Here is a 57,671-nt window from a genome sequence, read left to right as displayed (position 1 = left end):
GGTGATGGAAACGAGCACAGACGCGTCTGGGCCGTCTCCTTCGATCTTGACGGGGTAAACGGGGACCGGGCGGGTGGCCGGGAGGCCCGAGGGCTTTCCGGTGCGCAGGTCGAACGTGGAGCCGTGCAGCCAGCACTCGATGGCGCAGTCCTCCACCTCGCCCTCGGAGAGCGAGACGTTGGCGTGCGAGCAGATGTCGTGGATGGCGAAGACCTCGCCCTCGGTGCGGACGATCGACACGGGGGTGCCGTCGATCTCCACCCGCTTGGGGGTGTCCTCCTCCAGCTCGCCGAGTGCGGCCACGCGTACGTAGGTCATGCGACGGACGCTTCCAGCTCGGCCTCGATCTTCGCGATGAGGCGTTCCTCCAGCTCGGGGATGCCGATCTGCTGGACGAGCTCGGTGAAGAAGCCGCGGACGACCAGCCGGCGGGCCTCGTCGGCGGGGATGCCGCGGGCCATCAGGTAGAAGAGCTGCTCGTCGTCGAAGCGGCCGGTCGCGGAGGCGTGGCCGGCGCCGACGATCTCGCCGGTCTCGATCTCCAGGTTGGGGACCGAGTCGACGCGGGCCCCGTCGGTGAGGACGAGGTTGCGGTTGAGCTCGTAGGTGTCGGTGCCCTCCGCCGCGGCGCGGATGAGGACGTCGCCGATCCAGACGGCGTGCGCGTCCTTGCCCTGGAGCGCGCCCTTGAAGACCACGTTGCTGCGGCAGTGCGGCATGTCGTGGTCGACGAAGAGGCGGTGCTCCTGGTGCTGGCCGTTGTCGGTGAAGTACAGGCCGTAGAGCTCGGCCTCGCCGCCCGGGGCGCCGTAGACGACGCGCGGGTGGAGGCGGACCAGGTCGCCGCCGAAGGTGACGATCACGGACTTGAAGGTCGCGTCGCGGCCGACGAGGGCGGTGTGCTGCGCGGTGTGCACCGCGGTGTCGTCCCAGTCCTGGACGGAGACGACGGTGAGCTTGGCGCCGTCGCCGAGCAGGTACTCGACGTTGGCGGCGAGGGTCGCGTCACCGGTGTGGTCGATGACGACGACGGCCTCGGAGAAGGCGCCGATCTCGATCACCTGGTGGCCGAAGGCCACACCGCCCTGGCCCTGCACGGCGATGCGCACGGGCTCGGTGAGCACGGTGTCCTTGGGGATCGAGACGACCGAGGCCTTCTCGAAGGAGCTGTACGCCTGGGCGGCCACCCGGTCGACGGGCTTGCCGGCCTTGCCGATCCGGGAGTCGTCCCGGCCGACGGTCTCCACGGTGACGCCCTCGGGGGCGGTCACCTCGACCTTGACGCCGGCGCCGTCGGCGGCCTTCTCCAGGGCCGTGCCGTCGTGCAGGCCGCGGAGGCGCTCCAGCGGCGTGAACCGCCACTCCTCCTCGCGGCCGTGCGGCACGGGGAAGTCGGCGACGTCGTACGAGGCCGGGGCGCTGACCCGTGCGTCGATGGGCTGCTTGGCCCCGCCCACCTGGATGGCGCCGTCGGTCGTGCTGCCGGCGGGAGTGTTGTCAGCCATGGCTGTCGTGGTGCTCTCTTCCTGTCAAAAAGGGTCGCTGCGGTCGAAGGCGGCGGGGCCGGTCAGCCGACCGCGCCTTCCATCTGCAGCTCGATCAGCCGGTTGAGCTCCAGCGCGTACTCCATCGGCAGTTCGCGGGCGATCGGCTCGACGAAGCCGCGCACGATCATCGCCATGGCCTCGTCCTCCGACAGCCCGCGGCTCATCAGGTAGAAGAGCTGGTCGTCGCTGACCTTGGACACGGTGGCCTCGTGGCCCATGGACACGTCGTCCTCGCGGACGTCCACGTAGGGGTAGGTGTCCGAGCGGGAGATGGTGTCCACCAGCAGCGCGTCGCACAGCACGTTGGACTTGGAGCCGTGGGCGCCCTCGCCGATCTCGATCAGACCGCGGTACGAGGTGCGGCCGCCGCCCCGCGCCACGGACTTGGAGACGATGTTGGAGGAGGTGTTGGGCGCCATGTGGACCATCTTGGCGCCGGCGTCCTGGTGCTGGCCCTCGCCGGAGAAGGCGATGGACAGGGTCTCGCCCTTGGCGTGCTCGCCCATCAGGTAGACGGCGGGGTACTTCATCGTCACCTTGGAGCCGATGTTGCCGTCGACCCACTCCATGGTCGCGCCCTCGTACGCCACGGCGCGCTTGGTGACCAGGTTGTAGACGTTGTTCGACCAGTTCTGGATGGTCGTGTAGCGGCAGCGGCCGCCCTTCTTCACGATGATCTCCACGACGGCGCTGTGCAGCGAGTCGGAGGAGTAGATCGGGGCGGTGCAGCCCTCTACGTAGTGCACATAGGCGTTCTCGTCGACGATGATCAGGGTCCGCTCGAACTGGCCCATGTTCTCCGTGTTGATCCGGAAGTAGGCCTGGAGCGGAATGTCGACGTGGACGCCCGGCGGGACGTAGATGAAGGAGCCGCCGGACCACACGGCCGAGTTCAGCGAGGCGAACTTGTTGTCGCCGACCGGGATCACCGTGCCGAAGTACTCCTGGAAGAGCTCGGGGTGCTCCTTCAGGGCGGTGTCGGTGTCCAGGAAGATGACGCCCTGCTCCTCCAGGTCCTCACGGATCTGGTGGTAGACGACCTCGGACTCGTACTGCGCGGCGACACCGGCGACCAGACGCTGCTTCTCCGCCTCGGGGATGCCCAGCTTGTCGTAGGTGTTCTTGATGTCCTCGGGCAGGTCCTCCCAGGAAGCGGCCTGCTTCTCGGTGGAGCGCACGAAGTACTTGATGTTGTCGAAATCGATGCCGGAGAGGTCCGAGCCCCAGGTCGGCATGGGCTTCTTGTCGAAGAGCTTCAGGCCCTTGAGACGCAGCTTGAGCATCCACTCCGGCTCGGACTTCTTGGCCGAGATGTCGCGGACGACCTCCTCGGAGAGGCCGCGCTTGGCCGCGGCACCGGCCGCGTCGGAGTCGGCCCAGCCGTATTCGTACGTGCCCAGGCCCTCGAGCTCAGGGTGGGCAGTCTCCGTGGGGAGAGTCATGCGGGGTTCCTCCCGGCCGTGCTGGTGGATGCTGTGGTGGTCTTGTTGGGGATGAACGTCGTGCACACCCCGTCGCCGTGGGCGATGGTGGCAAGACGTTGCACATGCGTTCCGAGCAGGCGGGAGAAGACCTCGGTCTCCGCCTCGCACAGCTGCGGGAACTGCTCGGCGACGTGGGCGACCGGGCAGTGGTGCTGGCAGAGCTGTTCGCCGACCGGCGCTGTGCGCGCCGTAGCAGCGTACCCGTCCTCGGTCAATGCCCGGGCCAGCACTCGGGCCCGCTCCTCGGGGGGAGCGGCCTCCAGTGCCTCGCGGTAGCCCTCGGCCTGGGCTGCCATCCGGGCACGGGCGAAGGCGGCGACCGCGGCCTCGCCCATCTCCCCGCCGCCGGCGGCCTGGGCGATCCAGCGCAGGGCGTCGGCCGCCAGCTTGTCGTAGGCCTGGTCGAAGGCGTCCCGGCCGCAGTCCGTCAGGGCGAAGACCTTGGCGGGGCGGCCGCGCGTACGGGCTCCGTAGACCCGCTTCTCGCGGGGCTCGACCATGCCCTCGGCGCCCAGCGTGTCCAGGTGGCGGCGGACCGCCGCCTGGGTGAGCTCCAGGCGCAGGGCCAGCTCGGCCGCGGTGGACGGACCGTGATCGAGGATGGAGCGGACGACGCGGGCGCGGGTGCCGCGCTGTTCGTCGTGGGCGCGCTGCTCGTCCCGGGCCGCGGGTACCGCGGGCGCGGTGGGTACGCCGGGGTCCGACCCGGCGGCCGCCTCGGCCGCGGGCCCCTCCGGAGCCTCGCCCGCGTATTTCACAACACCATTGTTGCGTAATTGGCCGAGCCGGGACAAGCCTCGGCGGGCCACCCGGCGGTGGTCTCGATCACTAAGGGTCACCTAACCGGCACGGCGACCTCCACCCCCGGCGGCATCCGGGGCGCCGTGGAGTTCGTAGACTTCCCGCCATGCGCAGCGCCTTCCCGGGGGACCCCCGGACCCCCGGCCGGGAGCCGGCTGTCGAGGTCCGCGGCCTCGTCAAGCGGTACGGACGGAAGACCGCGGTGGACGGGCTCGACCTCTCCGTCGCGGCCGGCACCCTCACCGCCGTCCTCGGCCCCAACGGGGCCGGCAAGACCACCACCGTCGAGACCTGCGAGGGCTACCGCCGCCCCGACGCCGGCACGGTCCGGGTGCTCGGGCTCGATCCGGTGGCCGACGCCGCGGCCCTGCGCCCGAAGGTCGGCGTGATGCTCCAGAGCGGCGGGATCTACTCCGGCGCCCGCGCCGACGAGATGCTGCGGCACGTCGCGGCCCTGCACGCCCACCCGCTGGACGTCGGCATGCTGATCGACCGCCTCGGCCTCGGCACCTGCGGGCGCACCACCTACCGGCGGCTCTCCGGCGGCCAGCAGCAGCGGCTCTCCCTGGCCATGGCCGTGGTCGGCCGCCCCGAGCTGGTCTTCCTCGACGAGCCGACGGCCGGCCTCGACCCCCAGGCGCGCCGCGCGACCTGGGACCTGGTCCGCGAGCTGCGCGAGGACGGCGTCACCGTTGTGCTCACCACCCACCACATGGAGGAGGCCGAGGAGCTGGCCGACGACGTCGCGATCATCGACGCCGGCCGGGTCATCGCCCAGGGCAGCCCCGAGGAGCTGTGCAAGGGCGGCGCCGAGAACACCCTGCGCTTCACCGGCCGGGCCGGCCTGGACGTCGCCTCCCTCCTGAAGGCCCTGCCCGCCGACTCGGCGGCCGTCGAGCTGACGCCCGGCTCGTACCGGGTCAGCGGCGCCATCGACCCCCAGCTGCTCGCCACGGTGACCACCTGGTGCGCGCAGCACGGCGTGATGCCGGACCGGATAGCCGTCGAGCGGCACACGCTGGAGGACGTCTTCCTGGAGCTCACGGGCAAGGAGCTGCGCGCATGACCACCACCGGTACCTTCACCCCCCGGCCCGGCGCCGCCCCGCTCTCCCGGATGATCCGGGCGCAGGCCGCGCTGGAGACCCGGATGCTACTGCGCAACGGCGAGCAGCTACTGCTGACGGTCATCATCCCGACCCTGCTGCTGGTCCTGTTCAGCACGGTGGACGTCGTCGACACGGGCGACGGCGAGGCCGTCGACTTCCTGGCCCCCGGCGTCCTCGCGCTGGCCGTGATGTCCACGGCCTTCACCGGGCAGGCCATCGCGACCGGCTTCGAGCGCCGGTACGGGGTGCTCAAGCGGCTCGGGGCGTCCCCCCTGCCGCGCTGGGCGCTGATGACCGCGAAGACGGCCTCGGTGCTGGTCACCGAGGTGCTCCAGGTCGTCCTGCTGACGGTGATCGCCTTCGCGCTCGGCTGGTCGCCGCACGGCAACCCCTTCGCCGTGCTCCTGCTGCTCGTCCTCGGCACGGCGGCGTTCTCCGGGCTGGGGCTGCTGATGGCGGGCACGCTGAAGGCGGAGGCGACGCTGGCGGCGGCGAACCTGGTCTTCCTGCTGCTGCTGGTGGCCGGCGGGGTCATCGTGCCGCTCGACCGGTTCCCGGACGCCGCGCGGGCGGTGCTGGAGCTGCTGCCGATCTCGGCCCTGTCCGACGGGCTCCGGGACGTCCTGCGGGACGGTGCGGGCATGCCCTGGCGCGACCTCGGCATCCTGGCCGTGTGGGCGGTGCTGGGCCTGGGCGCGGCGGGCCGGTTCTTCCGCTGGGAGTAGCCCGCTCCGCCCCGGCGGGCCGCCCTCATCAGGGACTTCGACGGCGCGCCGACCCCTCGTGAATCCATGCACAAGCGGGCCTCTACGATGGCTCCCGTGCCGAATTCGCTGAATCCCCTCCAGCTCATCGCCGACCGCTGGCAGCCCTCCGCGCGGGTCGTCCGACGGGCCGCGTTCGCCTGCGTCGTCATGGCCGTGGTCATCGTGGTGACGGGTGGCGCGGTCCGGCTCACGCAGTCCGGTCTGGGCTGCCCGACATGGCCGACCTGCACCGAGGACAGCCTCACGCCCACCCCCGAGATGGGCATCAACGGCGTCATCGAGTTCACCAACCGCATGCTGACGTACGTGCTCTGTGCGGTCGTCGGCGTGGCGATCATCGCGGCCCGTGCGCGGACCCCGCGCCGCCGGGACCTGACCCGGCTGGGCTGGGCGCAGTTCTGGATCGTCGCGGGCAACGGCATCATCGGCGGCGTCACGGTGCTGACCGGCCTCAACCCGTACATCGTCGCCGCGCACTTCCTGGCGGCGACCTCGCTGCTGACGGTCGCCGTCCTCATGTGGCACCGGGCGGGCGAGGGCGACGACGAGCCGCGCGATCTGGTGGCCCGTCCGGTGCGCCAGCTCAGCTGGGTGCTGGTGGTCGCGAGCGTCCTGCTGATCGTGGCGGGCACCGTGGTCACCGGCTCCGGGCAGCACGCGGGCGACGCGAAGAAGGACGTCCACCGCATCCCGCTGAACTTCCGCGAGATCACCCAGCTCCACGTCGACCTGGTCTTCGTCGTGATCGGCCTGACGGTGGCGCTGTGGTTCGCGCTCCGGGCCGTGAAGGCGCCGGGCGGGCCGCGGCGCCGGGTGGTGGAGCTGTTCGTCGTACTGATGCTGCAGGGCGCCGTCGGCTACGTGCAGTACTTCAACGACTCGCCCGAGATCGTCGTCGGGGCGCACATGTTCGGATCCTGCCTGGTCTGGATCGCCGTACTGCGGGCCTTCCTCTCGCTGCGGGACCGCGGCGAGCTGCTGACGCTGCCGTCCCCCGCCGGGGAGCCCGAGCCCGCGTCCCTGACGGCCTCCGGGCGGTAGGCGGCGGGATCCCGGAAACGCCGGAGGGCCGACACACGTTCGTGTCGGCCCTCCGGCGTTTCCGCTCCCGGGACGTCAGCCGTTGGCCGGCCCGCCCACCTGGATCCCGGCCATCCGGGACCACTCGTACCGCCCCGTGCGCACCTTCGCGGCCATCTCCCCGTCGAAGTCCTCGTGCAGCGTCAGCCCGGCCAGCTCGGCCGCCTTCTCCGCCGTCGCGTAGGACCCGGCCACCAGGTTCCCCCACTCCCCGTTCGCGCCCACGAGCGCGATCCGGGTCGTGCCACGCCCTATGTGGGCGAGCTGCCCCTCCGCGCTCCCGCCGTGGGTCCGCGCGAAGTCGCTGATCTGCTTGGCCAGCCGGGCCGCCCGACGCTGCGCCTTCGCGTCGAGCGGAGCCTCCCCGGGCTGCGTTTCGGCCTGCTTGGTGTCTGCCATGAGCAGGATGCTACCGACGGGTAGCCCAGATGGCGACGGGCGGCGCGGGTGGCTTTGACCACCCGCGCCGCCCGTCCGGAAGAGCGTGCGACGACCGCGGGGCTACCGCAGGAAGGGATCGATCGCGACGGCGGTGAAGAGCAGCGAGACGTAGGTGATCGACCAGTGGAAGAGCCGCATCTCCTTCAGCTTCGCCCCGGTGACCTCGGCCTTGGCGCGGGCCTGCAGGGCGTGCGCCTCCTTGAGCCACAGCCCGCCGCAGGCCACCGCCACGACCGTGTAGAACCAGCCGGTGTAGCCCAGCGGCGTCAGCAGCAGCGAGACGGCCACCATCACCCAGCTGTAGAGGACGATCTGCCGTGCGACGACCTTGTTGCCGGCGACGACCGGCAGCATGGGCACGCCGGCCCGCTCGTAGTCCTCCTTCACCTTCATCGACAGCGGCCAGTAGTGCGGCGGCGTCCAGAAGAAGATGACGAGGAAGAGGATCACGGACGCCCAGGAGAGCTCGTTGCGCACCGCCGACCAGCCGATGAGGACCGGCAGACAGCCCGCGATGCCGCCCCAGACGATGTTCTGCGCGGTGCGGCGCTTGAGAATCATCGTGTAGACGACGGTGTAGAAGAGCGAGGCGCCGAGCGAGAGCATCGCCGACAGGGGATTGGCGAAGTACCAGAACCAGACGGTCGAGCCGACGGTCAGCACCACCGAGAAGACCAGGGCCTCGGGGGGCGAGACCATGCCGGTGACCAGCGGCCGCTGGGACGTCCGGTCCATCATGGCGTCGATGTCCCGGTCGTAGTACATATTGAACGCTGCCGCGCCGCCGGCCGAGAGGTAGCCTCCGAAGCAGGTGGCCAGCACGAGCCACATGTCCGGAACGCCCTCGGCGGCGAGGAACATCACCGGCACCGTCGTCATCAGCAGCAGCTCGATGACGCGCGGCTTCGTCAGCGCCACGAAAGCCTTGACACGGGCCCCGAACGGCCGGTGATTGGGACTCTCGACGAGTACCCCCGCAGGACGGGATTCGACGGCCGTCACGCACACCCCTGACAGAGATAAGGCCAGCAAGCACATCCGGCCCGAATCGGCCGGGGAAGACTTGCGCGTACCAAGCCACTCTAGACGCAGGGCATGGCACGGCCTCCGCCGGGGTGGGTCGTGTTGGCCCCCTGCGGAAAGGGCCCGAGCGTGCCCCCGCGGGCACCTTCCGAGAGGCGGGCTCCGGCTGCGCACCGCACGCTGGACATATGACGGACACCCGTCGGACGGGAATCTTTTCCGCCCCGGCCCGGTTGCCACCGCGTGCAGCGGGCAGCCGAGCAGCTGCCGGTCGTCCACCGACGATATGCAGAAAAGACGTGTGTCCCGCGAGGGTAGGCTCGACACCGCCGCGTCGTGGCGGAACATACCGCCCCCGGCCAGAAACACATGTGGAGAGGAGCCCTGACCTAGGGTGAGCACCAAGCCGACCACCACAGACCTCGAGTGGACCGAACTGGACCAGCGGGCCGTCGACACCGCCCGCGTCCTGGCCATGGATTCCGTGCAGAAGGTCGGCAACGGCCATCCCGGTACGGCCATGAGCCTGGCGCCCGCCGCCTACCTGCTCTTCCAGAAGCTGATGCGGCACGACCCCAGCGACGCCGACTGGACCGGCCGTGACCGCTTCGTCCTCTCGCCCGGCCACACCAGCCTGACGCTCTACGTCCAGCTCTTCATGGCCGGCTACGGCCTGGAGCTGTCGGACCTCAAGGCGTTCCGCACCTGGGGCAGCAAGACCCCGGGCCACCCGGAGCACGGCCACACCCGCGGTGTGGAGACCACCACCGGCCCGCTCGGCCAGGGCATCGCCAACGCCGTGGGCATGGCGATGGCCGCCCGCTACGAGCGCGGCCTGTTCGACCCGGAGGCCCCGGCGGGCGAGTCGCCCTTCGACCACACCATCTGGGCGATCGTCTCCGACGGCGACCTGGAGGAGGGCATCTCCGCGGAGGCCTCCTCGCTCGCCGGCCACCAGAAGCTCGGCAACATCGTCGCCCTCTACGACGACAACCACATCTCGATCGAGGGCGACACCGCGACGGCCCTCTCCGAGGACGTCCTCAAGCGGTACGAGGCCTACGGCTGGCACGTCCAGCGCATCGAGCAGTCCCCCAACGGCGACTTCGACATCCAGGCGCTGCACGCGGCGCTGAAGGCGGCGCAGGAGGAGACCTCGCGTCCCTCCCTGATCGCCGCCCGGACGATCATCGCGTGGCCCGCCCCGAACGCCCAGAACACCGAGGCCGCGCACGGCTCGGCGCTCGGCGACGCCGAGGTGGCCGCGACCAAGGAGGTGCTGGGCTTCGACCCCAAGCAGACCTTCCAGGTCGAGGACGACGTCTTCGCGCACGTCCGCAAGGTCGTCGACCGCGGCCGCGCCGCGCACGCCGCCTGGGACAAGCGTCTCCAGAAGTGGCGTCAGGCCAACCCCGAGCGGGCCGCCGAGTTCGACCGCATCGACGCGGGCGAGCTGCCCGACGGCTGGGAGAAGGCCCTCCCCTTCTTCCCGGCCGGCAAGTCCGTCGCGACCCGCAAGGCGTCCGGCGAGGTCCTCAAGGCCCTCGGCGCGGTCGTCCCCGAGCTGTGGGGCGGCTCCGCCGACCTCGCCGGCTCGAACAACACCACGATCGACGCGTCGTCGTCGTTCCTCCCGGAGGGCAACCCGCTCCCCGAGGCGAACCCCTACGGCCGCACGATCCACTTCGGCATCCGCGAGCACGCCATGGGCTCGACCATGAACGGCATCGCGCTGCACGGCAACACCCGTGTCTACGGCGGCACCTTCCTGGTGTTCTCCGACTACATGCGCCCCGCCGTCCGGCTCGCCGCGCTGATGAAGCTGCCGGTCACCTATGTGTGGACGCACGACTCCATCGGTCTCGGCGAGGACGGCCCGACGCACCAGCCGGTCGAGCACATGGCCGCGCTCCGCGCCATCCCGGGCCTCAACATGGTCCGCCCGGCCGACGCCAATGAGACGGCCATCGCCTGGCGCGAGATCATGAAGCGCCACGCGAGCAAGCCGGCTCCGCACGGTCTGGCCCTCACCCGCCAGAACGTCCCGACCTACGAGGCCAACGAGGGTGCGGCCAAGGGCGGCTACGTGCTGTTCGAGGCCGAGGGCGGCCGCCCGCAGGTGATCCTCATCGGCACCGGCTCCGAGGTCCAGATGGCCGTCGAGGCCCGCGAGCGGCTCCAGGCCGAGGGCATCCCGACCCGTGTGGTCTCGATGCCGTCCGTGGAGTGGTTCGAGGAGCAGGACCAGGCGTACCGCGACGGCGTCCTGCTGCCGGACGTCAAGGCCCGCGTGGCCGTCGAGGCGGGCATCGGCCTGACCTGGCACCGCTACGTCGGCGAGGCCGGCCGCATCGTCTCGCTGGAGCACTTCGGCGCCTCCGCCGACTACCAGGTGCTCTTCCAGGAGTTCGGCCTGACCTCGGAAGCCGTCGTCGAGGCCGCCCGCGAGTCCCTCGCCGACGCCGGCCGCCGCTGACGCGCAAGCAAACAACTCAGTAGGAGATGCAGAACCCATGACAGACGCACTCAAGCGCCTCTCCGAGGAAGGCGTCGCGATCTGGCTGGACGACCTGTCCCGCAAGCGCATCACGTCCGGCAATCTGTCGGAACTGATCGACGGCAGCCACGTGGTGGGCGTGACCACCAACCCGTCCATCTTCCAGAAGGCGATCTCCAGCGGTGACGGCTACGAGCAGCAGCTCGCCGACCTCGCCGCCCGCAAGGTCACCGTCGAAGAGGCCATCCGCATGATCACGACGGCGGACGTCCGCGACGCCGCCGACATCCTGCGCCCGGTCTTCGACGCGACGGACGGCCAGGACGGCCGGGTCTCCATCGAGGTGGACCCGCGTCTGGCGCACAACACCCGCGCCACCGTGGCCGAGGCCAAGCAGCTCGCGTGGCTGGTCGACCGCCCCAACACCCTGATCAAGATCCCGGCGACCAAGGCGGGCCTCCCGGCCATCGCCGAGACCATCGGCCTGGGGATCAGCGTCAACGTCACGCTGATCTTCTCGCTGGAGCGCTACCGCGCGGTCATGGACGCCTACGTGACCGGTCTGGAGAAGGCCAAGGCCGCCGGTCTGGACCTGTCGCTGATCCACTCGGTGGCGTCCTTCTTCGTGTCCCGCGTGGACACCGAGATCGACAAGCGCCTGGACGCGCTGGGCACCGAGGAGGCCAAGGCGCTCCGCGGCAAGGCCGCGCTGGCCAACGCCCGCCTCGCCTACCAGGCGTACGAGGAGGTCTTCTCGTCCGACCGCTGGCTGGCCCTGGAGAAGGCCGGCGCCAACAAGCAGCGTCCGCTGTGGGCGTCGACCGGCGTCAAGGACCCGGCGTACAAGGACACCCTGTACGTGGACGACCTGGTCGCCCCGAACACGGTGAACACCATGCCGGAGGCCACCCTGGAGGCCGCCGCCGACCACGGGCGGATCACCGGTGACACCGTGCGCGGCACGTACGAGCAGGCCAAGGCCGAGCTCGACGCGATCGCGAAGATCGGGATCTCGTACGACGACGTCGTGCAGCTCCTGGAGGACGAGGGCGTCGACAAGTTCGAGGCGTCCTGGAACGACCTGCTGAAGTCCACCGAGGCGGAGCTCAAGCGCCTCGCACCGGAGGCGTGAATTGAGCAGCAGCAATCCGCTGCGTGACGCACAGGACCGACGGCTTCCGCGTATCGCGGGGCCGTCGGGCCTGGTCATCTTTGGCGTCACGGGCGATTTGTCACGGAAAAAGCTGATGCCCGCCGTGTACGACCTCGCCAACCGGGGTCTGCTGCCGCCGGGCTTCTCCCTGATCGGCTTCGCCCGCCGCCAGTGGCAGGACGAGGACTTCGCGCAGGTCGTGCACGACGCCGTCAAGGAGCACGCGCGCACGCCCTTCCGCGAGGAGGTATGGCAGCAGCTGGTACAGGGCTGCCGGTTCGTCCAGGGCGACTTCGACGACGACGCCGCGTTCGAGACCCTCAAGGACACCATCGAGGAGCTCGACAAGGCCCAGGGCACGGGCGGCAACTTCGCCTTCTACCTCTCGGTGCCGCCGAAGTTCTTCCCCACCGTCGTCCAGCAGCTCAAGAAGCACGGCCTGGCCGAGCAGACGGAGAACTCCTGGCGCCGCGCGGTCATCGAGAAGCCGTTCGGCCACGACCTGAAGAGCGCCCAGGAGCTCAACAGCATCGTCCACGACGTCTTCCCGCCCAACGAGGTCTTCCGGATCGACCACTACCTGGGCAAGGAGACGGTCCAGAACATCCTGGCGCTGCGCTTCGCCAACACCCTCTTCGAGCCGATCTGGAACCGGTCCTATGTCGACCACGTACAGATCACCATGGCCGAGGACATCGGCATCGGCGGCCGGGCCGGCTACTACGACGGCATCGGCGCCGCGCGCGACGTCATCCAGAACCACCTGCTCCAGCTGCTGGCGCTGACCGCCATGGAGGAGCCCGCCTCCTTCGACGCGGACGCCCTGGTCGCCGAGAAGACCAAGGTGCTGGGCGCCGTCCGGCTCCCCACGGACCTGGGCAAGGAGACCGTGCGCGGCCAGTACGCGGCCGGCTGGCAGGGCGGCCAGAAGGTCGTCGGGTACTGCGAGGAAGAGGGCATCGACCCGCGGTCGAAGACCGACACCTACGCCGCGATCAAGCTGGAGATCGACAACCGCCGCTGGGCGGGCGTCCCCTTCTACCTGCGCACCGGCAAGCGGCTCGGCCGCCGCGTCACCGAGATCGCGGTCGTCTTCCAGCGCGCCCCGCACTCCCCCTTCGACGACACCGCCACCGAGGAACTGGGCCAGAACGCCCTGGTCATCCGGGTGCAGCCGGACGAGGGCGTCACCCTGCGGTTCGGCTCCAAGGTGCCGGGCACCTCGATGGAGGTCCGGGACGTCTCGATGGACTTCGCCTACGGCGAGTCGTTCACCGAGTCCAGCCCCGAGGCGTACGAGCGGCTCATCCTCGACGTGCTGCTCGGGGACGCCAACCTCTTCCCGCGCCTCAGGGAGGTCGAGCTCTCCTGGCAGATCCTCGACCCGATCGAGGAGTACTGGGACAAGCACGGCAAGCCCGCGCAGTACCCGGCCGGCACCTGGGGGCCGGTCGAGGCGGACGAGATGCTCGCACGAGATGGACGGAGCTGGCGTCGGCCATGAAAATCGATCTGACGGACACCACGGCCAGCAAGATCAACAATGCTCTGGTCCAGGGGCGCCGCGCCATCGGCACCCCCGCCATCGGCATGGTGCTCACGCTGGTCATCGTCACCGACGAGGAGCACGCCTACGACGCGCTCAAGGCCGCCAACGAGGCGTCCCGCGAGCACCCGTCGCGCAAGCTCGTCGTCATCAAGCGCGTCAGCCGCTCGCCGCGCGACCGCGCCCAGGCCCGGCTCGACGCCGAGGTCCGGGTCGGCACCAGCGCCGGCACCGGCGAGACGGTCGTCCTCCGGCTCTACGGCGAGGTCATAGACCACGCCCAGTCGGTCGTCCTGCCGCTGCTGCTGCCGGACGCGCCCGTCGTCGTCTGGTGGCCGGTCAACTCGCCGCTCCACCCGGCGAAGGACCCGCTGGGCGTCCTCGCCCAGCGCCGGGTCACCGACACCTACGCGGCCGAGGAACCGGTCTCGGAGCTCGCGGCCCGCGCCGCGAACTACGCGCCCGGCGACACCGACCTGGCCTGGACCCGGATCACGCCGTGGCGCTCGATGCTCGCGGCCGCCCTGGACCAGCAGGCCGTCGAGGTCACCGGCGCCGAGGTCGAGGGCGAGGGCTACAACCCCAGCGGCGAGCTGCTGGCCATGTGGCTCGCGGACCGCCTCGGGGTGCGCGCCCGGCGCACCGTCTCCGAGGGCCCCGGCCTCACGGCCGTCCGCCTGGAGACCAAGGACGGCGTCATCACGCTCGACCGCCCGGACGGCTCGCTCGCCAAGCTCACCATGAAGGGCCAGCCGGACCGCGCCGTGGCACTCAAGCGGCGGGAGACCGCGGAGCTCCTCGCGGAGGAGCTGCGCCGGCTCGACCCGGACGACATCTACGAGTCGGCGCTGAAGTACGGCGTGGACCGGCTCGGCGAGGCGGCCCCGGCTCCTGAGGAGAAGGCCGCTCCGGCTTCGGAGGAGAAGCCCGCTCCGAAGAAGAGCCCGTCCAAGAAGGCGGCGGCCAAGTGACCTCCGCCCCGCAGATCGTCGTCCACCGGGACAAGGATCTGATGGCCCGGGCCGCGGCGGCCCGGCTGATCACGAAGATCGTGGACGCCCAGGCCGCCCGCGGCTCCGCCTCCGTCGTCCTCACGGGCGGGCGCAACGGCAACGGGCTGCTCGCGGCCCTCGCCGCCTCGCCCGCCCGGGACGCGGTCGACTGGTCGCGGCTCGACCTGTGGTGGGGCGACGAGCGGTACCTGCCCGACGGCGACGCCGAACGCAACGTCACGCAGGCCCGCGAGGCCCTGCTCGACGCCGTGGGCCTGGACCCCTCCCGGGTCCACCCCATGCCCGCGGCCGACGGCACCCACGACGACGCCGACGCGGCCGCCGAGGCGTACGCGGCCGAACTCGCCGCCGCCGCCCGGCCGGAGGACCACGGCTCCGTGCCCTCCTTCGACGTCCTCCTCCTGGGCGTCGGCCCCGACACCCACGTCGCCTCGCTCTTCCCCGAGCTCCCCGGCGTCCGCGAAACCGACCGCACCGTCATCGGCGTCCACGGCGCCCCCAAGCCGCCGCCCACCCGCATCTCCCTCACCCTCCCCGCCATCCGCGCGGCCCGGGAGGTCTGGCTCCTCGCCGCGGGCGACGACAAGGCCCACGCGGTGGCGCTCGCGCTGAGCGGTGCGGGTGAGATCCAGGCTCCGGCGGCGGGGGCGTACGGGCGCAGCCGCACGCTGTGGCTGCTGGACCAGGCGGCGGCGGGGCAGCTGCCGCGGGGCTTGTATCCGCCGGCGTCGCCCTGACGGGCGTGGGGGTGCCCCGCACCCCCCTGAAACCGCGCTCCGCGCGGTTGTCCTCAAACTCCCCCAGAGGGGGCACCCCCAACGGGCTGACTTCAGCCCGTCCGGCGTTTGAGGACGCGCGCCGCAGGCGCGCTCAGGGGGTGCGGGGGCTTGCCCCCGCAAGAAACGGTGAAAGGGAGGGCCAGGGGCACCCCCCGCGCGTCAGCGCCCCCGAACCGCCCGGTACCGGGCGACGAGCGCCGAGGTGGACGCATCCAGCCCCTCCACCGAAACCCCCTCAGTGAGCGCAGGCTCCACCCGCTTCGCAAGCACCTTCCCCAACTCAACCCCCCACTGATCAAACGAATCCACGTTCCACACCGCCCCCTGCACAAACACCTTGTGCTCATACAACGCGATCAACTGCCCCAGCACCGACGGAGTCAACGCCTCCGCAAGGATCGTCGTCGTCGGCCGGTTCCCCCGGAACGTCTTGTGCGGCACAAGCTCCTCCGGAACGCCCTCCGCCGCGACCTCCTCCGCCGTCTTGCCGAAGGCGAGCGCCTGCCCCTGGGCGAACAGATTCGCCATCAGCAGATCGTGCTGCGCGACAAGCCCGGGCTCCAGATCGTCCACCGGACGGGCGAAGCCGATCAGATCGGCGGGGATCAGCTTGGTGCCCTGGTGGAGCAGCTGGTAGTAGGCGTGCTGGCCGTTCGTGCCGGGCGTGCCCCAGACGACCGGACCGGTCTGCCAGGTGACGGGCCGTCCGTCCCGGTCCACGGACTTGCCGTTGGACTCCATGTCCAGCTGCTGGAGGTAGGCGGAGAACTTCGACAGGTAGTGGCTGTAGGGCAGCACCGCGTGCGACTGCGCGTCGTGGAAGTTGCCGTACCAGATGCCCAGCAGCCCGAGCAGCAGCGGCACGTTCTCCTCGGCCGGCGCCGTGCGGAAGTGCTCGTCGACGAGGTGGAAGCCGGCCAGCATCTCCCGGAAGCGGTCCGGGCCGATGGCGATCATCAGCGAGAGGCCGATGGCCGAGTCGTACGAGTACCGGCCGCCGACCCAGTCCCAGAACTCGAACATGTTGGCGGTGTCGATACCGAAGCCGGAGACCTTCTCGGCATTGGTGGACAGCGCCACGAAGTGCTTGGCGACGGCGTCGTCGCCCGCCCGCAGACCGGTCAGCAGCCAGTTCCGGGCGGAGGTGGCGTTGGTGATGGTCTCGATGGTGGTGAAGGTCTTGGACGCGACGATGAACAGCGTCTCGGCCGGGTCGAGGTCCCGCACGGCCTCGTGCAGGTCCGCGCCGTCCACGTTGGAGACGAAACGGAACGTCAGGTCGCGGGCCGAGAAGGCGCGCAGCGCCTCGTAGGCCATCGCCGGACCGAGGTCGGATCCGCCGATACCGATGTTGACGACGTTGCGGATGCGCTTGCCGGTGTGGCCCTTCCACTCCCCGGAGCGCACGCGGTCGGCGAAGACCTGCATCTTCGTCAGCACCGCGTGGACGGCGGGGACGACGTTCTCCCCGTCCACCTCGACGTCGGCCGACTCCGGCGCCCGCAGGGCGGTGTGCAGCACCGCGCGGCCCTCGGTCGTATTGATCTTCTCGCCCCGGAACATCGCGTCCCGCAGCTCCGCCACGCCCGTCGCCGCCGCGAGCTCGCGCAGCAGCCGCAGGGTCTCGTCGGTGATCAGGTGCTTGGAGTAGTCGATGTAGAGGTCGCCGACGGTCAGGGCGTACTTCTCCGCGCGCCGGGGGTCGTCCGCGAACAGCTCGCGCAGGTGCACCTCCCCCAACTCGTCCCGGTGCTTGGACAGCGCGTTCCACTCGGGCGTGCGGTCGAGCCTGTTACGGGCTTCAGCGTTCATTCCGGACATCAGTCCACTTCTTCTCGTAGCTCCCTCGCCAACCTCCAACTTAATTGATGCCACGTCCATTCCGGATCGCTGCGCCACCGCCGTCCGGGGCTGCCCGCGAACACGACCGGCCCGGCCGGAAGGAGGGTCCTTCCGGCCGGGCCGGTCATACGGGTCCGATCGTCAGATCTCGCCGCGGAGCTTCGCGAGCGCCTCGGCGAGGATGGCCTCGCCGTCCGCGTCGCTGCGCCGCTCCCGGACGTACGCGAGGTGCGTCTTGTAGGGCTCGGTGCGCGGCGGGTCCGGGGGGTTGTCCCGGTCCTGGCCGGCCGGGAAGCCGCAGCGCGGGCAATCCCAGGTGTCCGGCACCTGTGCGTCGCTGGCGAAGCTCGGCTGCGTCTCATGCCCGTTCGAGCACCAGAAGGAGATGCGTAGCCGCGGCGCCGATTCGCCGCGCTCCGCCTCCCCCATGGGCCCCGCCCCGACCCGGCTTCCTCGGATCGCGTTGCCACTTGCCACGGTCGTAACTCCCTGCGTGATGGTGCCGCGGAGCGTGACAGTCCGCTCCGCTGCGGGCGCCCCAGTCTACGTAAGGCCCAACGCGCGTCCACCGGCAGGAGTTACAGACCGGCCGTAAGACGCGGTCACCATCATAGGCCGCGGGTGCGACGGAGCGTCAGCTGTCGAACTTCATCAGCAGGCCGAGCACCACGATGCAGGCGAACCACAGCAGGCCCACCACGACGGTGATCCGGTCGAGGTTGCGCTCGGCGACCGAGGACCCGCCGACGGAGGACTGCATGCCGCCGCCGAACATGTCGGACAGGCCGCCGCCCTTCCCCTTGTGCATGAGCACCAGCATCATCATCAGCAGGCTGAAGACGATGAGGGCGATCGAGAACCCGATGACCACGGCTGGACCAACTCTCTCGGACTGTCACGGACGGACACGGACGATAACGCTGCGGGGCCGGGCAGCGCGTTTGCGCCGGTCCCGGCCCCGACAGGGTACGACGGGCGGGGCCCGTCGTCATACTGCTACTGGTCGCGGAAGCGAACGATCTTGACGAACTCGTCCGCGTCGAGCGCGGCGCCGCCCACCAGGGCGCCGTCCACGTCCGGCTGCGCCATGATCGCGGCGACGTTGCCGGACTTCACCGAGCCGCCGTACTGGATCCGGACCTTGTCCGCCAGCTCCTGGCCGTACAGCTCGGCCAGACGCCCGCGGATCGCCCCGCAGACCTCCTGCGCGTCCTCGGGCGTGGCGACCTCGCCGGTGCCGATGGCCCAGACGGGCTCGTAGGCGATCACGATGGTCTCGGCCTGCTCGGCCGGGACGTCCTTCAGGCCGCCGTCGAGCTGCGCCAGGGTGTAGGCGACCTGGTTGCCCGCCTTGCGGACCTCCAGGCCCTCACCGACGCAGAGGATCGGGACGATGCCGTGCCGGAAGGCGGCCTTGACCTTGGCGTTGCAGAGCTCGTCCGACTCGCCGTGGTACTGGCGGCGCTCGGAGTGGCCGACGGCCACGTAGGAGCACTTCAGCTTGGCGAGCATCGGGCCGGAGATCTCCCCGGTGTACGCGCCGGAGTCGTGCGCGGAGATGTCCTGCGCGCCGTACTTGATCTTGAGCTTGTCGCCGTCGACCAGCGTCTGGACCGAGCGCAGGTCGGTGAAGGGCGGCAGGACGGCGACCTCGACGGCCTCGAAGTCCTTGTCCGCGAGGGCGAAGGCGAGCTTCTGGACATGGGCGATGGCCTCAAGGTGGTTGAGGTTCATCTTCCAGTTGCCCGCCATCAGCGGGGTACGTGCACTCACGGTGTTTCAGTCCTCCAGTGCGGCGAGGCCGGGGAGCGTCTTGCCCTCGAGGTATTCGAGGCTGGCGCCGCCGCCGGTCGAGATGTGGCCGAAAGCATTCTCGTCGAAGCCAAGGATGCGCACGGCCGCGGCCGAGTCGCCACCACCGACGACGGTGAAGCCCGGCGAGTCCAGCAGTGCCTGTGCGACGGCCTTGGTGCCGTTCGCGTAGTCGGGGTGCTCGAAGACGCCCATGGGGCCGTTCCAGAACACCGTGCCCGCGTCGGCGAGCTTCGAGGCGTAGAGCTCCCGGGTCTTCGGGCCGATGTCCAGGCCCTCCTTGTCCGCCGGGATGGCGTCCGAGGCGACGAGGTCCGGGTTGGCCGGGGTCTTGTCCTTGAGGTCCGGGAAGTCGGCGGAGACCAGGACGTCCACCGGGAGGACGAACTCCACGCCGCGCTTCTCGGCCCGGGCCAGGTACTCCAGGCAGGCCGGGATCTGGTCCTCCTGGAGCAGCGAGATGCCGACCTCGTGGCCCTTGGCCTTGAGGAAGGTGTACGCCATGCCGCCGCCGACCAGGATGCGGTCGGCCTTCTCCAGCAGGTGGTCGATGACGCCGAGCTTGTCGGAGACCTTGGCGCCGCCGAGGACGACGACGTACGGGCGCCCGACCTCGTCGGTGAGCTTCTTCAGGACGCCAACCTCGGTGGCGATCAGGTCGCCCGCGGCGTGCGGCAGGCGCGCCGGGAGGTCGAAGACCGAGGCGTGCTTGCGGTGCACGGCACCGAAGCCGTCACCCACGTAGAGGTCGGCCAGCGACGCGAGCGCGTCGGCGAAGGCGCCGCGCTCGGCGTCGTCCTTGCTGGTCTCGCCCGCGTTGAAACGGAGGTTCTCCAGCAGCGTGACCTCGCCGTTGCCGAGGGCGGCAACGGTGGCCTTCGCGCTGTCCCCGACCGTGTCGGTGGCGAACGAGACGTTCGTGCCCAGGATCTCACCGAGCCGCACGGCGGCGGGGGCCAGGGAGAACCGGGGGTCCGGGGCGCCCTTGGGACGGCCCAGGTGGGAGGCGACGATCACCTTGGCGCCCGCGGCGGCGAGCTTCTTGATCGTCGGCGCGACGGCCCGGATGCGGCCGTCGTCGGTGATGGTGGTGCCCTCCAGGGGGACGTTGAGGTCGGCGCGGACGAAGATCCGCTTTCCCTCGACGCCGCTCTGGATGAGTTCGTCGATCGTCTTCATGCGGTGACTCCGGGGACGTCCGTGGGATCGGTCATGGGACGGGGCCCGGACGACGCGCCGTCGCGTCGTTCGAGCCCCGTCCCCTGCATCTCGGTGCCTGTGCGCGTGCCGTCAGGCGGAGATCAGAGCTGGCCGCCGACGAAGACGGTCAGGTCGACCAGGCGGTTCGAGTAGCCCCACTCGTTGTCGTACCAGCCGACGACCTTGACCTGCTTGCCCTGGACCATCGTCAGCTGCGAGTCGAAGGTGCAGGAGGCCGGCCAGTTGACGATGTCCGAGGAGACGATCGGGTCCTCGGTGTACTCGAGGATGCCCTTGAGCTGGCCCTCGGCGGCCTTCTGGAAGGCGGCGTTGATCTCTTCCTTGGTGGTCTCGCGGTCGAGCTCCAGGACGAGGTCGGTGACCGAGCCGGTCGGGACCGGGACGCGCATGGCGATGCCGTCCAGCTTGCCCTTGAGCTGCGGGAGGACCAGGGCGGTGGCCTTGGCGGCACCCGTCGAGGTGGGGATGATGTTCTCCGCGGCGGCGCGGGCGCGGCGCAGGTCGGAGTGCGGGAAGTCCAGGATGCGCTGGTCGTTGGTGTACGCGTGGACCGTCGTCATCATGCCCTTGACGATGCCGAAGCTCTCGTCGAGGACCTTGGCCATCGGCGCCACACAGTTGGTGGTGCAGGAGGCGTTGGAGATGACGTGGTGGTTGGCCGCGTCGTACTTGTCCTGGTTGACGCCCATCACGATGGTGATGTCCTCGTTCTTGGCCGGAGCCGAGATGAGGACCTTCTTCGCGCCGGCGGCGAGGTGCTTGGCGGCGTCCTCGCGCTTGGTGAAGATGCCGGTCGACTCGATGACGATGTCGGCGCCCAGCTCGCCCCAGGGCAGGTTGGCCGGGTCGCGCTCGGCCATCGTCTTGAAGGTCTGGTTACCGACCGTGATCGAGTCGTCGGTGTGGCTGACCTCCTGCCCCAGGCGGCCCAGGATGCTGTCGTACTTGAGCAGGTGCACCAAGGTGGCGTTGTCGGTCAGGTCGTTGACGCCGACGATCTGGATGTCCGCACCCTGCTCCAGGAGCGCACGGAAGTAGTTTCGACCGATACGGCCAAAGCCGTTGATGCCTACGCGGATCGTCACGAACCGATCTCCTCGTTGGTGTGCCGGTCTGTCCCGGCGGCTGTATGGGATGTCCCCGACCACCACCGACCCTACCCCCAACACGGGAGGTACGTGACATTGACGGCCCTGGTGGGAGCGGGGGTCCGCGCCCCCCGAACGGGGGACACGGACCGTTACCACAAGGGGTTACCGCCCGTACGGCCGGCCCGTCATCCGCGGACGGCGCGCAGGGCGGCGCGCAGCAGGGCCGCGCGCTGTTTGCCGTCCTTGACGTGCTCAAGACCGAAGCCCAGCAGCACGGTGTCGGAGGTGGCGACGGCGGCCGAGGAGTGCGCGAGGGCCTTGGAGGGCGCCCAGTCGGCGGCGTTCCGCGGGCTCCCGGCCGGTGCGCCGGGGACGGTCCAGGGGCCGAGCGAGCCGCGCTCGAAGCCCTCGGCCGCCCGGTCGGCGCCGGTGACGACGGCGTCGTCGACGAGGACGCCCGAGCCGCCCGAACCTCCGTCGGTGACGTAGGAGACGGACACCTCGGCCTTCCTGCCCGCGAAGGCGCTCAGGTCGAAGGCGGCGGCGTGCCAGCCCTGGGAGGAGCCGCTGAAGCGGTGCCAGGCGCCCGAGGTGCCGCGGGCCGCGCAGTTCTCGCCGTCGGGCATGAGGTAGTGCCCGAGGAACGGGTGGGCCGACACCAGCGAGCGGCAGCCCTCGGGGACCTGGCTCGTCGTACCGCCGTTCGTGTCGGGCAGCGTGGTCCAGTCGTCCCGGCCGGCCGTGCGCGCCTCGACGACGACGTGGTCGAAGTCCGGTTCGGTGTCGTAGCTGAGGCGGAAGCCGAGCCCGGGCCTGTCGGCGGCTCGGACGCCGGTCAGGTCGACGGTGCGGGCGAGCCGCATCCAGGACCGGTCCTTGTGCCGGGCGGCGGCCATCCAGTCGCCCGCCCAGGGCTCGAACGCGGTGGGCAGGCCCGGGTAGTCGCCGGCCGCCGCGCTGCGGAACCGCGGGAAGTCACGGGACCGCAGGACGTCGGAGGTGACCACGTAGGAGCCGGCCGCGTCCAGCGGGTCGCCCGGCACGTCGGCGAGGTCGGCGCGGACGCCCGCCAGCGGTCCGGTGCCGGCGAAGGTCTTCGGGTGCTCCAGCGAGGTGCGGGCGTAGGCGCCGAGGTAGTACTGGCTGAAGTCGTCGGTGTCGGCACGGCCGACCCGGGAGGCGCCGCCGGCCCGCTTGCCCGCCACGACGAGCTTGCCGCCCTCGTTGACGAAGTCGCGGACGGCGAGCAGGGTGCCGCCGCTCGGCCGGTTGTCGCCGGAGTACCAGACGACCGTCCTGAAGTGCGAGAGCACCCCGAGGGCGTCGGGCGTGCCCTCCCTGGCCACGTCCCAGATGACGCCGTGGCGGCCCGCGGCGTTCAGCGCCTCGGTGTAGGCGACCGCGTGCCGGGCCGGGGCGGTGCCGCCCTCGTCGGCGAGGACCAGGGTGTCGGCCTGCGGGCGGTGCCAGACGGTGTAGGTGAAGGGCTTGCTGCGGGTGGCCTTGCCCTCGGCCGTGCGGCCGGTGAACCACACCTCCACCTTGGCACCCTCGCGGGCGCCCTCGACCGTGCCCCGGTACTGGTCGAAGCGGACGTTGTCCTGGCCGCCGTAGCGCTTGCCGCCCTTCCAGGGGTGGACGGCCGCGGTACGCGTCCGCCCGCCGTCGACACGGTAGTTGAGCCGCTTGTCGCGGACGCTCTTGCGGGCGGTGACCGCGACGGTCTGGTCGGCGCCGCGCGCGAAGGAGGCGGTGAAGCCGTGCGGCGTGAAGTCCGGGGCGCTCATGCCGACCGCGGAGGCCGGCCGGTCACCGCGCGCCGCGGTCTCGGCGACGGAGAGGGCGAAGGGGAGGTTCTTGGTGAACTCCGCCTGGATGAGCTTCCGGTCGTCGGGGAAGGCGAATTCGGACGGGCAGTCCGCCGGGTCCCAGCGGCCGGAGGTGTCCGCGCGCGAGGCGGTGCGGCACGTCGACATCTCCGGGGTGAACATCAACGTCCCGTTGACGTTGGCCGCGTGGCCATCCGCCTCGCCGTTGGTGGTGTACAGCTCGGAGGAGAGCTGCGGGCGGTAGCCGGGGATCGCGGGCTTCTCCGGGGTCCCCGCCAGGGACTTGAGGAGGACGTCGTCGGGCGTGGGCGTGGCGACCTGCCAGCCGACGCCGTAGAGCAGCATCTCCCCCGCCGAGTGGTAGTTGACGGCGTAGGAGAAGCGGAGGCGCTTCTGGAAGGCGTCCAGCGCCCTGGTCTCCGGCTCGGAGCCGGGGGCGGGGCCGCGGTACGTCTCGGAGGCCGGGTCGGGGGACGAGCCCTCGTTGTCGTAGCCCCATTTGAAGGAGAAGTTGCGGTTGAGGTCGACGCCGTCGCCGGGGGCGATCTTCCCGTCGCCGTTGTTGTCCCGCAGGTTCTTCCGCCAGAACCGGGTGTCGGGGCTCTTGAACGTGTGGTCGTAGCCGTCCGGGTTGGCCGAGAGCACGAACCACAGTTCGGTGCTGTCCACGAGGCGGGTGATCCGCCGGTCCTTGCCGTAGCGGTCGAGGTAGTGGTGCATCAGCCGCCGGGTCGTCTCCGGGGTGATCCACTCCCGGGCGTGCTGGTTGGACATGTAGAGCACGGCGGGCTTGGACCCGTCCTTGCTCCGGGCCGCGTTCTTGCTGACCTTGACGGCGAGGATGTCCTGTCCGCGCACGGTCTTGCCGATGCTGACGACCTTGGTCAGCTTCGGGTGGGCCCGGCCGGTGTCGACCATCTCCCGCTGGAGGCCGTTCGGACCGCTGTACGGGCGGAAGACGCCGTCGCCCGCGGCCTTGAGGCGTTCACGGGCGCGAGGCGACATCCGTTTCTCGGTCAGCTTCACACCCTGCCCGCGCAGCGTGCGGGCCTGTCCCGAGGTGAGGTAGAGCTCGACCGGAACGGCCTTGTCCCCGGCGGGCCGGCCCAGTTCGTGGCCGTCGACGCCCGCCTTGAGGAGCAGTGGCACCTGCGCCTGGGTGACCTCTCCGGTCCATACGGTCAGCGCGTCGGAGGCGTCCGCGGCGCCGGCGTCCGGCTGTGCGTGTGCGAAGGGTGTCGCGGTCAGGCCACCGAGCAGCAGCGATGCCGCCACGAGGATCGATCTCGTCCTGCGTCTCATGAACCCCCCTTGCCGTTGTCTGTCCCGTCCATGCCGGACGACAGGCTTCCGAGGGCACATGACCATGTCAATAGGGCCTCGGGGCGGCCGGGAGGCATCGTTCCCGGCGGGACGGGGCGCCCGCCGGGGGAACCGCCGTGAGGACGGCCGGAAGCGGCCCGCGGCGGCCTGAAGAGGACCGTCACGGCCGGTGTCAGCCGGCCATGCCCTTGACCATGCCGTCGACCACGTCCTCGGGCAGGTCGGCCAGATCGCTCAGATTGGACTCGGTCCCGGGGATGCCGAGGTCCTGGGCGCGCTTGTCGGCCATCGCGAGCAGCCGGCGGATCCGGCCGGCCACGGCGTCCTTGGTCAGCGGCGGGTCGGCGAGGGCGCCCAGCTCCTCCAGGGAGGCCTGCTTGTGCTCCATGCGCAGCCGGCCGGCGGCGGCGAGGTGCTCCGGGACCTCCTCGCCGAGGATCTCCAGGGCCCGCTGGACCCGGGCCCCGGCCGCGACGGCGGCCCGGGCGGAGCGGCGCAGGTTGGCGTCGTCGAAGTTGGCCAGCCGGTTGGCCGTGGCCCGTACCTCGCGGCGCATCCGGCGCTCCTCCCACGCCAGCACCGACTCATGGGCGCCGAGCCGGGTGAGCAGCGCGCCGATGGCGTCGCCGTCGCGGACGACCACGCGGTCCACGTTGCGGACCTCGCGGGCCTTGGCGGCGATCTGGAGCCGGCGGGCCGCGCCGACGAGGGCGAGCGCCGCCTCGGGGCCGGGGCAGGTGACCTCCAGGGAGGAGGAGCGGCCGGGCTCGGTCAGGGAGCCGTGGGCCAGGAAGGCGCCCCGCCAGGCGGCCTCCGCGTCACAGGTGGCGCCGGAGACGACCTGCGGGGGCAGGCCGCGGATCGGCCGGCCGCGGCCGTCGACCAGGCCGGTCTGGCGGGCCAGCTGGTCACCGCCCGCCACCACCCGCACCACGTACCGGCTGCCGCGGCGCAGCCCGCCGGGGGCCATCACCACCAGGTCGGAGGCGTGTCCGAAGATCTCCAGGATGTCCTTGCGCAGCCGCCGGGCCGCGATGCCGGTGTCCAGCTCCGCCTCGATCACAATGCGTCCGCTGACCAGGTGGAGTCCGCCGGCGAACCGCAGGATCGCCGAGACCTCCGCCTTCCGGCAGCAGGTCCGGGTGACGGGAAGCCGGGAGATCTCGTCCTTCACCGCTGCCGTCATCGCCATGGGCCGATCCTTCCATGCATCCGAAAAATACGGTCGTACGCGGCGGCCAACAGTTCCGGATCGTGCGTAGCGGAACTCCCCTGCGCGGCGACCGGCGCCAGCTCGACCGTGCCGCCGAGCCGCTTGGCGGCGTCGCGCAGGCTTTCCCGGTCGGGCACGGCGGCCTCGTCGGCCAGCACCACGTCCAGGGCGAGTTTAGGGGCGTGTCGGGCCAAAACCTCCAAATGACGCTGCGGTGAGAAGCCCTCGGTTTCGCCGGGCTGGGGTGCGAGGTTCAGTGAGAGCACCCGGCGGGCCTTCGTCTCCTGGAGCGCTTCGAGCAGTTCCGGCACCAGGAGGTGGGGGATGACGGAGGAGAACCAGGACCCGGGGCCGAGCACCACCCAGTCGGCGTCCAGGACGGCCTCGACGGCCTCGGGGACGGCGGGCGGGTCCTCCGGGACCACGTGCACCGAGTGCACCTCGCCGGGGGTGAGGGCGACGGTGGCCTGGCCGCGGACGGTGGTCACGGCGTCGGGCTCGGCCGGGTCGTGGCCGCGCACCAGCGCCTGGAGCTCCAGCGGGACGGCGGACATGGGCAGCACCCGGCCGTGCGCGCCGAGCAGCTTGCCGACCAGGTCGAGGGCCTGGACGTGGTCGCCGAGCTGTTCCCAGAGCGCGACGATCAGCAGGTTGCCGACGGCGTGCCCGTGCAGGTCGCCCTCGCTGGCGAAGCGGTGCTGGACGACCCGCGACCAGGTGCGCCCCCAGTCGTCGTCGCCGCACAGCGCGGCGAGGGCCTTGCGCAGGTCGCCCGGGGGCAGTACGCCGAGCTCGTCGCGGAGCCGGCCGCTGGAGCCGCCGTCGTCGGCGACGGTGACGACGGCCGTCAGGTCGCCGGTGATCCGGCGCAGCGCGGCGAGCGAGGCCGACAGCCCGCGGCCGCCGCCGAGGGCGACGACCTTGGGCTGGGTGCGGCGCTGGAGGCGCCGCTCGGCGCCGCGTGGTCCGCCGGGGACGATCCGGCGGACGCGGCGGATCCCGAAACCGCGGCCGGTCACTCGCGCCCCATGTCCCGGTGGACGACGACGGTCTCGACACCCTCCGAGACGAGGCGGTGCGCGAGCTTCTCGGACATGGCCACCGAGCGGTGCTTGCCGCCGGTGCAGCCGACCGCGATGGTCACATAGCGCTTGCCCTCGCGGCGGTAGCCGGCCGCGATGAGCTGGAGCAGCTCCGTGTAGCGGTCGAGGAACTCCTTGGCGCCGGGCTGGTTGAAGACGTAGCCCGAGACCTCCTCGTTGAGGCCGGTGAAGGGGCGCAGCTCGGGGACCCAGTGCGGATTGGGCAGGAAGCGGCAGTCCACCACGAGGTCGGCGTCGACGGGGAGGCCGTACTTGTAGCCGAAGGACATGACGGTGGCGCGGAGCTCCGGCTCCTCCTCGCCGGCGAACTGGGCGTCCATCTTGGCGCGCAGCTCGTGGACGTTGAGGCTGGAGGTGTCGATGACCAGGTCGGCGTCGCCGCGCAGCTCGCGCAGCAGGTCGCGCTCGGCGGCGATGCCGTCGACGATGCGCCCGGAGCCCTGGAGGGGGTGCGGGCGGCGCACCGACTCGAAGCGGCGGACCAGGGCGTCGTCGGAGGCCTCCAGGAAGATCACCCGCCGCTTGACCTTCTTGGCGGCGAGGTCCGCGAGGGATTCGCGGAGATTGTCGAAGAACCGCCGGCCGCGGACGTCGACGACCACGGCGATGCGGGCCACATTGCCCTGGGAGCGGGCGCCGAGGTCCACCATGGTGGGGATGAGGGCGGGCGGCAGGTTGTCGACGACGAACCAGCCGAGGTCCTCCAGGCATTTGGCGGCGGTGCTGCGGCCCGCCCCCGACATACCCGAGATGATCACCAGTTCGGGGATGCCCGCCGCCTCGCCGGTCGCGTCCGCCGTCGTGCCCGTACTCACCGTTGCTCCGTTCCGATCGCTGTCGTTCATGCCGTTCTGCATGAGGTGTCCCCCGTTCTGCCGGCGGGGCCGTGGTCGCGGCCCCGTACCGGCCTGCCGTGTGCTCTGTGTTCCCTGATCCTCGCAGGGCCCGGAGGCGGGGCCGGGGTCACGCGCCCGCCGGCCGCGCCCGCGCTCCGCGCGGTCGCCTCCATCATCCCTCCGTCTCCTCCAGGATCTCGCCCGTCGCCGTGTTGACGGCGGGGGCGGACGGAGCGCTTTCGGCCAGTGTCGCGGCGACGGCGAGGGCGGTCTTCCGGCCGATGCCGGGGACCTCGCAGATCTGCTCCACGGTGGCCGACCGCAGCCGTTTGACCGAGCCGAAGTGCTTGAGCAGCGCCTGCTTGCGGCTCTCGCCCAGGCCGGCGACGGCGTCGAGCGGGGACGCCTTCATCGACTTGGCCCGCTTGCCGCGCTGATAGGTGATGGCGAACCGGTGCGCCTCGTCGCGGACGCGCTGGAGCAGGTACAGGCCCTCGCTGGTGCGGGGCAGCACGACCGGGTCCTCGTCGTCCGGCAGCCAGACCTCCTCCAGGCGCTTGGCGAGCCCGCAGACGGCGACGTCGGCGATGCCGAGCTCGTCCAGGGCCCGGCGGGCGGCCTGGACCTGGGGCCGGCCGCCGTCGACCACGACCAGCTGCGGCGGGTAGGCGAAGCGCTTGGGGCGGCCGTTGTCGTCGCGGGGGCCCGCGGTGTCGTCCATGGCTTCCGCCGCGTCCGCCGCCTCCGCTGGCTCTTCTACGGCCCACTCCCCCGTCTTCTGGCTCTCCCGGATGTAGCGCCGGAAGCGGCGGGAGACGACCTCGTGCATCGAGCGGACGTCGTCCTGCCCCTCGAAGCTCTTGATCTGGAAGCGGCGATACTCGCTCTTGCGCGCCAGCCCGTCCTCGAAGACCACCATGGACGCCACCACGTCCTGCCCCTGGAGGTGGGAGATGTCGAAGCACTCGACGCGCAGCGGCGCCGAGTCCAGCCCCAGGGCCTCGGCGATCTCCTCCAGGGCCCGGGAGCGGGTGGTCAGGTCGGAGGCGCGCTTGGTCTTGTGCAGGGCCAGCGCCTGCTGGGCGTTGCGCTGGACCGTCGCCATCAGGTCCTTCTTGTCGCCGCGCTGCGGGATGCGCAGGTCGACCCGGGAGCCGCGACGGGCGGCGAGCCACTCGGACACCGGCTCGACGGGGTCCGGCAGGGCGGGGACGAGGACCTCCTTGGGGACCGCGTCGCCCTGTTCCTCGCCGTAGAGCTGCTGGAGGGCGTGCTCGACCAGGCCCGCGGTGTCCACCGCCTCGACCTTGTCGGTCACCCAGCCGCGCTGGCCGCGCACCCGGCCGCCGCGGACGTGGAAGATCTGCACGGCCGCCTCCAGCTCGTCCTCGGCGACCGCGATCAGATCGGCGTCGGTGGCGTCGGCGAGGACCACGGCGTTCTTCTCCATGGCACGCCGGAGCGCCTCTATGTCGTCACGGAGCCGGGCGGCCCGCTCGTACTCCATCTCCTCGGCCGCCTCCTGCATCCGCTTCTCCAGACGGCGGATGTAGGCACCGGTGCGGCCGGCCATGAAGTCGCAGAACTCCTCGGCCAGTTCGCGGTGCTCCTCGGGGGTGACGCGGCCGACGCAGGGCGCGGAGCACTTGCCGATGTAGCCGAGCAGACAGGGGCGGCCGATCTGGGCGGAGCGCTTGAACACCCCGGCGGAGCAGGTGCGGACGGGAAAGACACGGAGCATCAGGTCGACGGTCTCGCGGATCGCCCAGGCGTGCCCGTAGGGCCCGAAGTAGCGCACGCCCTTCTTCTTCGCGCCGCGCATGACCTGGACGCGCGGGAACTCCTCGTTCAGGGTGACCGCGAGGTAGGGATAGCTCTTGTCGTCGCGGTACTTCACGTTGAAGCGCGGGTCGTACTCCTTGATCCAGGTGTACTCCAGCTGCAGCGCCTCGACCTCGGTGCCGACCACGGTCCACTCCACGGAGGCGGCCGTGGTGACCATGGTGCGGGTGCGCGGGTGCAGGCCAGCGAGGTCCTGGAAGTACGAGGAGAGCCGCTGGCGCAGGCTCTTCGCCTTCCCGACGTAGATCACCCGCCCGTGCTCGTCACGGAACCGGTACACCCCGGGCGAGTCGGGGATCTGTCCCGGCTTGGGTCGGTAGCTGCTGGGGTCGGCCATGTCACACACCCTACTTGCGGGCACTGACAGGACCATTGTCGCAGCGTCGGGGGGCCACCGGCTCCGGCCCCGGCGCGTGGAGGGCGCCGGGGCCGGAGCGTGCGGGGCGGTGCCGGGTGGGGGGTGCCGGCGTCGGTCAGCGACGCCGGAGCCTGCGCACCGCCACGATGGTGAGGCCGAGGGCCACGGCGGCACCTCCGGCCGAGGCGGCCACCGTCGTGGCCGGGGAGGAGCCGGAGCCGTCCGGCTCCGAGGCCCGGGGAGCGGGGGCCGCGGCGTCGGTCACGTCCTGTGCCGCGGAGTAGCCGCCCGCCAGGCCCTTCTTCGCGTACGCGGAGCCCGGCAGCTTGTCGCCGTACGCCTTCCCGACCCGGTCGCGGTAGGCGTCCAGCGTGGTGCCGCGGGCGCCGACGGCCCGGACGGCCTCGGTGTTGAGGGGCAGGACCCAGTTGTCGCGCTGGACGAACCAGCCGTTGACCTGCGGTTCGCGGAACACGGTGCCGCCGCTGAGCTTCTTGGCGCCCTCGGCCGCGTAGCGGGTCTCGTCGTCGCCGGTGGCGATGTTGACGACCTTCCACGCGGTGCCGCCGCCGGCCATCCACACGGACGCCTTCTGGCCGTCGGCCGAGACGGCCTTGCTGGCCAGGTAGTCGAGGCCCGCGACGGGCGCGTTCCGTTTGCCGGCCACGAAGTCGGGCGAGAGGGAGTAGACGGGCACGGTCGCGCCCTCGATCCGCGGCTTCGCGTCCGCCTTGGCGATCGCGCCGTCGCGGGCGAAGAACCGGGACAGGGTGTCCAGCGTCCCGGGCGCCGCGGCCGCGTCATGGGCCGCCGCCAGTCCGGCCGCGGGAGGCGGCGCGGGAGCCGCGGCCCCGGAGGACGACGCGGCGTGGGCAAGCGGGGTGAGGGCGAGCAGGCCCGTGGCCAGGGCCGCGGCGGCGGCCGCGCGGGTGTACCTCCGGCCGGTACCGGTGCGGTGGGGAGTGCGCTCGGTCATGACGTCACCCGCCGATCCGGTAGAGCGAATGCGTCCAGGAGAACCGGTTGTTGTCGACGTACCAGCCGTGCTGCGCCCAGTTGTAGCGGTTGCTGGTCTGCCAGGGATCGCCCCAATAGACCATGTCGTTGGCGGTGTCGTAGCCGTAGATGACGTGCATGTGGCCGCCGCCCGACTTCCAGCCGATGCGGGTCTCGATCGGCCGTCCCGCGTTGATCTCGCTCTGCACGGTGGTGTAGCGCAGCCAGCCGTCCACGTAGGAGCCGCGGTTGATGCCGGCCCAGGAGAGGGCGTTCTGCACATTGCCCAGCGTGGCCTGGTTGTTGGGGCAGGTGGTGCCCTGCTGCCGGTTGAAGGCGGCGTTGCAGAACTGGTTCTGGCTGTACTTGCGGCCGAACCAGGTGGCGATGGTGTTGCCGGAGGCGGCCCAGCACCAGTTGGTCTTCTCCTGGGCCTGCATGGTGATGCCGAGCCGGTTGGCGCCGCGTACGTCCTGGCCGGTGGGGGCGGCGGTGGCCGTGGCGGCGGGGAAGGCGATCAGTGCGGTGGCCGCGAGGGCGGCGACGGAGAGCCGTCTCGCGCGGGGGCGGGGGGTGCGGGATATGGGGGGTCTGTGGTGCTGTGCCGAGGCACGGGACATGGGCGTTCCTCCCGTGATGGTGGTGGGGTGGTTCGGTGGAGGAGCGCGTCCGGACGCTGGTGAGGAGCATCGGATGTTGTCCGGTTCCGGTCAACCGGCTTGAATGCCGGGGGGAACACCGGAGTGAACGGATCGCGACGGGTGTGAACGCCTCCTGCCCCGCCAGGAGGAATTCGGCCCTTCTCACGGCCGTGGCCCCGGTCACCCCGAGTGAATATTCACAGGAGGCAGCGAGCGGCATGGTACGTACCAGCTCCGTGGCGGCCGAGGCCGCGCTGGCCCGGGCGCTGCGCACCGGGCCCTTCCACCTGGCGCTGCGCACCGCGCTGGCGGCGCGCGGCCTGGCGCTCCACCGGGTGCAGCGCAGGCTCGCCCAACGGGGCGTCACCGTGGGTGTGACGAGCCTCAGTTACTGGCAACAGGGTGCCCGGCGGCCGCGGCGGCCCGAGTCGCTGCGGGCGGTGCGACTGCTGGAGGAGATCCTCGACCTGCCCGCGCAGTCCCTGACCCGGCTGCTCGAACCGGCGGCAGGACCGGGAGCCGAACGGCCCGCCGCCCGCTCGTTACGCTCCCTCATGGACGAGGCCCGGGCCGTCGAACGGCTCCTCGCCGAGCTGGAGTCACCGGCCGACGGCGGCCTCCACACGGTCTGCCACCTGGAGCACGTCCGCATAGGAGCGGGGCGCGAGCTGCGCGGCCGCGACTCCCACCACGTCGTCCGGGCCCACCGGGACGGCGTGGACCGCTATGTCGCCATCCACTACGGGGACGCGGGCTGCGACCCGGCCCGGATCGCCGTGCGGGCCACCGAGAACTGCCGGGTGGGGCGCGTCCGGTGGCACTCCGGGGCGGGGGTCCTGGTCGCGGAGCTGCTGTTCGACACCCGGCTACGGGTGGGCGAAACGTATCTTCTGGGCTACGCGTTCGACGACGGGACGGGCGGCCCGAGCAGCGAGTACGTCCGCGGGTTCAGCTTCGCGGGCGGACAGTACGTCCTCCAGGTGCGCTTCGACGCCGCCGCGCTGCCCGTGCGCTGCCGCCGTTTCGCCCAGACCTCCGCGAGCGCGCCGCGCAGCGGTCAGGAGGAGCTGACCCTGACCGGGCGGCACCCGGGGGTGCATCTGGTGGAACAGGCGGTACGGCCGGGGATCGTGGGGATCGGGTGGGACTGGGCCTGACCTTCCTGTGGGGCTCAGCTCTTCGGGCCCGCCACCAGGCGGTCGCCGGTCACCCGCACCGGTACGTCGGGCAGCGGGACGGTGGCCGGTCCGTGGAGCACCTTGCCGGTGTTCGCGTCGAACCTGCTGCCGTGGCAATTGCAGATCGCCGTACCGTCCTCGATCTTGGAGACGACGCAGCCGGCGTGGGTGCACACGGCGCTGAACGCCTTGTACTCCCCCTTCTTCGGCTGGGCGACCATCAGCCGCTCCTCGCGGTAGAGCCGCGCCCCGCCGAGGGGGACCTCGCTCGCCGCGCCGAGCTCCACGGGGGCGGTGGGCGTCGGGGACGCCTCGCCGCCCGGCTCTCCGCCGCAGGCGGTGACACCCAGCCCCGCCGCGCCCGCCAGCGCGGCCCCGCGCAGCACGGTACGACGGGAAGTGCAGCAAGGTGCGGGCTGCTGGCTGGTCATGGAGGCTCCCACGGATACGACGGCGGCTGGGCCGCCCGAGCTGCTGCGACGGACGGTTCCCGACGATACCGGCCCCGGCCGCGTGTCCCTCCCGTGGCAGGGTGGGCCTCCGCAGCGGAAAGGAACTTCTCGTGATCGTCGTGGCCGGAGAAGCCCTGATCGACCTCGTGCCGGACCCCGCGGACGGGGCCGCGTCCCTGCCCGCGCTGCTGCCCCGCCGGGGCGGCGGCCCGTACAACACCGCGGTGGCGCTCGGGCGGCTGGGCGCCCCCACCGCCTTCTGCTCGCGGGTGTCGACGGACGGCTTCGGCGAGGCACTGCTGGCGGGGCTGCGCTCGGCGGGCGTGGACGTCTCGCTCGTCCGGCGGGGACCGGAGCCGACGACCCTGGCGGTCGCGGCCATCGGCAGCGACGGCTCGGCGGGCTACGGCTTCTACGCCCAGGGCACGGCCGACCGGCTGTTCACGGCCCCCGCCCGGCTGCCGGACACCACCGCGGCCCTGTGCCTGGGCACCTGCTCGCTGGTGCTGGAGCCGGGGGCGAGCGCGTACGAGGAACTGCTGCGGCGGGAGGCGGAGCGGGGCGTCCTCACCCTGCTCGACCCCAACGTCCGGGCCGGGATCATCCCCGACGCCGCCGCGTACCGGGCGCGCTTCCGGTCCTGGCTGCCGCGGGTGACGCTGCTGAAGCTGTCGCAGGAGGACGCGGACTGGCTGGGCGGTGGTCCCGAGGACTTCCTGGCGGAGGGGCCGTCCGCGGTCGTGCTGACGCGCGGTGCGGAAGGGATGTCGGTGTACACCCGTGACGGCGGGAGGCACACGGTGCCCGCGGTGCGGACGGAGGTCGTGGACACCATAGGCGCCGGCGACACGGTGAACGCGGCCCTGCTGCACGCCTTGTGGTCGGCCGGGGCGCTGTCGCGGGAGGCCCTGGCCGGGCTGGGCGCGCTGAAGTGGCGCGCCACGCTGGCCTTCGCGGCCCGCGCCGCGGCGGCGACCTGCTCCCGGGCGGGGGCGGAGCCGCCGTTCGCGGCGGAACTGGCGGACTGACGGGCGGGCCGACGGGCCGACGGGCCGACGGGCGAGGCTACCGGCCGGCCGGGGACGCGTCCGGTCCCGGACCTCTGCGGATCCGGGACCGGAGCACGTACCGGGGTGTCTCAGCCCCTGCGCGAGGCCGCCGTCTTCTTCGCGGCCGTCTTCTTGGCGACGGCCTTCTTCGCCGTGACCTTCTTCGCGGGGGCCGCCTTGACCGCGGCCTTCTTCGCGGGGGCCCGCTTGGCGCCTGTCCCGCGCTTCGGGGCGGGGTCCGCCGGGTCGTCGTCCGTGACCCGGCCGCCGAGCATCTCGCGGAGGAACCGACCGGTGTGGCTGTCCGGAACGGCCGCGATCTCCTCGGGGGTGCCCTCGGCGATGACCGTGCCGCCGTTCTTGCCGCCCTCGGGGCCCATGTCCACGACCCAGTCGGCCGTCTTGATCACATCAAGGTTGTGCTCGATGACGATCACACTGTTGCCCTTGTCGACCAGGCCCGACAGCACCGAGATCAGTTTGTTGATGTCCTCGAAGTGCAGACCGGTCGTGGGCTCGTCGAGCACGTACACCGTCCGCCCGGTCGAGCGCTTCTGGAGCTCGCTCGCGAGCTTCACGCGCTGCGCCTCGCCGCCGGACAGGGTCGGCGCGGGCTGCCCCAGGCGGACGTAACCGAGACCGACCTCGTGGAGGGTGCGCAGGTGGCGCGCGATCGTCGGGACGGCCTCGAAGAAGCCGAGCGCCTCCTCGATGGGCATGTCCAGCACCTCGGCGATGGACTTGCCCTTGTAGTGCACCTCCAGGGTCTCCCGGTTGTACCGCGCACCGTGGCAGACCTCGCACGGCACGTACACGTCCGGCAGGAAGTTCATCTCGATCTTGATGGTGCCGTCGCCGGAGCAGTTCTCGCAGCGGCCGCCCTTGACGTTGAAGGAGAAGCGGCCGGGCAGGTAGCCGCGGACCTTCGCCTCCATCGTCTCCGCGAAGAGCTTGCGGATGTTGTCGAAGACACCGGTGTACGTGGCCGGGTTGGAGCGCGGCGTCCGGCCGATCGGCGACTGGTCGACGTGCACGACCTTGTCGACCAGGTCGTCGCCGTCCACGCGGGTGTGCCGGCCAGGAACGGTGCGGGCGCCGTGCAGCTCGCGGGCCAGGTGCGTGTAGAGGATGTCGTTGACCAGCGTCGACTTGCCGGATCCCGAGACACCGGTGACCGCCGTGAGCACCCCGAGGGGGAACGCCACGTCGATGTCCCGCAGGTTGTTCTCCCGGGCGCCGCGCACGGTCAGCACGCGCTTCCGGTCGACCGGACGCCGGACGTCCGGCGTGGCGATGGCCCGGCGGCCGGAGAGGTACTGCCCCGTCATCGACGCCTCGGTGGCCAGGAGTTCGGCCAGGGGCCCGCTGTGCACGACCTTGCCGCCGTGCTCGCCGGCGCCCGGGCCGATGTCGACGACCCAGTCGGCGACCTTGATGGTGTCCTCGTCGTGCTCGACGACGATCAGGGTGTTGCCCATGTCCCGCAGGCGCACCAGCGTCTCGATGAGCCGGTGGTTGTCCCGCTGGTGCAGGCCGATGGACGGTTCGTCCAGCACGTACAGCACGCCGACCAGGCCGGAGCCGATCTGCGTGGCGAGCCGGATGCGCTGCGCCTCGCCGCCGGAGAGGGTGCCCGCGGCGCGGCTGAGCGAGAGGTAGTCCAGGCCGACGTCGACGAGGAAGCGCAGCCGCTCGTTGACCTCCTTGAGGACGCGCTCGGCGATCTTCTTCTCGCGCCCGGTGAGCGTCATGTCCCGCAGGAAGTCGGCGCACTCGCTGATCGACATCGAGGAGACGTCCGCGATCGAGCGGCCCTGCACGGTGACGGCCAGCACGATCGGCTTGAGGCGGGTGCCCTCGCAGGTGGGGCACGGCACCTCGCGCATATAGCCCTCGAAGCGCTCGCGGCTGGAGTCGCTCTCCGCCTCCGAGTGCCGCCGCTTCACGAACGGCACGACGCCCTCGAACGAGGTGGTGTACGCGCGCTCGCGGCCGTACCGGTTGCGGTAGCGGACCTCGACCTGGGTCCGGTGCCCGTGCAGCAGGGCCTTCCTGGCACGCTGCGGCAGGCCCGCCCAGGGGATGTCCGTGCGGAAGCCGAGTTCGTCGGCGAGGGCGGAGACCAGGCGCTGGAAGTAGTCCTTGCTCTGCCCGTGCGACCAGGGGCTGATCGCCCCCTCGTCCAGGCTCTTCTCCTCGTCCGGAACGATCAGTTCCGGGTCGACCTCCATACGGGTGCCGATGCCGGTGCAGTCCGGGCAGGCGCCGAAGGGCGAGTTGAACGAGAAGGAGCGCGGCTCCATCTCCTCGAAGGAGAGGTCGTCGTAGGGGCAGTAGAGGTGCTCGGAGTACATCCGCTCACGCTCGGGGTCGTCCTCGGGGAGGTCGACGAAGTCGAGGATGACCATGCCGCCGGAGAGGCCGAGCGCGGTCTCGACCGAGTCGGTCAGCCGGCGCTTGGCGCTGCCCTTGACGGTGAGGCGGTCCACGACCACCTCGATGGTGTGCTTCTCCTGCTTCTTCAGCTTGGGCGGTTCCGAGAGCTGGATCGTCGCGCCGTCCACCCGGGCTCGGCTGTAGCCCTTGGTCTGGAGGTCGGAGAAGAGGTCGACGAACTCGCCCTTGCGCTCCCGCACCAGCGGTGACAGCACCTGGAAGCGGCTGCCCTCCGGCAGCTCCAGCACCTTGTCGACGATGGCCTGGGGCGACTGCCGGGAGATCGGCCGCCGGCACTCGGGGCAGTGCGGCTTGCCGATCCGGGCGAACAGCAGGCGGAGGTAGTCATAGACCTCGGTGATCGTGCCGACCGTCGAGCGCGGGTTGCGCGAGGTCGACTTCTGGTCGATGGACACGGCCGGGGACAGGCCCTCGATGAAGTCCACGTCGGGCTTGTCCATCTGGCCCAGGAACTGCCGTGCGTAGGAGGAGAGCGACTCGACGTAGCGGCGCTGCCCCTCGGCGAAGATCGTGTCGAACGCGAGGGACGACTTGCCCGACCCGGAGAGCCCCGTGAAGACGATGAGCGAGTCACGGGGGAGGTCGAGCGAGACGTTCTTGAGGTTGTGCTCGCGCGCGCCACGGACGATGAGACGGTCAGCCACGCCGGTCAGCACCTTTCTTGAGAAGACGAAGGGGGGTGCGCCGGCCCCGCCGCCGCGCGACGCCGCCCGAGTGGCGGCCCGTCGCGGGAGCAGGGGTCAGTGCGGAGCGATGCTCCCGACCCGGCCAGGGTACGAGAGCGCTGCGGCCATCTCTCCAGGATGCCGCATCCCGAGCGTATAGCACGCACATTCGATTTACGGCCGGAGTCCGTCTCCTTCACCCGAACGAGTGGCGGCGCTATCGTCGGCCCATGGTTGATCACGAGCACGATCTCGCCCTGGTCGACGAGGCCACGGAACGGCTGCTGGGCGTGGTGGAGAAGCTGCCGGAATCCGCCCTCCCCGAGGCGTCCCGGCTCCCGGGCTGGACCCGCGGCCACGTCCTGGCCCACCTCGCGCGGAACGCCGACGCCCTGGTCAACGTGCTCACCGGGCGGCCCATGTACGCCGGCGCCGAGGTACGGGACGCCGACATCGAACGGGACGCCCCGCGCCCCCTCGCCGTCCATCTGGCGGACCTGCTCGACAGCTCCCGGCGCTTCCTGGACACGGCCGCCGCCCCCGCCGACCTCTCCCGGACGGTCACCCTGCGCAACGGCGTCACGGACCGTGCCTCCCGGGTGCCCTTCCGGCGGCTCATCGAGATCGAGCTGCACCACGTCGACCTCGGTGTCGGCTACGAGCTGGAGGACCTCCCGGCGGAGTTCACCGACCGGGAGATCGACTTCCTGGCCCGGCGGTTCTCCGGCCACCCCGAGGTACCGTCCCTGCTCGTCACCGCGGAGGACGGGCGCGAGTGGCGAACCGGGAGCACGGACGGACGGCCGGTCCGCGTCACCGGCCCGGCGCCCGCGCTGCTGGGCTGGCTCGCCGGCCGGCGCGACGGCTCGACCCTGGGGACCGGCGGGGCGCTCGTCCCGGCCATGCCCCCGCTGTGAGCGCCGGGGAGCGGCCGCCGGGCCCGTTGTCGTACCGAGGAACTAGGCTGATCCCATGGCATACACCGGAACGGTGAAGGTCGGCGGGGCAGCCGACGTACACGAGCTGACCGACCTGATGATCTCCAAGGTCGCGGTCGGGCCGATGGACAACAACGCCTATCTGCTGCGCTGCCGCGCGACCGACGAGCAGCTGCTGATCGACGCCGCCGCCGAGCCGCACACCCTGCTGGGTCTGATCGGTGACAGCGGGATCGCCACCGTGGTCACCACCCACCGGCACGCCGACCACTGGGGCGCGCTGCGCGAGGTGGTCGACGCCACCGGCGCCCGCACCTGCGCGGGCCGGTACGACGCCGAGGGCATCCCGGTGCCCACGGACGTGCCCGTCGAGGACGGCGACACCCTCCGCGTGGGCCGGGTGGCCCTCACCGCCGTCCATCTGGTGGGCCACACCCCGGGCAGCATCGCGCTCGTCTACGACGACCCGCACGGCCACCCGCACCTGTTCACGGGCGACTGCCTCTTCCCCGGCGGCGTCGGGAACACCCACAACGACCCGAAGGCGTTCGCCAGTCTGCTCGGCGACGTCGAGACCAAGCTCTTCGGGCGGCTCCCGGACGAGACCTGGGTCTACCCCGGGCACGGCGCGGACACCACCCTCGGCGCGGAGCGTCCCCACCTCGCGGAGTGGCGCGAGCGCGGCTGGTAAGCCGGGCCGGGCGGGCGCTCCTCCGGCTTTCCGCCGGGGGCGCACGCCCGTGACACGGGATGCGGAGGCAGACGTTCCTCCGCGCCCCCGGGAACGCCTCCGTGCGCCCCGTGTCCCGTGCGCGCACGGGAAGTTGGACGGTACATGCACCGTGACGGCTCCCCCACCGCTTCCCCGGCCCCTCCGGGCATGGTCCGCCTGGCGGCCGCCTCCCTCGCCGGGACGGCCATCGAGTTCTACGACTTCTTCGCCTACGGCACCGCGGCGGCGCTGGTCCTCGGGCCGCTCTTCTTCCCCACCGTCTCACCGCTCCTGGGCACCCTGGCGGCCTTCGGCACCTTCGGTGTGGGCTTCATCGCCCGTCCCCTGGGCTCCGTGCTCTTCGGGCACATCGGCGACCGGCACGGCAGGCGCCCGGTCCTCGTCGTCTCCCTGCTGCTGACGGGCCTCGCCACCGTGGCCGTCGGCCTGGTGCCCCCGTACTCCGCGATCGGCGTCACCGCGCCGCTGCTCCTGCTCGTCCTGCGCTTTCTCCAGGGGCTCGGGCTCGGCGGCGAGTGGGGCGGCGCCGTCCTGCTCACCGCCGAACACGCCCCCGCGCACCGCCGCGCGCTGTGGGCGAGCTTCCCCCAACTCGGCCCGCCGCTGGGCTTCGTGCTCGCCAACGGCATCACCCTCGGGCTCTCCGCCTGCCTCACCGACGCGCAGTTCCGCTCCTGGGGCTGGCGGGTGCCGTTCTGGGTGGCGGGCGTCCTGGCCGTCGTCGGCCTGCTGCTGCGCACGCAGATCAGCGAGAGCCCCGAGTTCCGCGGACTGGCCGGCGGGGAACGGGCCCGGCTGCCCTTCGCCGAGGTGGCGCGCGACCACTGGCGGCTCGTCCTGCTCACGGCGGGCGGCCTCGCCATCGGGTACGCGGTCTACTACGCGATCACCACCTGGGCGCTGGCCTACGGCACCGAACGGCTCGGCATCGACCGCACCGTGATGCTCGGCTGCATCATGATCGCGGTCGTCGCCTCCGCGGTCGCCACCCCGCCGCTCGCCCTGCTCGGCGACCGCGTCGGGCGGCGGCCCCTGTGCCTGGCCGGCTGCGTGGCCGTCGCCCTGTGGATGTTCCCGATGGTCGCCCTGCTGCGCACCGGGAACCCGCTGCTGATGACGGTGGGGTTCGTCGTCGCGATGCTGGCGTTCATCGTCACGTTCGCCGTGGTCGGCGCGTATCTGCCGGAACTGTACGAGCCCCGGGTCCGCTGCACGGGCGCCACCGTCGGCTACAACCTGGCGGGTGTCCTGGGCGGCGCCGTCACCCCGCTGGTCGCCACCGCGCTGACCCGCGGCGGGCGGCCGCCGTGGGGGGTCGCCGTCTTCCTCGTCGCCGTCGCGCTGCTCAGCCTCGCCTGCTTCGCGCTGCTGCCGGAGACCCGCCCGGTGCCCGCGGCCGCGCCGGCCGCGGACCCGTCGCCCGCGCCGGACGCCGGGCCTCCCGCCGGCCTCCCCGGCCCGCGGGAGGGTGCCGACGCCTCAGACGTCCGCGTCCTCCCGGCTCCGGTCCGCGGCGGCCCGCTCCAGCTTCCTGGAGGCCCGCAGGCTGGTGACCGTGGTGACGGCCAGCACCGCGCAGATGACGCCGAGTGAGACCGGGATGCTGATCTCGGGCACCGCCACCCCGCTCTCGTGCAGGGCGTGCAGCACCAGCTTGACGCCGATGAAGCCGAGGATCACCGAGAGGCCGTACGAGAGGTGGACCAGCTTCCGCAGCAGGCCGCCGATCAGGAAGTACAGCTGGCGCAGGCCCATGAGGGCGAAGGCGTTGGCCGTGAAGACGATGTACGCGTCCTGCGTGAGGCCGAAGATCGCCGGGATGGAGTCCAGCGCGAACAGCACGTCGGTCGTGCCGATCGCCAGCATGACGATCAGCATCGGCGTCATCAGGCGCCGGCCGCCCTCCACCACCACGAGCTTGGTGCCGTGGTACCGGTTCGTGGAGGGGAAGCGCCGTTCGACCGCCTTGAGGAAGCGGTTCTCCTCGAACTCTTCCTCCTCCTCGTCCGACCGCGCCTCCTGGATGAGCTTCCAGGCGGTCCAGATGAGGAAGGCGCCGAACAGATAGAAGACCCAGGAGAAGTTGGCGATGATCGCCGCGCCGGCGCCGATGAAGACGGCCCGCAGGACGAGGGCGATGAGCACGCCGACCATCAGCACCCGCTGCTGGTAGACGGGCGGCACCGCGAACTTGCCCATGATCAGCACAAAGACGAAGAGGTTGTCGACGCTCAGCGACTTCTCGGTGATGTAACCGGCGAAGAACTCCCCCGCCGGCTGCCCGCCGCCCAGGAACAGCAGCCCCACACCGAAGAGAGCTGCCAGTACGACCCACACCACGGTCCAGGTACCGGCCTCCTTGAGGGAGACCTCGTGCGGTTTGCGGCCGCCGATGAAGAAGTCCGCTGTGATCAGGGCGCACAGACCGAGCACGGTCAGCAGCCACATCGTGAGGGAAACGTCCACGGGTCCTCCGGCACCTCGTACGGCAACTTCCAGCGTCCTCGCTGCCGGAGGGCCCTACCACTCGACCGTGAGCAGCAGGGCGCCTCCGCCTCACAAACGGTACAGGAAGCACCAAGAACGAGTAAAGGAAAGACCAAGTTGCCTGGTCAGAGAGGTAACACCCCTTGGACGGAACCCCTGTCCGGAGGGCTCAGAGACCGTACGCCCGCCGCGCCTGCCCCACCTGCCACAGCACCCGGCCCACCACATCGCTCCCGGCCGGGGCCAGCGACGGTTCGTACGTCCAGGCGTGCCGGACCCAGGGGTCGGCGAGGTGGTCGTCCGGCACCGGCGTGATCCGCAGGAGCGAGCGCCAGAGCGGGTCGAGGACGGGGCCGAAGCCCCGGGAGTCCTCCCGGTCGGCGACCATCATCAGATGCACGCCGACGGACGGGCCCTCGTCCGCGAGGTAGCGCAGCTGGGTGACCGCCCGGTCGTCGAAGCCGTGTGGGAAGTCGTTGACGATCAGCAGCTGCTCGGCCGTGTCCAGGTCGGGCGGCAGCGCGTCGGCGGCCCCGCTCCGGACCGCCATCTGCACCAGGTCGACGCGGCGGGTCAGCCCGGCCAGCACGGCCGAGACCCCCTGCGCGCCGGCCGCCGGGGGCTGGGCCAGCACCCCGTGTTCGAGCAGCGGGGCGAGCGCGGCTCCTGCCGAACCGGCCGGGTCGATCACGTGCACGCTGTACTCCCCGACGGGGTGCACGGCCAGCAGCCGCGCCGCGTGGGCCACAGCGCAGTCCATGGCCAGCCGGCGCAGCTCGGCCGGGTCCGCCATGTCGGTGCCCGAACCGGTCGCACGCCCGCAGTCGACCCACAGCCCGCGTTCGAGCGGCAGCCGGACCAGCATGGGGATGCGCAGCCCCCGGCGCTCGGGCAGGTGCAGATCGCCCAGGCGCAGCGCCATCGGGGTCTCCAGCGGCGCCTGGTAGCCGTGCCAGACGGGGCTGTCCCAGCGGGCGAGGGCGGGCGGCAGCGCGTGCTCGACGACCTCGGCCTCGGCGGTGAGCTGGGCGAGGTCGCGGTCGAGCACCGCGCGGGCCTGCTCCACGAGCCGGCTGTGCTTGGCCCGTGCCTCCTCCCGGGCTGCGTCGGCGACGGGCCCCACCCGCGTGGCGGGGTCGGAGAGCACCCGGTCGAGCTCCTGCTCCAGGCGCGACTCGGCGAAGCCGACCGCGCTGCGGTACGCGGCGGTGCTCCGGGCCAGGTCCTCGAACATCCCCCACACCTGGTTGTAGAGGCGCTCCTCCATCGTCCAGCCGGCGGCGTCGCCGGCCACGGGCTGCGGGGGCGTCCCGGGCTCGGCCGCCGGCGCGGTGGGCGCCGGCTGCGGGGGTTCGGCGGCGCGGCGGCGCGGGTGCCGGTAGTCCACGGGTCCGGCCGTGGACGGAGTCTCGGGCTCGGTGACGGCCTGTCCGGTGCCGCCGGACGCGGCGGAGGCCGTCGCCTCGGGGCCGGGGTGGTCGGCGGACCAGTCCACGGAGGCGCCCGCGGTCTGTCCGGTGTGCCGCCCGCCGCTCCCGGCGTGCCGCGCGGACGGCTGCGAGGCCGACAGCACGGACGCGCCCTCGGCGGCCTGCTCCTCGACGCAGGCGGCGAGTTCGGAGGCGCGCTCCACCCCGAGGTCCCGGAAGAGCTCGGCGAGGCCGCCCGCGTAGCCCTGGCCGACGGCCCGTACGCGCCACGCGCCCTGCCGGCGGTAGACCTCCAGGGCGACCAGGGCCGTCTCGGCGTCCAGTTCCGTGACGGTGAAGCTGGCGATGTCCTCGCCGCCGCTCCCGGAGAGGGCGAGGAACGGCGCGGCCGTCGCGCCGAAGCGGACCGGGCCGCGGCCGCCGGCCGGCAGGGCGAGCAGCACGTGGACGCGGTGCACGGAGTCGGGCAGGACGTCCAGTTCGAGGGAGAGGCGCTGTACGGTGGCGACTCCGGCCGGCACCTCCACCCCCGGTACCCGTGGGGAGCCGGGGCGGACGACCTGTCCGGCGCCGGACACCCTGCCGTCGGCGCCGCCGAGCGCCGCCCCCACCACCACCGGGTCCCCCGTCGAGATCCGGATCTCCAACCGGCTCTCGGTCAGCGAATGGTTCTGCCCCCGCACCAGCTCGGCCGTCATCGCCCTGCTCCCCCTCGTCGTGTCCTGCTGCGCTGCCGACGGCCCGGCGGTGCCGTGCCGCCGGGCCGTTCCCTACGTGTCCCGTGCTCCGTGCCCGCCCCGCCGGGCCCGCCCTCGACGGGCTACAGGACGGTCGCGATCACCGGGTAGAGGTCCTGGATCGTCCGGCCGTTGGACGGGGTGCCGATGGCCGTCATCTGCCAGCCGCCGCCCACGCGGTGCACCTTCGCCATGATCTGCGCCGTGTACGGGCCGCCGCCGTCGAGGGTGTACCGGGCCAGCTCCTGGCCGGTGTTGTCGTCGATCAGACGGCAGAAGGCGCTGGTGATCTCGGAGAAGGTCTGCCCGCTGAAGGAGTTCACCGCGAAGACGATCTGGTCCACGTGCACGGGCACGCGCTGCAGGTCGACCAGGATCGTCTCGTCGTCGCCCCCGGTGCCGGCGCCGCCCACCAGGTTGTCCCCGGTGTGCCGTACGGAACCGTCGTGGCTGACGAGGTGGTTGAACCAGACGTCGTCGATGTGCTGCCCGTCGGCGAACATGCTGGCGGAGGCGTCGAGGTCGATCTCGTTGGTGCGCGACCTGAACAGTCCCCGGCGGGGGGCCGACTTCCAGCCCAGCCCCATGCGCACCGCGGTCAAGGTCTCCCCGTCCGCCTTCTGCAGGCTGACGCCCTGACCCTTGGACAAGTTGACTGTCACGCGCGGTCCCTTCTCGTTCATTGCTCATTCATCGGTCGTGCGGTGGTCCGCCGGACGCCGCGCGCGAACGCGCGACTTCCGGGAACGACCCTATGCACTGGCGCGCCCGTCCGCGCGACCCAGGTCGGTTTGTGGCGGTCTTGCAACATCTCCCCCGGGCAATTCCGGGCAAAGGAACCATGATTCCCCTCCCCCGGCGGCCGGAGGGGCCGTCAGGCGACCCCCGCCTCCTTCATCTGCCGCAGTTCCTTCTTCAGCTCGCCCACCTCGTCCCGCAGCCGCGCGGCGACCTCGAACTGGAGCTCCGCCGCGGCCGCCCGCATGCGGTCCGTCATGTCCTCGATGAGCTGAGCGAGTTCCGCCGCCGGGCGGTCGGTCGGGGCGGCGGCCTCCTTGGCCCTGCCCTTCTTCCCGCCTCCGGAAGCGGCCGTCGGGACGGGGGCCTTCCCCTTGCCCTTGTCCGTCTGGCGGTAGCCGGTGCCCAGGAGCTCCTGGGTGTCGATCTCCTCACGGACGATCGTGGCGACGATGTCGCCGATCTTCTTCCGCAGCGGCTGCGGGTCGATGCCCCGCTCCTTGTTGTACGCGATCTGCTTCTCGCGGCGCCTGTTGGTCTCCTCGATGGCCTTCTCCATCGCCGGAGTGATCTTGTCCGCGTACATATGGACCTCGCCGGAGACGTTCCGCGCCGCACGCCCGATGGTCTGGATCAGCGACGTCCCGGACCGCAGGAAGCCCTCCTTGTCGGCGTCGAGGATCGCCACCAGCGACACCTCGGGCAGGTCGAGCCCCTCGCGCAGCAGGTTGATGCCGACCAGCACGTCGTATTCACCGGCCCGCAGTTCGCGCAGCAGCTCGACGCGGCGGAGGGTGTCGACGTCGCTGTGCAGGTACCGCACCTGGATGCCGAGTTCGAGGAAGTAGTCGGTCAGATCCTCGGCCATCTTCTTGGTGAGCGTCGTCACCAGGACCCGTTCGTCCTTCTCGGTGCGCTTGCGGATCTCGTGCACCAGGTCGTCGATCTGGCCCTCGGTCGGCTTGACGACGACCTCCGGGTCCACCAGGCCGGTGGGACGGATGATCTGCTCGACGAAGCCGTCGGACTTCGCCAGCTCGTACTTGCCGGGGGTCGCGGACAGGTAGACGGTCTGGCCGATGCGCTCGGTGAACTCCTCCCACTTCAGCGGGCGGTTGTCCATCGCTGACGGCAGCCGGAAGCCGTGCTCGACCAGGGTGCGCTTGCGGGAGGCGTCGCCCTCGTACATGGCGCCGATCTGCGGCACGGTGACGTGCGACTCGTCGATGACGAGGAGGAAGTCGTCGGGGAAGAAGTCCAGCAGGGTGTTGGGCGGGGAGCCCGGCTCACGGTCGTCCATGTGCAGCGAGTAGTTCTCGATGCCGGAGCAGGAGCCGATCTGGCGCATCATCTCGATGTCGTAGGTGGTGCGCATGCGCAGCCGCTGGGCCTCCAGGAGCTTGCCCTGCTTCTCCATGCGGGCCAGCGTCTCCTCCAGCTCGGTCTCGATCCCGGCGATGGCCTTCTCCATCCGCTCGGGACCCGCGACGTAGTGGCTGGCGGGGAAGACGTACAGCTCCCGGTCCTCCGAGATGACCTCGCCGGTCAGCGGGTGCAGCGTGGAAAGCGCCTCGATCTCGTCACCGAACATCTCGATGCGGACGGCCAGTTCCTCGTAGACCGGGAAGATCTCGATGGTGTCCCCGCGCACTCGGAAGGTGCCCCGGGTGAAGGCCAGGTCGTTGCGCGTGTACTGGATCTCCACGAAGCGGCGCAGCAGGTCGTCCCGGTCGATCTCCTCGCCGACCTTGAGCGGGACCATGCGGTCCACGTACTCCTGCGGCGTGCCCAGGCCGTAGATGCAGGACACGGAGGCCACCACGACGACGTCCCGCCGGGTGAGCAGCGAGTTGGTGGCGGAGTGGCGCAGCCGCTCCACCTCCTCGTTGATCGAGGAGTCCTTCTCGATGTAGGTGTCCGACTGCGGAACGTACGCCTCCGGCTGGTAGTAGTCGTAGTAGGAGACGAAGTACTCGACCGCGTTGTTGGGCAGCAGCTCGCGGAACTCGTTGGCGAGCTGCGCCGCGAGGGTCTTGTTGGGCGCCATGACGAGGGTGGGCCGCTGGAGCTTCTCGATCATCCACGCCGTGGTCGCCGACTTGCCGGTACCGGTCGCGCCGAGCAGGACGACGTCCTTCTCACCCGCGCGGATGCGCCGTTCCAGGTCGGCGATCGCGGTCGGCTGGTCACCGCTGGGCTGGTAGGGACTGACGACCTCGAAAGGCGCCACTTTGCGTTCGATCTGAGAAACGGGCCGCATGGGACCACCGTACGACCTGCCACTGACAAAGGCCGGGGCGACGGCCCCCACCTGGGGTTTTCCTGGATGGACCGGAAGCGAAGAACCGGCGAACGATCCGCTGTCCGGCCGTCCTCCCTGCTGCGCACCGGCCCGGGTTTCCGGTACGACTGTCTGCGTACGCCATGGACCCCATGGACCGGGCCGCCACCGCGCCCGGCACCCGGACGCCGCGAGGAGCCCCGATGCGTATCCGTCCCGTCTCCACCATGACCCGTACCCTCCTCGGCCTGGCCGCGACCGTCCCGGTCGTGCTGGGCCTCGTCGCACCGGCGGCCGAGGCCGCGCCGGACGCGGGCGCCGCGGCCCGGGCCCGGGTGCCCCTCGCGATCGGGCACCGCGGGGTACCGGTCCAGGCCCCGGAGAACACCCTCGCCTCGATCGACAGAGCCGCCCGGCTGGGCGTCGGCTGGGTCGAGAACGACGTGCAGCGCACCAAGGACGGCCGTCTGGTCGTCATCCACGACACCACCCTGACCCGGACGACGGACGTGAAGAAGCGTTTCCCGGACCGGGCGCCCTGGAAGGTCGGGGACTTCACGCTCGCCGAGATCCAGAAGCTGGACGCCGGCGGCTGGTACGACCGCCGCTTCGCCGGCGAGCGCGTCCCCACCCTGGAGCGCTACCTCCGGCGGGTGGACCACAACCGCCAGAAGCTGCTCCTGGAGGTCAAGGCTCCCGAGCTGTACCCCGGCATCGAGCAGCAGCTGGTGGCGGAGCTCCGCAGGACCGGCTGGCTCGACCGGCGGCACGTCGGGGGCCGGCTGGTGGTCCAGAGCTTCAACGCCGCCTCGCTCCGGACCTTCCACGGTCTGCGGCCCGATGTGAAGACGGGCTTCCTCGGCGCCCCCAAGCCGGCGGAGCTGCGGGAGTACGCCAAGTTCGCCGACCAGATCAACCCCGACCACACCAAGGTCGGCGCCGCCTGGGTCCGGTCGGTCCACGGGGTGAAGGGCCCGCACGGCCGCCGGCTGGAGGTCTCGGCCTGGACGGTGGACGATCCCGACCGCGCGGTCGCCCTGGCCCGCATGGGGGTGGACGCCATCATCACCAACGCCCCGCACGTGATCGCCGAGGCGCTGGCGGAGGACGCCGAGGACACGATGCAGGACACCCCGCTGACCCTGGCGGACGTCCCGGACTTCGGCTGACCCTCCCGGTCGCGCACCGCTCCGCCGTCCCCGGAACCGGCGGCCGGTGGAGCGGTGGAACGGGTGGTGACCTGCGGAAACAGCCCGTTGTCAGTGGTACCCCCTAACGTTCCGGGCAGTGAAGGGCGGCCGACCGGAGCCGCCGGGGAAGGGGGCCTGCTGTGTCCGTCACGTCCGCGCACACCTACCTTGAGCTGTCCCAAGAGGGCGGCGGGGCGCACAAGTTCTACGAGGTGACGGTGGACGGGACGAGTGTCACCGTCCGCTACGGCCGCATCGGCGCGGCCGGGCAGGTGCAGACCTCGTCCTTCCCCACCGAGGAGAAGGCGCGGGCCGCCGCGGCGAAGAAGATCGGTGAGAAGGTCCGCAAGGGCTACGCGCCGGCCGTGCGAGGCGCGCGGGCCGCCCGTCCGGTGACGCGCCGCCAGGTGACCTCGGCGCCCTCGACCGCCCGCGCGGTGGCCCCGGTGCTGTGGCGTTTCCGCACCGGCGCCGCGGCCTTCGGCATCCACGTCGACGAGGACCGCTGCTGGGTGGGCAACCAGGCCGGCGACGTGTTCACGGTCGGTCACGGCGGCGAGGTGCTCGCCCGCTACCAGTTGCCGGACGGCGTCAAGTGCCTGGTGGCCGACGACTTCTGGATCTACGCCGGGTGCGACGACGGCACCGTGTACGACCTGTCGTCGAAACTCCCGTTCGCGGCCTACGAGATCACCTCCTCCGTCGACATCTTCTGGCTCGACATCCACGAAGGCGTGCTCAACGTGTCCGACCGCGACGGCGGACTGACCGTCATCGACCACGAGGACGAGCACCAGTGGTCCCGCAGAAGCCATGGAAACCACGCCTGGATGGTCCGCCGCGACGAACACGCGGTCTACCACGGCCACTCCTCGGGGGTGACCGCCTACGCGGCCGACGGCACCGGGCAGCTGTGGCACACCGCGACCGACGGCCCGGTCCTGTTCGGCTGGCAGGAGGACCACTCCGTCTACGCGGGCACCGCCCACCGCACCGTCCAACGGCTGTCGAAGACGACCGGCCGGGCCGAGGCGGCCTACCGGTGCGACGCGATCGTCTACTCCTGCGCCACCGCCCCCGGCGGACGCTACGTCTTCGCGGGCGACAACTCCTCCTCCGTCTACTGCTTCGACGCCGACGGCACCCGGCTGTGGAAGCTCGGCACGGGCAGCGGCTCGGCCCTGTCCATGCAGTACCTGGACGAGAAGCTCTACATGGTCACCACCGACGGCTCCCTGGTGTGCGTGGACGCCTCCGACGCGGCCGTCGCCGCCGCCCGCTCCGGCAGCGTTCCGGTGCCGCGCGACGTCAAGTTGGCCGCCGCGCTGCCGACGTACACGCCCGCGACCGCCGTGGCGACCGTCGATGCCGTGCCCGCCGCCGGCATCGTGGTCGAGTGCGTCCAGGAGGGCGGCCGGCTGCGCGTGCACGTCGTCTCCGAGGGCTACGAGACCGGCTGGAACGTCCAGTTCCCGCGCCACATCCGCCGGGCGGGCGCCCGCTACGTCGTCGACGCCCTCTCCCCCGCGTCCGGAGGCTTCTACCGCGTCCGGGGCGAGATACGCCGGCTGGTCTGAGCCCGGTTGTCACGGAGCGTGGCGAACGGTCCCGGTTTCGCGCACCCGGCGGCGGGTGGATCCTGGGAGGGGGAGATGGTGCCCATGCGTACGGGAAACGAGCCCATCACGGCCCGCAGTCCGCTGCGGCTGCGCTGCGGACTGGCCGTGGCCGGCCTGGTGTTCTGCGGCGCGGGGGCCGCGCTGTTCGCCCTCACGGACCACCCGGGGTGGGCGGCGGCCTTCGCGGCCCTGGCCCTGGTGACGATCGTCGACCTGATCGTGGTCGTCCGGCACATCCGCCAGGGCGCGCACTACCAGCCGGGCCGTGACGTACCTCCGTACGAGCCGGTCCGGGACCGCAGGCCGCCGGGTCCGCCGCCCTGAGACGACGCCCGGTCCTCGCCGGTCCTGCTGTCGGCGGCCCGCCCTCAGCCCTTGTCGCCGAAGCGCGCGGCCTCCATGAAGTCCGGCCGGGGGTCGAGCGCCGCGGCGAGCCGGAAGTGCCGCACGGCCTCCGTCGGCCGGCCCGCGCGCACGAGGGTCCGGCCCAGTGCGAAGTGCGCGAAGGCGTTGTCCGGCTCGCGCTCCAGCACGTGCTCGAACTCCCGCTCGGCGGGGCGGAGCTGGGCCGCCGCGAAATAGGCCCGGGCCCGGAGCAGCCGGGCCGCCGTATTGTCCGGATGGGAGGTGATGACCGAGTCGAGCAGCTTGACCGCACCGCGCGGGTCGCGGGCGTCCAGCAACCGCTCGGCGGTGCGGAAGTCGATGACGTGGGTCTCGGGCGTCGGCTCGGCCACGGGCACGGTCCTTCCCTGTTGATGCCCCTCGGGATGCGGCCTGCACAACGCCCCGGCGTCACGTCCTATTCCCGGCCGCGGTCCCCGGCCTTCGCGCACAGCCACGCCCAGACCTCGTCCACCCGGGCCTCCAGCTCCGCGACCGGCCCGTCGTTGGCGATGACGACGTCGGCCGCCGCGAGCCGCTGCTCGCGCGTCGCCTGGGCCGCCATCCGGGCCCGGGCCTCCTCCGGGGCCATGCCCCGCAGCCGTACCAGCCGGTCGACCCGCGTCTCCTCGGTGGCGTCGACCACGACCACCACGTCGTACAGGGGGGCGAGGCCGTTCTCGACCAGGAGGGGCACATCGTGCACGACGACCGCGCCCGGCGCCGCCGCGGCCTCCAGCTCGGCGGACCTGGCCCGCACCAGCGGATGCACGATGGCGTTCAGCGCCGCCAGCCGCCCGGCGTCCGCGAAGACGACCGACCCCAGCCGGGCCCGGTCCAGGGAGCCGTCCGGGGCCAGGACGTCCGGCCCGAACTCGGCGACGACCGCCGCCAGTCCGGCCGTTCCCGGCTCCACCACCTCCCGCGCGATGCGGTCGGAGTCGATGATCACCGCTCCGTGCGCGGCCAGCCGGCGCGACACCTCGCTCTTCCCGGCACCGATTCCACCTGTGAGACCCACCTTCACCATGGGCCCCACGCTATCGGCCACCCGTTCACCGGCCGCCCTCGCCCTCCCGGTCGGCCAGGAACCGCTCGAACTCCGCGCCCAGTTCGTCGGCGGAAGGCAGCTCCAGGGGCTCCGCGACCAGGTTGCCGCGCGTCTCGGCCCCCGCCACCGCGTCGTACTGGTGCTCAAGACCGCGGACGAGCGACACCAGCTCCTCGTCGCCCTCGGCGATCTGCCGCTCGATCTCCTCCTGCGTGCGCAGCGCCTGGCTGCGCAGCGCGTGCGCGGCGCTCGGCAGCACCAGACCGGTCGCGGAGGTGATCGCCTCCAGGGCGACCAGCGCGGCGTCGGGGTAGGGCGACCGGGCGACGTAGTGCGGGACGTGCGCGGCGATGCCCAGCACGTCGTGGCCCGCCTCCGCCAGCCGGTACTCGACGAGCGCCTCGGCGCTCCCGGGCACCTGTGCCTCGTCGAAGTGGCCGCGGTGTCCGGGGACCAGCTCCGCGCGCGTGCCGTGCGGGGTGATGCCGACGGGCCGGGTGTGCGGCACCCCCATCGGGATGCCGCGGAAGTTCACCGAGAGGCGCACCCCCAGCCGCTCCACCAACTGCCCCACGGCAGCGGCGAACCGCTCCCACTCGACGTCCGGCTCCGGTCCGGACAGCAGGAGGAACGGCGCCCCGGTGGCGTCCTGCACCAGCCGCAGCTCGATCTTCGGGGTCTCGTAGGCGCTCCAGCGGTCCCGCTGGAAGGTCAGCAGCGGGCGGCGGGCCCGGTAGTCGATCAGCCGGTCGTGGTCGAAGCGCGCCACGACCTGGTGCGGCAGGCCGTCGAGCAGCCGCTCCACGATCTGCTCACCGGTCGCGCCGGCGTCGATGTACCCCTCGAAGTGGTAGAGCATGACCAGGCCGGCGGTTTCCTGAGCCAGGGCCAGGTCGGCCACGGCGAGCCCCTTGGGCTCCCATTCGTACAAACCCTGCGGATCCAACACGGTGACCGTTCCTCCTCATGTTCCTTGGGAGGGAACGTTCTTGGCCACCCCGGCCATTCCCCGCGCGGCCCGGACATGCGTGAGGCCCGCTCCCCCGAGGGGGAACGGGCCTCACGTCAGCCTGCGGTCAACCGCGGCCGGTCAGAGCCTCAGCTCTGGCCGCCGGCCAGCTTCTCGCGGAGGGCGGCCAGCGCCTCGTCCGACGCCAGGGCGCCGGAGTTGTCGGCCGACTCCGAGGAGTACGAACCGCCGGAGACGTTGCCGGCACCGGAGGCGGCGGCCGGAGCGGCAGCACCCTCGGCAGCGGCCTGCTCGTCGGCCTCGCGGGACTTGATGACCTGCGCCTGGTGCTGCTCGAAGCGCTGCTGCGCCTCGGCGTACTGGCGCTCCCACTCCTCGCGCTGCTTCTCGTAGCCGGGCAGCCAGTCGTTGGCCTCCGGGTCGAAGCCCTCGGGGTAGATGTAGTTGCCCTGGTCGTCGTAGGACGCGGCCATGCCGTACAGGGTCGGGTCGAACTCGACCACGGACGGGTCGGCACCGAAGGACTCGTTGGCCTGCTTCAGCGAGAGGCTGATGCGGCGGCGCTCGAGGTCGATGTCGATGACCTTGACGAAGATCTCGTCGTTGACCTGGACGACCTGCTCCGGGATCTCCACGTGGCGCTCGGCCAGCTCGGAGATGTGGACCAGGCCCTCGATGCCCTCGTCGACGCGGACGAACGCGCCGAACGGAACGAGCTTGGTGACCTTACCCGGGACGACCTGACCGATCTGGTGGGTCCGGGCGAACTGCTGCCACGGGTCTTCCTGGGTGGCCTTGAGCGACAGGGAGACGCGCTCGCGGTCCATGTCGACGTCCAGGACCTCGACCGTGACCTCCTGGCCGACCTCGACGACCTCGGAGGGGTGGTCGATGTGCTTCCAGGACAGCTCGGAGACGTGGACGAGACCGTCGACGCCGCCCAGGTCCACGAAGGCACCGAAGTTGACGATGGAGGAGACGACGCCGGAGCGCACCTGACCCTTCTGGAGGGTGGTGAGGAAGGTCTGGCGGACCTCGCTCTGGGTCTGCTCCAGCCAGGCGCGGCGGGACAGGACCACGTTGTTGCGGTTCTTGTCCAGCTCGATGATCTTCGCCTCGAGCTCCTTGCCCACGTAGGGCTGGAGGTCGCGGACACGGCGCATCTCGACCAGGGAGGCCGGGAGGAAGCCGCGGAGGCCGATGTCGAGGATGAGACCACCCTTGACGACCTCGATGACGGTACCGGTGACGATCCCGTCCTCTTCCTTGATCTTCTCGATGGTGCCCCAGGCACGCTCGTACTGGGCGCGCTTCTTCGAGAGGATCAGGCGGCCTTCCTTGTCCTCCTTCTGGAGAACGAGGGCCTCGACCTGGTCACCGACGCTGACGACCTCATTGGGGTCGACGTCGTGCTTGATCGAGAGCTCGCGGGAAGGGATGACGCCTTCGGTCTTGTAACCGATGTCGAGCAGGACCTCGTCCCGGTCGACCTTCACGATGACGCCGTCGACGATGTCGCCGTCGTTGAAGTACTTGATCGTCTCGTCGATCGCGGCGAGGAAGGCTTCCTCGTTACCGATGTCGTTGACCGCAACCTGCGGGGTGGTGGCGGTGGTCTCGGTGCTGCTCGTCATGTGGGAAAGGGCTCCGGTACGGACATTGAGTCGTAGGTACTGCTACGCCATGAGCCCGTATATCGCACCGCCGAAGCCGGACAGCCTTGGAGACGCACTTTCCGGATGACTCCGGAAGCGCCTCGACAACCGAGGGGACATACAACAAGTACGAAAGCGGCCTGCTCGGTCCGAGGCGCGCAGGCTCGCAGCGCAACTTGTAGCATACGGGGGCAGCCGGACACGGTCAATGCGCGAAGGCGCACACCCGGGACAAAATGCTCCGAATCCGGCACAACTCACGTTGCGGGAGGCGATTCAGGGCTCCCGGCGGCCCGAAACATTACCCGTCTTCACCTCCCTTCACTTGGCTTCACCCGCCCTCTTTCCCGTCCCTGCCCCATCACCGCCCCACGAGCCCGGGATCGCGACCACCCAGATGACGCCAGAAATCCAACAGTACGAGCCGGAAGCGACCCGGCGGAACACCGGCGAGGCCGAAAGCAGCCGGGCCAGCCGTGGCTGGTGGGACAGGAACGCCGACGAGTACCAGAACGAGCACGGCGGTTTCCTGGGCGACGACCGCTTCGTCTGGGGTCCGGAGGGCCTCGACGAGGCCGAGGCGGGGCTGCTCGGACCGGCCGCGGAGCTGGCGGGACGGGACGTCCTGGAGATCGGCGCCGGCGCGGCCCAGTGCTCGCGCTGGCTTGCCGCGCGGGGCGCCCGCCCGGTGGCGCTGGACCTCTCGCACCGGCAGCTCCAGCACGCGCTGCGGATCGGTGGCGACATCCCCCTGGTGGAGGCGGACGCGGGGGCGCTGCCCTTCGCGGACGGCTCGTTCGACCTGGCGTGCTCGGCCTACGGCGCGGTGCCGTTCGTGGCCGACCCGGTGCGGGTGATGCGCGAGGTGCGCCGGGTGCTGCGGCCCGGCGGCCGCTGGGTCTTCTCCGTCACCCACCCCATCCGGTGGGCCTTTCCTGACGAGCCCGGCCCGGAGGGCCTGTCCGTCGCCGCCTCCTACTTCGACCGCACCCCGTACGTGGAGCAGGACGAGACGGGCCGTGCCGTCTACGTGGAGCACCACCGGACCCTCGGCGACCGGGTGCGGGACGTGGTGGCGGCCGGTTTCCGGCTCGTCGACCTGGTGGAGCCGGAGTGGCCGGAGTGGAACACCCAGGAGTGGGGCGGCTGGTCGCCGCTGCGCGGCCATCTGATCCCCGGGACGGCGATCTTCGTCTGCGAGCGCGACTGAGCGGCCCTTCCGCTCCCCGGCTCAGCCCCAGAGGACCGAGATCACTCCGATCGTGAGGAACACCAGGGCGTGCACGGAGAGGACCGTGCGCAGCACCCAGCGGGTGTCCACCGGCGCGTCGGCCGTCGTCTCCGTGACCTCCGGCAGCACCCGGGTCGCGGTGCCGCCCCCCGGCGCGGCGGGCGCGGACGCGGGTGCCCGGGGGCCGGAGGACGGCCCGGGGGCGTTCTCGGCCAGCTGCGCGGCCAGGACGACCCGCGCGCTGGAGGCGCCCGAGGCGAGCGCGGCGCTGACGTTCTGCACCGCGACGAGGTGTGCGGCGGAGTGGTCCAGTGCCGCGGCGGTCTCGGCCTGGCTGGCGGCGAACATGGCGTTGGCGCCGGTGTTGGAGCCCGCGAGGAACCCGCCGACCGCGCCGATCCAGGGCGCGAGCACGAGGTAGGAGGCGCCGATCGTCGCGCAGGCCTCGGCGATCTCGCGGCTCATGCCGGTCACGGTGAGCAGGGTGCCCAGGACGAGGAAGACCACCGTCGTCAGGGTCACCTGCCACCAGCGGCCGAGCGCGGCGCGCGCGGCCCCGCCGAGCACGGGCTCCCGGGCGCCCAGCAGTCTCGGGGTGAGGACGGCGGTCAGCGGCAGCCAGCCGGCGGGGCCCGCGACGACCGTCCACCACCCTTCGGTGATCCCGGCCGTCTCCAGGACCAGCCGGCTCACCAGCAGGCCGGCGACGAGGAAACCGTAGGGGGACAGGGTCCGGGCGACGGACTCGCGCGGGCTTCCGCCGTTCCGCTCGCGGAGCAGGGAGACCAGCAGCAGGACGGCCATGGTGACGAGTCCGCCGAGGACGCCGGCCAGCGGAACGCCGATGAAGGTGTTGACGGCCCAGACGGTGGCCCAGAGCGCGATCACGGCCACGGCCAGATCGCCGGAGGCGGCCAGGGCCCGGCGCGCGCCGAGCGCGACGACCAGGGCGGCGGCTCCGCAGATGAGGAAGACGGGCGCGGACAGCAGGGCGGAGTCGATGCCGAGCCGCTGGAAGTCGACGTCGCCGAGTTCCGCCGCGACCAGGCTGCCCGGCGCCAGGGAGCCCCAGGGGACGGTGACCAGTCCGAGCAGGCCGATCACGGCGGCCCTGGCCGGGGGCAGGCCCAGTTGGCGCAGAAGCGGGATGGCCACGATCACGCCGATGCCGAAGCCGGTGAGCGACTCGGCGAACGGGGTGACGCCCAGCATCACCAGCAGCACCGCGCGACCCGGGGAACTGCACGCGCTGCCGATCCACTCGCCCATGCGGGACTGGGCTCCGGTCCTGGTCATCAGCTCGCTGAGCAGGATGCCGCCGAAGAGGATCGCGGCGAGTTCGACGACGGTCGGCAGCATGTGCAGGTGGGCGTCGCCGAGCTCCGCCGGGGAGGTGCGGAAGGCGGTGGCGGTGAGGACCAGCGCGGTCGCGAGCGCCGCCAGGCTGGCGTAGAGGGCGCGCACGCCCAGGGCGAGGAGCACCAGCGTGACGAGGACGGGGAGGGTGGCGAGAGCAGCGTTCACGAGGTGACCTCTGGTGGTACCGAACGACCGGTGGTGAGCAGGGGAAACGTCGTCGATGACGGCCTGCGCGCGCGGGTTCCGCGCGGACAGGAGCGAGCAGCATGTACACCACAGGTACGAACGTTCAATACATATCCGCATAGTTGGTCACCTCGCCGCGGAAGGGGAAGGGGCCCGGGGCCGGTGGGTCCCGCCGTTCGGCGACACTGGTCCGCGTGATCCGTACCGACGTCCTCGACCGGCTCCCCGTCCGCACCGCGCTGCCCGCGCTCGTCTCCGCCCTGGAGGGGCCCGGCACCGCCGTGCTCTGCGCGCCGCCCGGTACGGGCAAGACGACGCTGGTCCCGCTGGCCCTGGCCGGGCTCGCGCCGGTGCCGGGGCCCGTCCGGCGGGTCCTGGTGGCCGAGCCGCGGCGGATCGCCGCGCGGGCGGCGGCCCGGCGCATGGCGTGGCTGCTGGGCGAGGACGTCGGGGAGCGCGTCGGGTTCACCGTGCGCGGCGAGCGGAGGGCCGGTCCCGCGACCGTCGTGGAGGTGGTCACCACCGGGGTGCTGCTGCAGCGGCTCCAGCGTGATCCGGAGCTGTCCGGCGTCGACGCCGTGGTGCTCGACGAGTGCCACGAACGGCATCTGGACGCCGACACCGCGGCCGCCTTCCTCCTCGACGTACGGGCCGCGCTGCGGCCGGAGCTCCGGCTGGTCGCCGCCTCCGCCACGACCGACGCCGAGGGGTGGGCGCGGCTGCTCGGGGGCGCGCCGGTCGTCACGGCGGAGGGCGTGTCGCACCCGGTCGAGACGGTGTGGGCCCCGCCGGAGCGGGCGGTCCGGCCGCCGCACGGCCTGCGGGTGGATCCCGTGCTGCTGGAGCACGTGGCCGGCGTGGTGCGGCGGGCGCTGCGGGAGCGGGAGGGCGATGTGCTGTGCTTCCTGCCGGGCGTCGGCGAGATCGGCCGGGTGGCCGGGCTGCTGGGCGGTCCGGCGGCGCTCGGGGCCGAGGTGCTCCAGGTGCACGGCCGGGCGCCGGCCGCCGTGCAGGAGGCGGCCCTCGCGGGTGGCTCGGGCACGCGCCGGGTGGTGCTGGCGACGGCGGTGGCGGAGTCGAGCCTGACCGTTCCGGGCGTCCGGGTGGTGGTGGACGCCGGGCTGGCCCGGGAGCCGCGGACGGACCACGCCCGCGGGCTGAGCGCGCTGACCACCGTACGGGCGTCCCGGGCCGCCGCCCGGCAGCGTGCGGGGCGCGCCGGGCGTGAGGCGCCCGGCGCGGTGTACCGCTGCTGGGCGGAGGCCGACGAGGCGCGGCTGCCCGCCTTCCCCTCCCCGGAGATCACGGTCGCGGACCTGACGGCGTTCGCCCTCCAGGCGGCCTGCTGGGGCGATCCGGACGCGAGCGGGCTGGCGCTGCTGGACGCGCCGCCGTCCGGCGCGCTGGCCGCCGCGCGCGCCGTGCTGACGGCCACGGGCGCCGTCGGCGAGGACGGCCGTCCCACCGGGCGCGGCCGCCGGATGGCCCGGCTGGGGGTGCACCCGCGGCTGGCCCGGGCCCTGCTGGACGGCGCG

48 protein-coding genes (1 of these 48 running past the window's edge) are annotated in these 57,671 nt (G+C 71.7%); 18 read left to right on the top strand and 30 right to left on the bottom strand.

What is annotated here, in order from left to right; genetic code table 11:
- From HN013_RS19155 to HN013_RS19140, 4 genes are all read right to left on the bottom strand, one after another.
- Positions 1-318 carry the 5' portion of a non-heme iron oxygenase ferredoxin subunit gene (locus tag HN013_RS19155; protein WP_171167795.1) on the bottom strand. Its footprint begins 12 nt before the window's first position, so only the first 318 of its 330 coding nucleotides appear in the window; its start codon is at positions 316-318; its stop codon lies beyond the left edge, outside the window.
- Positions 315-1,505 (bottom strand): Fe-S cluster assembly protein SufD, encoded by a 1,191-nt coding sequence (sufD, locus tag HN013_RS19150; protein ID WP_171167793.1) that lies wholly within the window; start codon positions 1,503-1,505, stop codon positions 315-317. Before sufD ends, HN013_RS19155 begins: the two co-directional genes overlap by 4 nt.
- A 62-nt stretch (positions 1,506-1,567) precedes the next feature.
- Positions 1,568-2,989 carry a Fe-S cluster assembly protein SufB gene (gene sufB / locus HN013_RS19145; RefSeq protein WP_171167792.1) on the bottom strand — a complete coding sequence of 474 codons (1,422 nt, stop codon included), beginning with the start codon at positions 2,987-2,989 and terminating at the stop codon, positions 1,568-1,570.
- Positions 2,986-3,789, bottom strand: a complete 804-nt coding sequence (locus HN013_RS19140) for an ArsR family transcriptional regulator (protein ID WP_171167790.1) — start codon at positions 3,787-3,789, stop codon at positions 2,986-2,988. The genes sufB and HN013_RS19140 overlap by 4 nt, the downstream gene beginning before the upstream one ends.
- Before the next feature lie 149 nt (positions 3,790-3,938).
- Here HN013_RS19140 and HN013_RS19135 point away from each other — a divergent pair, with 149 nt between their 5' ends.
- The 3 genes from HN013_RS19135 to HN013_RS19125 all read left to right on the top strand — a co-directional run bounded on the left by HN013_RS19135 (position 3,939) and on the right by HN013_RS19125 (position 6,748).
- A complete protein-coding gene (locus tag HN013_RS19135) occupies positions 3,939-4,898 on the top strand; it encodes an ABC transporter ATP-binding protein (protein ID WP_171167788.1) in 960 nt (319 codons plus the stop codon).
- A complete protein-coding gene (locus HN013_RS19130; RefSeq protein ID WP_171167786.1) occupies positions 4,895-5,665 on the top strand; it encodes an ABC transporter permease in 771 nt (256 codons plus the stop codon). Before HN013_RS19135 ends, HN013_RS19130 begins: the two co-directional genes overlap by 4 nt.
- Positions 5,666-5,761: 96 nt before the next feature.
- Positions 5,762-6,748: a COX15/CtaA family protein gene (locus HN013_RS19125; protein ID WP_171167784.1), complete on the top strand. Its 987-nt coding sequence runs from the start codon at positions 5,762-5,764 to the stop codon at positions 6,746-6,748.
- Between the two features lie 75 nt (positions 6,749-6,823).
- Here HN013_RS19125 and HN013_RS19120 read toward each other — a convergent pair whose 3' ends face one another.
- Together HN013_RS19120 and HN013_RS19115 are read right to left on the bottom strand one after the other, a co-directional pair.
- Positions 6,824-7,186 (bottom strand): hypothetical protein, encoded by a 363-nt coding sequence (locus HN013_RS19120; protein ID WP_171167782.1) that lies wholly within the window; start codon positions 7,184-7,186, stop codon positions 6,824-6,826.
- Positions 7,187-7,288: 102 nt separating this feature from the next.
- Complete coding sequence (locus HN013_RS19115; RefSeq protein WP_312018643.1) at positions 7,289-8,230, bottom strand: heme o synthase; 942 nt, start codon at positions 8,228-8,230, stop codon at positions 7,289-7,291.
- 415 nt (positions 8,231-8,645) lie between these two features.
- On the opposite strand from HN013_RS19115, the gene tkt reads away from it, so the two are divergent.
- Genes tkt through pgl form a run of 5 tightly spaced genes read left to right on the top strand, consistent with a single transcriptional unit; the run spans position 8,646 to position 15,197 of the window.
- Positions 8,646-10,727: a transketolase gene (gene tkt, locus HN013_RS19110; protein ID WP_171167777.1), complete on the top strand. Its 2,082-nt coding sequence runs from the start codon at positions 8,646-8,648 to the stop codon at positions 10,725-10,727.
- Positions 10,728-10,764: 37 nt separating this feature from the next.
- Positions 10,765-11,880, top strand: coding sequence for a transaldolase (gene tal / locus HN013_RS19105; RefSeq protein WP_171167775.1), 1,116 nt, complete (start codon positions 10,765-10,767; stop codon positions 11,878-11,880).
- A 1-nt stretch (position 11,881) separates the two neighbouring features.
- Positions 11,882-13,405 carry a glucose-6-phosphate dehydrogenase gene (zwf, locus tag HN013_RS19100; RefSeq protein ID WP_171167773.1) on the top strand — a complete coding sequence of 508 codons (1,524 nt, stop codon included), beginning with the start codon at positions 11,882-11,884 and terminating at the stop codon, positions 13,403-13,405.
- The gene (gene opcA / locus HN013_RS19095; RefSeq protein ID WP_171167771.1) at positions 13,402-14,418 is read left to right on the top strand and encodes a glucose-6-phosphate dehydrogenase assembly protein OpcA; all 1,017 of its coding nucleotides are present in this window, start codon (positions 13,402-13,404) and stop codon (positions 14,416-14,418) included. Before zwf ends, opcA begins: the two co-directional genes overlap by 4 nt.
- Positions 14,415-15,197 carry a 6-phosphogluconolactonase gene (gene pgl / locus HN013_RS19090; protein WP_171167769.1) on the top strand — a complete coding sequence of 261 codons (783 nt, stop codon included), beginning with the start codon at positions 14,415-14,417 and terminating at the stop codon, positions 15,195-15,197. Before opcA ends, pgl begins: the two co-directional genes overlap by 4 nt.
- Before the next feature lie 201 nt (positions 15,198-15,398).
- Here the strand turns inward: pgl and pgi are convergent, their stop codons facing one another.
- From pgi to HN013_RS19025, 13 genes are all read right to left on the bottom strand, one after another.
- The gene (gene pgi, locus HN013_RS19085; protein WP_171167941.1) at positions 15,399-17,051 is read right to left on the bottom strand and encodes a glucose-6-phosphate isomerase; all 1,653 of its coding nucleotides are present in this window, start codon (positions 17,049-17,051) and stop codon (positions 15,399-15,401) included.
- 171 nt (positions 17,052-17,222) lie between these two features.
- The gene (locus HN013_RS19080) at positions 17,223-17,558 is read right to left on the bottom strand and encodes an RNA polymerase-binding protein RbpA (protein WP_003957010.1); all 336 of its coding nucleotides are present in this window, start codon (positions 17,556-17,558) and stop codon (positions 17,223-17,225) included.
- Positions 17,559-17,715: 157 nt separating this feature from the next.
- Positions 17,716-17,952: a preprotein translocase subunit SecG gene (gene secG, locus HN013_RS19075; RefSeq protein WP_171167767.1), complete on the bottom strand. Its 237-nt coding sequence runs from the start codon at positions 17,950-17,952 to the stop codon at positions 17,716-17,718.
- Between the two features lie 125 nt (positions 17,953-18,077).
- Complete coding sequence (gene tpiA / locus HN013_RS19070) at positions 18,078-18,854, bottom strand: triose-phosphate isomerase (protein ID WP_171167765.1); 777 nt, start codon at positions 18,852-18,854, stop codon at positions 18,078-18,080.
- A 6-nt stretch (positions 18,855-18,860) separates the two neighbouring features.
- A complete protein-coding gene (locus HN013_RS19065) occupies positions 18,861-20,072 on the bottom strand; it encodes a phosphoglycerate kinase (protein WP_171167763.1) in 1,212 nt (403 codons plus the stop codon).
- Between the two features lie 122 nt (positions 20,073-20,194).
- Complete coding sequence (gene gap, locus HN013_RS19060; protein WP_171167762.1) at positions 20,195-21,199, bottom strand: type I glyceraldehyde-3-phosphate dehydrogenase; 1,005 nt, start codon at positions 21,197-21,199, stop codon at positions 20,195-20,197.
- A gap of 191 nt (positions 21,200-21,390) precedes the next feature.
- Complete coding sequence (locus tag HN013_RS19055; protein WP_171167754.1) at positions 21,391-24,336, bottom strand: M14 family metallopeptidase; 2,946 nt, start codon at positions 24,334-24,336, stop codon at positions 21,391-21,393.
- A 193-nt stretch (positions 24,337-24,529) separates the two neighbouring features.
- On the bottom strand, positions 24,530-25,549 hold the full coding sequence (gene whiA, locus HN013_RS19050) for a DNA-binding protein WhiA (protein WP_171167752.1): 1,020 nt from the start codon (positions 25,547-25,549) through the stop codon (positions 24,530-24,532).
- The gene (yvcK, locus tag HN013_RS19045; RefSeq protein WP_171167750.1) at positions 25,540-26,589 is read right to left on the bottom strand and encodes a uridine diphosphate-N-acetylglucosamine-binding protein YvcK; all 1,050 of its coding nucleotides are present in this window, start codon (positions 26,587-26,589) and stop codon (positions 25,540-25,542) included. The genes whiA and yvcK overlap by 10 nt, the downstream gene beginning before the upstream one ends.
- Positions 26,586-27,488 (bottom strand): RNase adapter RapZ, encoded by a 903-nt coding sequence (gene rapZ / locus HN013_RS19040; protein ID WP_121797710.1) that lies wholly within the window; start codon positions 27,486-27,488, stop codon positions 26,586-26,588. Before rapZ ends, yvcK begins: the two co-directional genes overlap by 4 nt.
- 193 nt (positions 27,489-27,681) lie before the next feature.
- Entirely contained in the window at positions 27,682-29,688 is a 2,007-nt protein-coding gene (uvrC, locus tag HN013_RS19035; protein ID WP_171167746.1) for an excinuclease ABC subunit UvrC, read from the bottom strand.
- Positions 29,689-29,824: 136 nt separating this feature from the next.
- Positions 29,825-30,685 carry a hypothetical protein gene (locus tag HN013_RS19030; RefSeq protein ID WP_171167744.1) on the bottom strand — a complete coding sequence of 287 codons (861 nt, stop codon included), beginning with the start codon at positions 30,683-30,685 and terminating at the stop codon, positions 29,825-29,827.
- A gap of 4 nt (positions 30,686-30,689) precedes the next feature.
- Positions 30,690-31,325, bottom strand: a complete 636-nt coding sequence (locus HN013_RS19025; protein WP_171167742.1) for a papain-like cysteine protease family protein — start codon at positions 31,323-31,325, stop codon at positions 30,690-30,692.
- 239 nt (positions 31,326-31,564) lie between these two features.
- On the opposite strand from HN013_RS19025, the gene HN013_RS19020 reads away from it, so the two are divergent.
- A complete protein-coding gene (locus HN013_RS19020) occupies positions 31,565-32,503 on the top strand; it encodes a hypothetical protein (RefSeq protein WP_171167741.1) in 939 nt (312 codons plus the stop codon).
- Between the two features lie 14 nt (positions 32,504-32,517).
- Here HN013_RS19020 and HN013_RS19015 read toward each other — a convergent pair whose 3' ends face one another.
- The gene (locus HN013_RS19015) at positions 32,518-32,955 is read right to left on the bottom strand and encodes a Rieske (2Fe-2S) protein (RefSeq protein ID WP_171167739.1); all 438 of its coding nucleotides are present in this window, start codon (positions 32,953-32,955) and stop codon (positions 32,518-32,520) included.
- A gap of 131 nt (positions 32,956-33,086) precedes the next feature.
- On the opposite strand from HN013_RS19015, the gene HN013_RS19010 reads away from it, so the two are divergent.
- Positions 33,087-34,004, top strand: a complete 918-nt coding sequence (locus HN013_RS19010) for a carbohydrate kinase (protein ID WP_171167737.1) — start codon at positions 33,087-33,089, stop codon at positions 34,002-34,004.
- 110 nt (positions 34,005-34,114) lie between these two features.
- On the opposite strand, the gene uvrA is transcribed toward HN013_RS19010, so the two are convergent.
- Positions 34,115-37,126, bottom strand: a complete 3,012-nt coding sequence (uvrA, locus tag HN013_RS19005) for an excinuclease ABC subunit UvrA (RefSeq protein WP_171167735.1) — start codon at positions 37,124-37,126, stop codon at positions 34,115-34,117.
- Between the two features lie 251 nt (positions 37,127-37,377).
- Here uvrA and HN013_RS19000 point away from each other — a divergent pair, with 251 nt between their 5' ends.
- The 3 genes from HN013_RS19000 (at position 37,378) to HN013_RS18990 (ending at position 40,411) form a co-directional block, all read left to right on the top strand.
- Positions 37,378-38,064 carry a maleylpyruvate isomerase family mycothiol-dependent enzyme gene (locus HN013_RS19000; RefSeq protein ID WP_171167734.1) on the top strand — a complete coding sequence of 229 codons (687 nt, stop codon included), beginning with the start codon at positions 37,378-37,380 and terminating at the stop codon, positions 38,062-38,064.
- Between the two features lie 55 nt (positions 38,065-38,119).
- Positions 38,120-38,776: an MBL fold metallo-hydrolase gene (locus tag HN013_RS18995; protein WP_171167733.1), complete on the top strand. Its 657-nt coding sequence runs from the start codon at positions 38,120-38,122 to the stop codon at positions 38,774-38,776.
- 189 nt (positions 38,777-38,965) lie between these two features.
- Entirely contained in the window at positions 38,966-40,411 is a 1,446-nt protein-coding gene (locus tag HN013_RS18990) for an MFS transporter (protein ID WP_171167939.1), read from the top strand.
- Here HN013_RS18990 and HN013_RS18985 read toward each other — a convergent pair.
- The 4 genes from HN013_RS18985 to uvrB form a co-directional block, all read right to left on the bottom strand.
- Entirely contained in the window at positions 40,298-41,284 is a 987-nt protein-coding gene (locus HN013_RS18985) for a TerC family protein (protein WP_171167732.1), read from the bottom strand. The two genes, HN013_RS18990 and HN013_RS18985, sit on opposite strands and share 114 nt — an antisense overlap.
- A 190-nt stretch (positions 41,285-41,474) precedes the next feature.
- Positions 41,475-43,433, bottom strand: coding sequence for a TerD family protein (locus HN013_RS18980; RefSeq protein ID WP_171167731.1), 1,959 nt, complete (start codon positions 43,431-43,433; stop codon positions 41,475-41,477).
- Between the two features lie 122 nt (positions 43,434-43,555).
- A complete protein-coding gene (locus HN013_RS18975; RefSeq protein WP_171167730.1) occupies positions 43,556-44,134 on the bottom strand; it encodes a TerD family protein in 579 nt (192 codons plus the stop codon).
- A gap of 212 nt (positions 44,135-44,346) precedes the next feature.
- Positions 44,347-46,470, bottom strand: coding sequence for an excinuclease ABC subunit UvrB (gene uvrB, locus HN013_RS18970; RefSeq protein WP_212764541.1), 2,124 nt, complete (start codon positions 46,468-46,470; stop codon positions 44,347-44,349).
- Between the two features lie 224 nt (positions 46,471-46,694).
- On the opposite strand from uvrB, the gene HN013_RS18965 reads away from it, so the two are divergent.
- From HN013_RS18965 to HN013_RS18955, 3 genes are all read left to right on the top strand, one after another.
- Positions 46,695-47,660 carry a glycerophosphodiester phosphodiesterase family protein gene (locus tag HN013_RS18965; RefSeq protein WP_171167729.1) on the top strand — a complete coding sequence of 322 codons (966 nt, stop codon included), beginning with the start codon at positions 46,695-46,697 and terminating at the stop codon, positions 47,658-47,660.
- 161 nt (positions 47,661-47,821) lie between these two features.
- The gene (locus tag HN013_RS18960; protein ID WP_171167727.1) at positions 47,822-49,258 is read left to right on the top strand and encodes a WGR domain-containing protein; all 1,437 of its coding nucleotides are present in this window, start codon (positions 47,822-47,824) and stop codon (positions 49,256-49,258) included.
- Between the two features lie 84 nt (positions 49,259-49,342).
- Positions 49,343-49,624 carry a DUF6343 family protein gene (locus HN013_RS18955; RefSeq protein WP_171167726.1) on the top strand — a complete coding sequence of 94 codons (282 nt, stop codon included), beginning with the start codon at positions 49,343-49,345 and terminating at the stop codon, positions 49,622-49,624.
- Between the two features lie 44 nt (positions 49,625-49,668).
- On the opposite strand, the gene HN013_RS18950 is transcribed toward HN013_RS18955, so the two are convergent.
- The 4 genes from HN013_RS18950 to rpsA form a co-directional block, all read right to left on the bottom strand.
- Positions 49,669-50,037: a tetratricopeptide repeat protein gene (locus tag HN013_RS18950; protein WP_171167724.1), complete on the bottom strand. Its 369-nt coding sequence runs from the start codon at positions 50,035-50,037 to the stop codon at positions 49,669-49,671.
- 65 nt (positions 50,038-50,102) lie between these two features.
- On the bottom strand, positions 50,103-50,714 hold the full coding sequence (gene coaE, locus HN013_RS18945; RefSeq protein WP_171167722.1) for a dephospho-CoA kinase: 612 nt from the start codon (positions 50,712-50,714) through the stop codon (positions 50,103-50,105).
- A 25-nt stretch (positions 50,715-50,739) separates the two neighbouring features.
- Entirely contained in the window at positions 50,740-51,684 is a 945-nt protein-coding gene (locus HN013_RS18940; RefSeq protein ID WP_171167720.1) for a proteasome assembly chaperone family protein, read from the bottom strand.
- 149 nt (positions 51,685-51,833) lie between these two features.
- Complete coding sequence (gene rpsA, locus HN013_RS18935) at positions 51,834-53,339, bottom strand: 30S ribosomal protein S1 (RefSeq protein ID WP_171167717.1); 1,506 nt, start codon at positions 53,337-53,339, stop codon at positions 51,834-51,836.
- Positions 53,340-53,757: 418 nt separating this feature from the next.
- On the opposite strand from rpsA, the gene HN013_RS18930 reads away from it, so the two are divergent.
- Entirely contained in the window at positions 53,758-54,570 is an 813-nt protein-coding gene (locus tag HN013_RS18930; protein ID WP_171167715.1) for a class I SAM-dependent methyltransferase, read from the top strand.
- 21 nt (positions 54,571-54,591) lie between these two features.
- Here HN013_RS18930 and HN013_RS18925 read toward each other — a convergent pair whose 3' ends face one another.
- Positions 54,592-56,115 (bottom strand): L-lactate permease, encoded by a 1,524-nt coding sequence (locus HN013_RS18925; protein WP_171167713.1) that lies wholly within the window; start codon positions 56,113-56,115, stop codon positions 54,592-54,594.
- A gap of 215 nt (positions 56,116-56,330) precedes the next feature.
- Between HN013_RS18925 and HN013_RS18920 the strand changes: the two genes are divergently transcribed.
- Positions 56,331-57,671: helicase-related protein (locus HN013_RS18920; protein WP_312018642.1), on the top strand; the 1,341-nt coding region annotated here is incomplete at its 3' end.

The organism is Streptomyces sp. I05A-00742, assembly GCF_013055795.1.
Classification (GTDB): Bacteria; Actinomycetota; Actinomycetes; order Streptomycetales; family Streptomycetaceae; genus Streptomyces.
The sequence above is the reverse complement of the archived record's forward strand: the minus strand, read 5'-3'. Positions and strand labels throughout refer to the sequence as shown.

What these genes read in the sequence shown, in the direction of transcription:
- HN013_RS18930 (WP_171167715.1), top strand. Translation starts at nt 53,758, where the DNA reads ATGACGCCAGAAATCCAACAGTACGAGCCGGAAGCGACCCGGCGGAAC.
- HN013_RS19055 (WP_171167754.1), bottom strand. Translation starts at nt 24,336, where the DNA reads ATGAGACGCAGGACGAGATCGATCCTCGTGGCGGCATCGCTGCTGCTC.
- HN013_RS18980 (WP_171167731.1), bottom strand. Translation starts at nt 43,433, where the DNA reads ATGACGGCCGAGCTGGTGCGGGGGCAGAACCATTCGCTGACCGAGAGC.
- HN013_RS18965 (WP_171167729.1), top strand. Translation starts at nt 46,695, where the DNA reads ATGCGTATCCGTCCCGTCTCCACCATGACCCGTACCCTCCTCGGCCTG.
- HN013_RS18955 (WP_171167726.1), top strand. Translation starts at nt 49,343, where the DNA reads ATGCGTACGGGAAACGAGCCCATCACGGCCCGCAGTCCGCTGCGGCTG.
- HN013_RS18990 (WP_171167939.1), top strand. Translation starts at nt 38,966, where the DNA reads ATGGTCCGCCTGGCGGCCGCCTCCCTCGCCGGGACGGCCATCGAGTTC.
- opcA (WP_171167771.1), top strand. Translation starts at nt 13,402, where the DNA reads ATGAAAATCGATCTGACGGACACCACGGCCAGCAAGATCAACAATGCT.
- tal (WP_171167775.1), top strand. Translation starts at nt 10,765, where the DNA reads ATGACAGACGCACTCAAGCGCCTCTCCGAGGAAGGCGTCGCGATCTGG.
- HN013_RS19015 (WP_171167739.1), bottom strand. Translation starts at nt 32,955, where the DNA reads ATGACCAGCCAGCAGCCCGCACCTTGCTGCACTTCCCGTCGTACCGTG.
- HN013_RS19025 (WP_171167742.1), bottom strand. Translation starts at nt 31,325, where the DNA reads ATGTCCCGTGCCTCGGCACAGCACCACAGACCCCCCATATCCCGCACC.
- HN013_RS19130 (WP_171167786.1), top strand. Translation starts at nt 4,895, where the DNA reads ATGACCACCACCGGTACCTTCACCCCCCGGCCCGGCGCCGCCCCGCTC.
- HN013_RS19000 (WP_171167734.1), top strand. Translation starts at nt 37,378, where the DNA reads ATGGTTGATCACGAGCACGATCTCGCCCTGGTCGACGAGGCCACGGAA.
- HN013_RS18995 (WP_171167733.1), top strand. Translation starts at nt 38,120, where the DNA reads ATGGCATACACCGGAACGGTGAAGGTCGGCGGGGCAGCCGACGTACAC.
- HN013_RS19020 (WP_171167741.1), top strand. Translation starts at nt 31,565, where the DNA reads ATGGTACGTACCAGCTCCGTGGCGGCCGAGGCCGCGCTGGCCCGGGCG.
- coaE (WP_171167722.1), bottom strand. Translation starts at nt 50,714, where the DNA reads ATGGTGAAGGTGGGTCTCACAGGTGGAATCGGTGCCGGGAAGAGCGAG.
- uvrC (WP_171167746.1), bottom strand. Translation starts at nt 29,688, where the DNA reads ATGGCCGACCCCAGCAGCTACCGACCCAAGCCGGGACAGATCCCCGAC.
- uvrB (WP_212764541.1), bottom strand. Translation starts at nt 46,470, where the DNA reads ATGCGGCCCGTTTCTCAGATCGAACGCAAAGTGGCGCCTTTCGAGGTC.
- pgi (WP_171167941.1), bottom strand. Translation starts at nt 17,051, where the DNA reads ATGAACGCTGAAGCCCGTAACAGGCTCGACCGCACGCCCGAGTGGAAC.
- HN013_RS19065 (WP_171167763.1), bottom strand. Translation starts at nt 20,072, where the DNA reads ATGAAGACGATCGACGAACTCATCCAGAGCGGCGTCGAGGGAAAGCGG.
- sufD (WP_171167793.1), bottom strand. Translation starts at nt 1,505, where the DNA reads ATGGCTGACAACACTCCCGCCGGCAGCACGACCGACGGCGCCATCCAG.
- HN013_RS19030 (WP_171167744.1), bottom strand. Translation starts at nt 30,685, where the DNA reads ATGACCGAGCGCACTCCCCACCGCACCGGTACCGGCCGGAGGTACACC.
- whiA (WP_171167752.1), bottom strand. Translation starts at nt 25,549, where the DNA reads ATGGCGATGACGGCAGCGGTGAAGGACGAGATCTCCCGGCTTCCCGTC.
- rpsA (WP_171167717.1), bottom strand. Translation starts at nt 53,339, where the DNA reads ATGACGAGCAGCACCGAGACCACCGCCACCACCCCGCAGGTTGCGGTC.
- HN013_RS19120 (WP_171167782.1), bottom strand. Translation starts at nt 7,186, where the DNA reads ATGGCAGACACCAAGCAGGCCGAAACGCAGCCCGGGGAGGCTCCGCTC.
- HN013_RS19135 (WP_171167788.1), top strand. Translation starts at nt 3,939, where the DNA reads ATGCGCAGCGCCTTCCCGGGGGACCCCCGGACCCCCGGCCGGGAGCCG.
- sufB (WP_171167792.1), bottom strand. Translation starts at nt 2,989, where the DNA reads ATGACTCTCCCCACGGAGACTGCCCACCCTGAGCTCGAGGGCCTGGGC.